A 57,671-nucleotide genomic window follows, 5' to 3' on the forward strand; every position below is an offset into this window, starting at 1 on the left:
TCTGATCAACGTGCCGATTGTGCTGGTGGTGATGGTGCTCGGCTGGCGGGTGGTGCCGCCACAGAAGGGGCGTCGCGAACAGCCGATGCACATCGGTCAGGCACTGATGTTGATCGTCGCGATCCTGATGCTGGTTTACAGCGCGAAAACGGCGCTGAAAGGGCAACAGGCGATATGGCTGATTGGCCTGATCCTGACGACAGGCGCGGCATTGCTGGTGAGGTTTGTGCGTATTCAGCTCGCGACCCGTACGCCGATGATCGACATGCGGCTGTTTATGCACCCGATTATCCTGAGCGGGGTGATGATGGCGATGACCTCTATGATCACGCTGGTTGGCTTCGAATTGCTGATGGCACAGGAACTGCAGTTTGTGCATGGCAAAACGCCGTTTGAGGCCGGGATGTTTATGCTGCCGGTGATGCTCGCCAGCGGTTTCAGCGGCCCGTTGGCCGGGATGCTGGTCTCCCGTTTTGGCCTGCGGCGGGTAGCAACGGCAGGCATGGCGATGAGTGCCCTGAGCTTTCTCGGCCTGTCGCTGACCGATTTCAGTACCCAACAGCGGCAGGCGTGGGTCTTAATGACGCTGCTGGGTTTCAGCGCCGCCAGCGCATTGCTGGCCTCGACGGCAGCAATCATGGCGGCTGCGCCAAAAGAGAAAGCCGCTGCAGCCGGGGCGATTGAAACCATGGCCTACGAACTGGGCGCGGGGCTGGGCATCGCGCTGTTTGGTTTGATCCTGACCCGCAGCTACCACGATTCCATCGTACTGCCGAACGGGCTGGACGGTGCCACGGCGACGCAGGCCGCGTCGTCAATTGGGGAAGCCATGCAGGTGGCGTTGAACCTGCCGTCGTCGGTGGCGGATGCGCTGATAGCCGCGGCTAAAAAGGCGTTTATTACNNGCACAGCGTGGCGCTGTTCAGTGCCGGCACCATGCTGCTGGTGCTGGCAGTGGGGATCTGGTTTGGTCTGTCGAAAGCGACCCGTACGGCAGAGTGAGTTATTTCCGCGTCGCGTACCAGCAGAGCAGGGAGCCGATGCACACCATGCCGGCACCCTGCCAGAAAGACCATGACAGCGGCGCGCTGAGTAAAAATGACGCCAGCGCGGAAGAGAGCACCGGGGTGAAATAGGAGCCAACCGCTAACAAACTGACGTTGCCATGCAGAATACCGATATTCCACGCCGCATAGGCAAATCCTAATGACAGGGCACACATCAGCAGTTTAATAGTGACTGGCCAGCTAAAATGCATCGGCGGCTGGTCGGTAAGAAAATAGTGAACCCACAGGCTGAGCCCGGTCAGTAACACAAAAAAGGTGATGCCGTTTTTACCCTTCGCATAGCGCGCGGTGACAGTACAGTAGGCGGCCCAGATAAACGCGCCAATAAAGGCGAGAATATAGCTCAGCGGGCTGGAAATAATATTGCTGATAATTTCATTGATATTCAGCCCCCGATCGCCGCCGAGCACCCAACTGACACCAAGCAGCGCCAGAATTAACCCCGGAATAACCCACAGCGTGGATTTCTGACCGTTGAATAAAATAGCAAACAGAATCGTCAGGCTCGGCCAGAGATAATTCACCATGCCAACTTCAATCGCCTGCTGACGCGTCGCGGCATAGCCGAGCGACAGCGCGAGACAAATTTCATAACTGACGAACAGAATACAACCGGCCAGCAGATAGCGCGCAGAGAACTGGCGAATTTTCGGGATCCCGACGGTGAAAACCAGTAACAGCCCACTCAGGGAGTAGATCATCGCCGCACCGGCGACAGGACCAAGCCCCTCGCTGACGCCACGAATTAACCCGACCATAGTGCTCCAGAGAATGATGGCAATCAGGCCAATTAATGTTGCGCGTTGTGTCGTCATCTTTTTTTCTTTATTTCCCTTAAATACTAACACCGGAATTTATAACACTTTTTTGCCACTTACTGGATTAAAATTTCCAGAAACTACTCCCAAGTGAGTAGCGGGAATCAACAAACTAAACTATTTAGTGGGCATAAAGAATGGTTATTGATTTGCCGCAAAAAAAACCACACCCGCGCTGTTACTTTTCCCGGTGAAGTCACTCCATCAATAACGAGGAAAACAATGGACGTCAACCGCAGACAGTTTTTTAAAATCTGCGCGGGCGGTATGGCCGGGACGACGGTAGCGGCGCTGGGTTTTGCACCCAAAATGGCGCTGGCTCAGGCGCGAAATTATAAATTAATGCGCGCTAAAGAAGTTCGTAATACCTGCACATATTGCTCCGTAGGTTGTGGGCTTTTGATGTATAGCCTTGGGGATGGTGCGAAAAACACCAGAGAATCGATTTACCATATCGAAGGAGACTCCGATCATCCGGTCAGCCGGGGAGCGCTGTGTCCAAAAGGCGCCGGGCTGCTGGACTACGTCCACAGTGAAAATCGCCTGCGTTACCCAGAGTATCGCGCGCCGGGTTCGGACAAATGGCAGCGCATCTCCTGGGATGACGCGTTCAACCGTATCGCGACGCTGATGAAAGCGGACCGCGATGCCAACTTTATTGAGAAGAACGATCTCGGCGTAACGGTGAACCGCTGGCTTTCCACCGGTATGCTGTGCGCCTCTGCGGCGAGCAATGAGACCGGTATGCTGACGCAGAAGTTTGTGCGTTCTCTCGGCATGCTGGCGGTAGACAACCAGGCACGCGTCTGACACGGACCAACGGTAGCAAGTCTTGCTCCAACATTTGGTCGCGGTGCGATGACCAACCACTGGGTGGATATCAAAAACGCCAACGTCGTGATGGTAATGGGCGGAAACGCCGCTGAAGCGCATCCGGTGGGTTTCCGCTGGGCGATGGAAGCGAAAAATAACAACGATGCGACGTTGATCGTTGTCGATCCACGCTTTACCCGTACGGCCTCGGTGGCCGATATTTACGCGCCGATTCGTTCCGGTACCGACATTACGTTCCTGTCGGGCGTGCTGCTGTATCTGATCGAAAACAACAAAATTAACGCTGAATACGTTAAGCACTATACCAACGCCGCGCTGCTGGTGCGGGAGGATTACGCCTTTGACGACGGGCTGTTCAGCGGCTATGACGCAGAAAAACGCCAGTACGATAAATCCTCCTGGAGCTATCAGCTCGACGAAAACGGTATGGCGAAACGTGATGATTCGCTGACTCATCCGCGCTGTGTATGGCAGTTGCTGAAACAGCATGTTTCCCGCTATACGCCGGACGTGGTGGAAAACATCTGCGGCACGCCGAAAGCGGATTTCTTGCGGGTATGCGAGGTGCTGGCGTCTACCAGCGCGGCGGACAGAACCACCACCTTCCTGTATGCGCTGGGCTGGACGCAGCACACCGTCGGGGCGCAGAACATCCGCACCATGGCGATGATCCAGTTGCTGCTCGGCAACATGGGCATGGCGGGCGGCGGCGTGAACGCGCTGCGCGGTCACTCCAACATTCAGGGCTTAACGGATCTGGGGCTGCTGTCGACCAGTCTGCCGGGCTATCTGACGCTGCCGTCAGAGAAGCACACCGATCTGCAAAGCTATCTGACGGCCAACACGCCGAAAGCGATGCTGGCTGAACAGGTGAACTACTGGAGCAACTATCCGAAGTTCTTCGTCAGCCTGATGAAATCGTTCTACGGCGACGCGGCGCAGAAGGACAATAACTGGGGGTACGACTGGTTGCCGAAATGGGATCAGGCCTGGGATGTCATCAAGTATTTCAACAAGATGGACAAAGGCGAAGTCAACGGCTACATCTGCCAGGGCTTCAACCCGGTGGCCTCATTCCCGGACAAAAACAAAGTGGTGCGCAGCCTGAGTAAGCTGAAGTACATGGTGGTTATCGATCCGCTGGTAACGGAAACCTCCAACTTCTGGCAGAACCACGGCGAGATGAATGACGTTGATACCGCGTCCATTCAGACCGAAGTGTTCCGCCTGCCGTCGACCTGCTTTGCGGAAGAAGACGGTTCTATTGCCAACTCCGGTCGCTGGTTGCAGTGGCACTGGAAGGGCGGCGAAGCACCTGGAGAAGCGCGTAACGACGGTGAAATTCTGGCCGGACTCTTCCATCGTCTGCGGGATATGTACCGTAACGAGGGTGGAAAAGGCGCAGAACCGCTGCTGAAAATGCGCTGGGCGTACAAACAGCCGGATCACCCGGAATCGGACGAAGTGGCGAAAGAGAACAACGGCTATGCGCTGGCGGATCTCTTTGACGCGAATGGCGTGCTGGTGGCGAAGAAGGGCGAGCTGCTGAGCAGCTTTGCGCTGCTGCGTGACGATGGCACCACGTCGTCGTCATGCTGGATCTACACCGGCAGCTGGACCGAGAAGGGCAACCAGATGGCTAACCGCGACAACGCCGATCCATCCGGCCTTGGCAATACGCTGGGCTGGGCATGGGCGTGGCCGCTGAACCGTCGCGTGCTGTACAACCGTGCGTCGGCGGATCCGCAGGGTAAACCGTGGGATCCGAAACGGATGCTGATCCAGTGGGATGGCGCGAAGTGGAGCGGGAACGACATTCCTGACTTCAACACCGCCGCACCGGGCAGTGCCACCGGGCCGTTCATCATGCAGCCGGAAGGTCTGGGGCGTCTGTTTGCACTCGACAAGCTGGCAGAAGGTCCGTTCCCGGAACACTACGAGCCGATGGAAACGCCGCTGGGCACCAACCCGCTGCACCCGAACGTGATCTCCAGTCCGGTGGTGCGGTTGTATGACGAAGACGCGCAGCGTATGGGTAAGAAAGACAAATTCCCGTATGTCGGCACCACGTATCGTCTGACCGAGCACTTCCACACCTGGACCAAACACGCGCGCCTGAACGCGATTGCCCAGCCGCAGCAGTTTGTTGAAATCAGCGAAACGCTGGCGAAGTCAAAAGGCATCGCCAACGGCGACAGCGTGAAGGTCAGCAGCAAGCGCGGCTTTATTCGTGCGGTTGCGGTGGTTACGCGTCGTTTGCAGGCACTGAACGTGCACGGTCAGCAGGTGGAAACCATCGGGATCCCGCTGCACTGGGGCTTTGAAGGGGTAACGCAGAAAGGTTATCTCGCCAATACCCTGACGCCGAACGTCGGCGATTCCAACTCGCAAACGCCGGAGTACAAAGCGTTTCTGGTCAACATCGAGAAGGCGTAAAGGAGCGAACTTATGTCAATGGAAACACAGGACATTATCAAGCGCTCCGCCACCAATCCAGTCACGCCCGCCCCGCGCGCGCGTGATTACAAAGAGGAAGTGGCGAAGCTTATCGATGTCTCCTCCTGCGTGGGTTGCAAAGCCTGCCAGGTGGCCTGTTCAGAGTGGAATGATATCCGCGATGAGGTAGGGCACTGCGTCGGGGTGTACGACAACCCCGCCGATCTGAGCGCCAAATCCTGGACGGTGATGCGTTTTAGCGAAACTGAACAGAACGGCAAGCTGGAGTGGTTGATCCGCAAAGACGGCTGTATGCACTGCGAGGATCCGGGCTGTCTGAAGGCGTGCCCGTCCGCGGGGGCGATTATTCAGTACGCCAACGGTATCGTCGATTTCCAGCAGGAAAACTGCATCGGCTGCGGCTACTGTATCGCAGGCTGTCCGTTCAACGTTCCGCGTCTCAGTAAAGAGGACAACCGCGTCTACAAATGCACGCTGTGCGTTGACCGTGTCAGCATGGGTCAGGAGCCGGCGTGCGTGAAGACCTGTCCGACGGGCGCGATTCACTTCGGCACCAAAAAAGAGATGCTGGACGTGGCCCAGGCGCGGGTGGATAAGCTGAAAGCGCGCGGTTATCCGCAGGCGGGGATCTACAACCCGGAAGGCGTTGGCGGCACACACGTGATGTACGTTCTGCATCATGCCGACGAACCCGGGCTGTACCACAATCTGCCAAAAGAGCCGAAGATTGATACCAGTATCACGCTGTGGAAAGGGGCGCTGAAACCGCTGGCTGCCGCGGGCTTTATCGCTACTTTCGCCGGGCTGATTTACCACTACATCGGTATTGGTCCCAACAAGGAAGTGGACGACGACGAGGAAGGCCATGATGAATAAATCGAAAATGATTGTGCGGACAAAATTTATTGACCGCGCCTGTCACTGGACGGTGGTCATCTGCTTCTTTCTGGTGTCGTTGTCGGGGATTTCGTTTTTCTTCCCGACCCTGCAGTGGCTGACGGAAACCTTCGGGACGCCGCAGATGGGGCGCATTCTGCATCCTTTCTTCGGCGTGGTGATCTTCTTTGCGCTGATGTTTATGTTTGTGCGCTTCGTTCATCACAATATCCCGGACAAAAAGGATATTCCGTGGCTGAAAGGGATTGTCGAAGTCCTGAAAGGCAACGAGCACAAAGTGGCGGATGTCGGTAAATACAACGCCGGGCAAAAGATGATGTTCTGGTCAATCATGAGCATGATTTTCGTACTACTGGTCACTGGCATTATTATCTGGCGTCCGTACTTTGCCGACTATTTCCCGATGCAGGTGATTCGCTACAGTCTGCTGATCCACGCGACCGCAGCCATTATTTTGATTCACGCCATTCTGATCCATATCTACATGGCATTCTGGGTGAAAGGATCGATTAAAGGCATGATTGAAGGGAAGGTGAGCCGCCGCTGGGCGAAAAAACACCACCCGCGCTGGTATCGTGATATCGAAAAACTGGAAGCGAAAAAAGAGGGCGCAGAAGGGATTAAGTAACGCCGGTTCTGTGCAAAATCCCCGCATTCATATCGAGTGCGGGGATTTTTTCTGTTTAGCCGAACATCGCGACGAATTTTTCGATATCCCATTCTTTAACGTCCGACACCTGTCCGTCGCCAATCTCAACCAGCCGTAGTTCGCCATCGGTATTCTTCACTACGTCTATCGAGTAAAACGGTGTGTTCACGCAGCGGGCAATGGCTTCAACCTGTTCAGGCACAACATCGTCCGCTGAAAATACCTTACCGTTGAGCACAAAGTACCGACGCTCAGTATCCAACACGAAGCTTTCAAAACGCCGCACACTCACGCCGCCTTCAATGGTGCCACGGTAGTGGGCGATCAGTTTCAGCACCTCGCGAATTTCATCGGCGTTTTTCGCCACCGAGCCGCGGGAAGTCGTTAGCGATTTGACGTAATCCTTCACAAAGTACGCGGGCCACTGCAACTGGCGGGTCAGCGTGTCAAAATCCGCATCCGGTGTCGTCAGCACGGTTTCAGGTGNCGCGTTTCCACGGCACGAGCCAGCTGACGATATTCATCCTCATTGAGCATCCATCCACGCCAGATCACGGGGATATCAGGCTCAATCACACCGGAGAATTTGTACTTACCCATGGCGGCTGCTTCTGAGGCCAGCAGCAGGCAGTTTATGCCGTTTTGTTGGGCGCAAAAATACTCCTGCGCAAAGGTCTCGTCCGGGTGGGCCTGACTGGAATAATCATCGGGATAAATAATCTGCATACCTTGCTCCTTAGAATGGTAATTCCTTTCACTGACGCTATCACCGTGCCAGTTTGGGTTAGATAAACCCATCCGCAGTGTGGATATGTGTTGCTGCCGTTGCAACTGCCGGTGTTCCGGTAACCGATGCGGCTCCCCAAAATAGAAAAAGGGGCAGCTTGCGCCACCCCACGATTTATAGTTTTGCGTTAATCGCCGCAATCTCCTTACGCCATTGCGCCTGCAGCGCCGGTTTCTGGTGCTTCGGTTTGCGGGCCTGATCCTCTGCCAGTCGGGTTTCCAGCATGATCAGCCGTTCCAGCAGGTGCTCTTCCTGTGTCGGGATAACCGCCGTTTCTGGCGTACAAACGGCATCGGTCACCGTAACGGTTCGCAGTTTCTCCGCGACCGCATCCAGATCGTGCCATTCGCTGAGCTGGCCGTTATCAATCAGCCAGAAACGGTTACAGCTTTCGCTAATCAGTTTACGGTCATGGCTGACCAGCAGCACGCCGCCTGCATAGTCGCGAAGGGTGTCCGCTAACGCTTCTTTGCCTTCCATATCCAGATGATTGGTTGGCTCATCAAGCATCAGCAGGCTGTAGCGCGCCAGCGACAGACCGACAAACAGCAAACGCGAACGCTCGCCGCCGCTTAATGTGCTGACGTTCTTGCCGTGCTGCGCCCATGGAAAACCGGCACCAATCAGCGCTCGTTTCCTGATTTCAGCGGCCGGGGCGAACGGCTCCAGCGCCCCGAGCAGCGTTGCGTCGTCCGGTAGCTGATGCAGCGTCTGGTCGTAATAACCGAGACTGACGCGCGGGTGCAGCTTCAGCTGTGCATTCTCAATACCCTGAAAATGCTGCCAGATCTGCTTTAACAGCGTCGATTTCCCGCAACCGTTACGGCCCATGATCGCGACCCGGTCACCGCTTTTCAGGCGCGCAAGCGGGGCGGTAAACAGCGGGGGGACGCCGGGTGCAGGGGAGACGCTCAGCGCGTCCATTTCCAGCAGGCGGTCAGCGCGAAGGGCGTCGCCCTGAAGTTGCAACTGCCAGTGGCTACCGGCCGTCACTTTGTCACTAACGGTGCGACAATGACCACCTCTGTCACTGTGTATAACAGTAAGCGTCCAGCGAGAGCCATCTGGTCATAATCTGATGTATTCGACAAAGTGGTGTACACCAAATAGTGGTGGGAACCAAAGTGTCAGATATGCAGAAAAACGTTATTCCCGGCAAGCGTAAAGGTTGCCCTAATTATTCTCCCGAATTTAAGCAGCAGCTTGTTGCCGCTTCCTGTAAGCCCGGGGTATCCATATCAAAACTGGCGCGTGAAAATGGGAACAACGCCAATCTTCTGTTCAAATGGCGCCAGTACTGGCGTGAAGGGAAACTACCTTCTCCTTCAACAACAGAAAACCGCATGCCTGAACTGCTCCCGATAACACTTGATGCCGAAGATGTCCCCGCGGACTCTTCCCGGTCACAATCTGTAGCTGCTGCGGTACCTGAATCACTCAATATCAGCTGTGAAGTGACCTTCCGGCACGGGACGCTTCGCCTCAACGGCGTTGTCAGCGAAAACCTCCTGAACCTGCTGATACAGGAGCTCAAACGGTGATCCCACTACCATCGGGGACAAAAATCTGGCTGGTCGCCGGCATCACCGATATGCGAAACGGCTTCAACGGCCTGGCGGCAAAGGTGCAGACGACGCTGAAAGACGATCGTAAGCGTAAACCCAGTGCCGTATGTAGCCATTGAGCCAGTGCTGGTAACTTAGATGTCCACCTGTACAGACGGACATCTAAGTATGGAATCCCAATCCTGGCGAAAAGAACCCCGTAAAAATTATCCCAATGACTTCAGGCTACGTATCGTCAAACTTGCTTCCCGCCCCGGAGCCTGCGTTGCTCAGATTGCCCGTGAAAATGGCATCAATGATAACGTCATCTTTAAATGGCTGCGGCTCTGGTAGGATGAAGGTCGTATATCACGCCTCCTTCCGGTAACTGTCGAATCTTCATCATCACCGATGATGCTGCCTGTCGAGGTGATACCTGATCCAGCACCAACAGGTGAGACGAACACTGACCCGGGTTAGCTCTCAGCTCTGAATGCCACCTCCTGTTGTGTTGAGTTCCGCTACGGCAAAATGACGCTTGAGAATCCGTCACCAGAACTGCTGGCCGTGCTGCTCTGCGAGCTGACCGGGAGAAGACAATGATATCCCTCCCGTCGGGCACCCGTATCTGACTGGTTACTGGTGTCACGGATATGTGTAAATTGTTCAATGGTCTCGGCGAGCAGGTACTGCATGCACCTGATGAAAATCCGTTCTCCGGCCATCTGTTTATCTTCCGTGGCCGCAAAGGTGACACCGTGAAGATCCTCTGGGCTGATGCTGACGGTCTGAACCTGTTCGCCAAACGCCTGGAAGAAGGCCACTTCATCTGGCCTGCTGTACGCGACAGTAAAATCGCCATCACCCGCTCACAACTCGCCATACTCCTCGATAAGCTGGACTGGCGTCAGCCAAAAACAGGCCGACTTAACTCACTGACAATGTTGTAAAAGGTCATAACCGCATTATAAATGTGGCCATGAGTCAGGACTATCTCGCCCGTATCGCCGCGCCGGAAAATGCGCTTCGCCAGAAAGACTGTCAGCTCAGTCTCGTGGCAGAGACTGAGTCGTTCCTGCGTTCGGCGCTGGCCCGCGCAGAAGAGAAAATAGAGAACGAAGAGCGCGAAATAGAGCACCTGCGGGCACAGATAGAAAAGCTGCGCTGAATGCTGTTCGGTACCCGCTCAGGAAAGTTATACCGGCAGGTCGAGAAGCCAAAGCCCTGCTGAAACAGCAGGAGCAGCAAAGTGATCACTACAACAGACGGTAAGACGATCCTCAGGTACCTCACCAGTCCCGCCATCGTCGCCCGTTACCGGAACACCTTCCCCGCGAGATACACTGACCGGAGCCTGCGGAAACCTGTTGTCCGGAATGCGGCAGCGGAATGGAGTACCTCAGCGAAGGCAGCGTGGAGCAACCGGAACTGATCTCCGGTGCCCTGAAAGTGAACTGCATGGTCGGAGTGAAAAAGGCCTGTACAAAATGCGACGCTATCGTACAGGTGCCTGTACCATCACGCCCCATCAATCGCGGTATCGCCGGACCGGGTCTGCTGGCCCGTGTGTTAACGGGCAAGTACTGTGAATATATGCCACTGTATTGCCAGACTGAAATCCTTGCGTGTCAGGGCGTGGATCTGAACCAGGCGCTGCTCTCCAACTGGGTGGATGCCTGTTGCCAGTTAATGGCACCACTGGATGAAGCCCTTTACCACTACGTGACGGACTGCCGCAAACTGCATCTGTCGTACTGATTGCACCAACATCACAACTTCCGCTATCGTCCTCCGACATGAATGGTATCAAGGGGGGCTATATCGGGGCGTGGCGGTTGAATGTTAACTGACTTCGCCCCTTATTATCCAGTCTGCTTAATCATCACATTAGTTAGAGGGAGGGTTATCTTCCTGTCCATCGTGGCGGAGTTATGGCAGGTAGTGGATACCAGTGTCCTGTTGTGCATGGTTCCAGAACATCCCGCCCTGCGTAAGAAAAGAAATTGCGTCCATTCTTCATATCCCGGAACCACTGGTCACCATTTCGAAAACGGTAAAGACGGACAAGTTCGCTGTCAGGCAGATGTGTGCTCTCATACCCCTGTGCCACTTGAAACTGATCGGCCCACTGCTCGGTTATCAGCCCGTAATCGATTTGTGAGAGTGTCATCAACGGGCGCCCCCGACATAAAATGACCATAGCTGACGCACAGTGTGCCAGAGGCAGCCAGAGGCCAAAACTGAAAAAGAGAAGGGCCAGGAGCCAGTGTTGCTTCATCATGAAACCTCGTAACAGATTAAAAATCTTTATCGCGATGCGGGCGCCAGTCAAAATCCTCCAGCATGTTATATACTTCCCAGACCAGCCCGGTGCTGCACTTGCTGGCGGAGGTTGCACCTGCCCGATAGTACCGACTTACAATTACCGCCCGGCCTGATAGTTTTCGCGCCGATAACGCTGTCTATTACCTTCAATCCACAAACGACACAATCCACCTGACAATAAAAACCAAACTCACTGTTCCCCCCCACTGGCCTTATGACCAGTGGGGGGCTGTTATTTTTTTTCTCCCCTTCAATACGACTGGTATAGGCAATGGATGATGTTAATAGTCTTTAAAGAATAAACTCATCCGCTCAGCAGATCAGGTGGTAATGTATTCACTGGTCACCCAGTTTAGGGTAGTGTATGAATGCAGTTATCTTCGGCACGGTTATCCCCATTGTTTCCTGCACCCTTATCGCTGCACGGTTAACAGAACCAATATCCAGCCTGTTATCAGGTCATGATGATAAGACCACGGATAAACAGTATCTGCGTCTTGATTAAAGTTTATCTCTCATGGCGTAAATGGGGGCAACCGTGAAGGGGGGAAGACCATCTCATCGCTTACGAAACAGATAAACGGAAGTCCAGCCCAACGGCAGATGCATACAATGCAGGGCCGGAAGGTGGTCAGACAGAGGTTCTGCGATAGCTGCCGTATTCCGGTAGCCAGAAGTTATTGTCAATCGCCTGGCACAATGCTTCCGCGGACGTTTTCACCGCCACGTCCTGTTGCTGCGCCATTTTACCCACGGCGAAGGCGATCGCCCGGGAAACCCCCTTGATCTCTTTTAGCGGCGGCAGCACCATACCTTCGCCGTCGTTGACCAGTGGCGAGTGCTCAGCCAGCGCTTCGCTGGCGGCCATCAGCATCTCGTCGGTAATACGTGATGCGCCAGAGGCGATAACGCCAAGCCCGATGCCAGGGAAAATATAGGCGTTGTTACACTGGGCCCATCTGTTTGGCCTTGCGCGACAGATCTTCGTTGTCATACGTCCGTCCCCAGATGGCCAGCCGTTTAGCGCTGGTGGTGATGCGGTCAATCTCCTTTTGTTCGGCTTTGAAGCGCAGCGCATCGCTCTCATCCTGCGCTATTCGAGCCTCACGCGCCGCCGTACACGGCAGGGCGAAGCTGTAAAGTGTCTTATCGCGCAGAATTAACGTTCCATTAGTTACAACATCCAATAAGTGAATGTCATGGGAAACCAGTATGAAGCTTCCGTGCCAGTTTTTAAGGAAGCTTTCCAGCCACAGAAGGGTGGGAAGATCGAGGTGGTTACTGGGTTCATCCAGCAACAGCAGGTCAGGCTGGTGGATCAGCGCGCGCGCTAATAATAGCCGCGTATGTTGACCCCCGCTCAGCGTCCCGGATTGCAGCAGACTATCCGCCTCGCTGAAACCCATCTCCGCCAGCAACGCGTCGGCGCGCCAGCGCTGGCTTTCACGTTCGGCAGGAGGCAATTGCGCCAGCACCGCATCACGCATCGTCAGCGGGTAAACCTCAGCCGGAAGATGCTGTTCAACGCGGGCCAGCAGGCAATGATTGGCTTTCGACAGGCTACCTGAGGTGGGTGACAGCGTACCGTCCAGCACCTTTAATAACGTGCTTTTGCCGCAGCCATTGTAACCAATCAGACCCAGGCGATCGCCTTTTTTCAGCGTGAAAGAGATGTCAGAAAACAGCGGACCAAACGGAGTGTCCACGTGGAGAGATTGTGCAGTCAGTAATGTGCTCATTGCTTACTCAAGAGTTACAGGTACAGCAGTACCTCGTCATACATCGCTGACGATAACCCGGTAAGCCCGAGGGAAGGGATTAAGACAGTGTTTCTTCGCTCAAGCCGAAGTTATCGCAGCACGAAACCGATAACGCTTGAGCTGGCACGATCGCCAAATGCATGTGAAACAATAAGATGTTCACAGTACAGCATGGGGATCCTCCTTTTCTATTCAGTAAGTTAATGGGTGAAAGCAGTGTAGCGGGGAAAAGCGCGATTTGCCAGCCCGGCAAGGTGAACTCGCCGGGCTGGAAGGGGGATCAGATGGAGGTTCTGCGGTAGCTGCGGTATTCCGGTAACCAGAAATTATCGTCAATGGCCTGCAATAACGCTTCGGCGGAGGTTTTCACCGCCATGCCTTGCTGCTGCGCCATTTTACCTACCGCAAAGGCGATTGCCCGGGAGACTGCTTTAATTTCACTCAGCGGCGGCAGCACCATACCTTCGCCGTCATTGACCAGTGGCGAGTGCTCAGCCAGCGCTTCGCTGGCGGCCATCAGCATCTCGTCGGTGATGCGTGATGCGCCAGAGGCGATAACGCCAAGCCCGATGCCAGGGAAAATATAGGCGTTGTTACACTGGGCAATGGGGTAAATTTTGTCTTTCCACACCACTGGCGCAAACGGGCTGCCGGTGGCAACCAGGGCATTACCTTCGGTCCAGGCAATAATATCCTGCGGCGTCGCTTCCACGCGCGAGGTCGGGTTCGACAGCGGCATGACGATAGGACGCGGGCAATGTTTGTGCATTTCACGGATGATCTCTTCCGAGAACAGGCCAATCTGCCCCGACACGCCAATCAGAATGTCTGGTTTCACATTACGCACCACATCGAGCAGCGACAGCGCATCGTTATCGGTATCCCAGCCGGTCAGATTATCGCGTTTTTGCACCAGTTTTGTCTGGAACGACAGCAGGTTAGGCATCTGATCGGTCAGCAGTCCGAAACGGTCGACGATGGGGTAAATTTTGTCTTTCCACACCACCGGCGCAAACGGGCTGCCGGTAGCCACCAGGGCATTACCTTCGGTCCAGGTAATAATATCCTGCGGCGTCGCTTCCACGCGCGAGGTCGGGTTCGACAGCGGCATGACGATAGGACGCGTGACGAACTGGTAGTACTCTTCGCCAGTAATACGCGGGTGGCGCCAGCCCATATAGAGCGGATCGTTCAGCAACTGCTGGTTATTGGTGCCGACATCCAGCACTACCGGCAGGGTATAGGCCGGGCTGATACCGCCGCAGGCGGTGTAGAGCGACAGTTTGCCGATCGGAATGCCCATTCCGCCGATGCCCTGGTCACCGAGGCCGAGAATGCGCTCGCCGTCGGTCACCACGATCACTTTGATATTCATAAACACGCGCTGGCGAGCGGCCTCTTCGCTGAGCCCTTCACGCTGGATCTGCGCCACAATTTGCTCGGCGATGCCGCAGCCTGCGGAACCCGCGCCGAGGAACACAATTTTTTGCTCACTTAACTGGCTGCCCGCCGCACGGCTGGCGGCGATCAGCGTGCCGAGCGTGACCGCGGCGGTACCCTGAATGTCATCGTTAAAGGAGCAGATCTCGTCGCGATAGCGGGTCAGCACCGGCATGGCGTTGTTCTGCGCGAAATCTTCAAACTGCAGCAGCACGTCAGGCCAGCGCTGTTTCACCGCCTGAATGAAATCATCGACGAACTGATAGTACTCTTCGCCAGTAATACGCGGGTGGCGCCAGCCCATATAGAGCGGATCGTTCAGCAGTTGCTGGTTATTGGTCCCAACGTCCAGCACCACTGGCAGCGTATAGGCCGGACTGATGCCGCCGCAGGCGGTGTAGAGCGACAGTTTGCCGATCGGAATGCCCATCCCGCCGATGCCCTGGTCACCGAGGCCGAGAATGCGCTCGCCGTCGGTCACCACGATCACTTTGATATTGTGGTTGGGGACGTTCTGCAGAATATCGTCCATATACTGCCGGTTTTCGTAGGAGATAAACACACCACGCGCGCGGCGGTAAATCTCAGAAAAACGTTCACAGGCTGCACCCACGGTCGGGGTGTAGATCACCGGCATCATCTCTTCAAGGTGATTTTCCACCAGTCGGTAGAAGAGGGTTTCGTTGGTGTCCTGAATATTACGCAGGTAAATGTGTTTGTCGATTTCCGTCTTAAAGCCCTGATACTGGATCCAGGCGCGCTCAGCCTGCTCTTCAATGGATTCCACCACTTCGGGCAAGAGTCCGAGCAGGTTAAAGCTGCGGCGCTCTTCCATGCTGAAGGCGCTGCCTTTGTTCAACAACGGGAATTCAAGCAGAACAGGGCCAGCGTAAGGGATATAAAGGGAACGGTTTTTTTTATGATTTAGTAACATCTCACTTTACTCCGTTGTCATTTTTCCAGTCCATGACAGGGTTTCAGGGGGAGCAGGGCACCAAAATATAAATCGAAGGGGAAGTGAATGAAAACGATTGCTGATCCCAAATAGTATTCTGTTACGGACAATACACAGAAACATTTCGTTCACAACCTGTCTGAATAATACTTTCCACCTTCCCGGGTGGCATTTAACCTTTGTTTGCTCTTACGGGCAAATAAAACCCCAAAAAAAATGTGTCAAAAGATGCATAAAATGACTTGTGTTAATAAATTGTAATTATTGTTTTTTGTGCTGATGTTAATTTACATATTAAATACATGAAGATAACAATCAGACAGCGTAAAAACGCATGTGAAATCCTTAATAACAGGGGCGTTTGTTTCCTCCCTGTCATTATGAAGTCTGCCGCGCTACGGCATTAACACAGGACATTATCTATGTTTACCCCCCTAGACTGGAACAACACACAACGACACGTGGCATTCGCCAGTTTTGTCAGCTGGATGCTTGATTCTTTTGATTTTTTTATTCTGGTTTTTGTTTTAAGCGACCTCGCGGACTGGTTTCATGCTTCGGTTGCCGATGTTTCTATTGCCATTATGCTCACACTGGCGGTACGTCCCATCGGTGCATTGTTGTTTGGCCGGCTGGCGGAAAGATATGGCCGCCGCCCGCTCCTGATGCTCAATATTCTCTTCTTTACGCTGTTTGAGCTACTTTCCGCATGGTCTCCGAACTTTACAGTATTTCTCGCATTCCGCGTACTTTATGGTGTCGCGATGGGGGGGATCTGGGGGGTTGCCTCATCGCTGGCGATGGAGACTATCCCTGACCGCTCCCGTGGACTGATGTCCGGAATATTCCAGGCTGGTTACCCCTGTGGGTATCTGGTAGCGTCGGCCATTTTTGGCCTGTTCTACAGCACGGTTGGCTGGCGTGGTATGTTCTTGATCGGGGCGTTGCCGATCGTGCTGCTGCCTTATATCTGGTTTAAAGTGCCGGAATCGCCGGTATGGCTGGCTGCCCACGAGCGTAAAGAGAGTACAGCGCTGTGGCCGGTGCTGCGCAGTCAGTGGAACACTCCTTTGTCATCTTTCCAGTCCATGACAGGGTTTTAGGGGTACGACAGGAGCGCCAAAGTATAAATCAAATGTTAACGAAAAGGGTAAATCTGTGGTTTTCGAAAATAAAAAAACACCATCTCCGTGGGAAGATGGTGTCATGGGTCATCCTTTCAGCGAACGGTTACTCTTCGCGGCGTTTACGGCCGGTTGAGTGAGCGTGGTTTACCAGCGTTTCGTGATTGTCTTCGATAAGCACTTTTTTCTGGTTAGAAAGCTTGTAGTTCAAGCCGAGGAGGTGACGTGCCTGACGGTTCGATTTCATTCTTACTCCTTAATCCTGTTTCTGGTTTCAAGGACAAGCCCGGCGCAGCCGGACGAAATGTAACCCCATAGAGCATCGGTTAAATGTGATGCAGTAAAGATAGTCGATCATCTCAACCGAAATAGCAAATCAGGCCGCCGGGTTTAAGAACATTCTCCGGGCAGTTTCGCCTTTCTTTACTTTGGCGTTATCATCCGGCGAGCACGCCTTGCATCTCAGCAATTGTTACCGTTGTTGTCTAATGAGGGCTTTAACCATGAAAGTACTGGGTTATGCTGCACAAACACCGTCTGCCGCGCTGGCGCCATACACTTTCGAGCGCCGTGCGCCGCGTCCAGATGATATCACTCTTGAAATTCTCTACTGTGGCGTTTGCCACTCCGATCTCCACCAGGCCCGTAACGACTGGGGCTTTAGCGAATATCCTATCGTGCCGGGGCATGAAATCGTCGGGCGGGTGACTGCCATCGGTGACAGTGTCACAAAATTTAAGCCCGGCGATCTGGCTGCCATCGGCTGTATGGTTGATTCCTGCCGTATTTGCGCGCCTTGTAAAGACGGGCTCGAGCAGTATTGCGAAGAGGGCAATACGCAAACCTACAACGGACGTGACCGCCACGACCATACGCAAACCTTCGGCGGCTATTCACAATACATTCTCGCCAGTCAGGACTTCGTCCTGCATCTGCCGAAAAATATGGATCTGAAAGGTGTGGCACCGCTATTGTGCGCCGGGATCACCACCTGGTCGCCGCTGCGTCACTGGCACATCGGCGCCAACAGCAAAGTGGCAGTGATTGGTCTCGGTGGGCTGGGCCATATGGCGCTGAAGCTGGCGCATGCCCTGGGCGCTGAAGTCACGCTGTTTACCCGCTCGCCCGGCAAAGAGGCGGATGCCCGTCGCCTTGGTGCGCACAACGTGGTGTTGTCAACGGATGACGCACAGATGCAGTCCGTGCAGAATCAGTTTGATTTAATTATCGATACCGTACCTTATGAGCACGATATTAATCCGTATCTGCCCACGCTGACGCTCGACGGCACGCTGGTTTTTGTCGGCCAGTTGGGTGACAGCCCGGTTTTCAACACCCTGCCATTGATCACCGGTCGCCGTTCCATCGCCGGGTCGTGCATTGGCGGTATTGCCGAAACGCAGGAGATGCTCGATTTCTGCGCGGAGCACGGCATTGTTTCGGATGTGGAAGTGATCAACATTCAGGATATCAACGCCGCCTACGAACGGTTGCTGAAAAGCGATGTGAAATACCGCTTCGTCATTGATATGGCATCACTTTCTGCCGCTTAAGTTAGTGATTTCTTTTCTTCGCCCGCGCTCGCGGGCGAATCAAATCCCTCACAATAATGTGTCAATTCATGTGCAAAACGGGAAGTGTTAACAAAATGTAATCATTGCTTGCTCGTTGACGCTAATTTACATGCTATATACAAAACAATAACAATCAAGCGACGCAAAAGCCGCCTGTGACGTCTTTGACGACAGGGCCGTTCACTCCCTCCTTGCCAGTTCAAAGCCTGATGGATCCCGCCGCGCTGCGGCATTAACGCAGGACACGACCTATGTTTACACCCTTCGACTGGAGCACGACGCAACGGCATGTGGCGTTCGCCAGCTTTACCAGCTGGATGCTCGATGCCTTTGATTTCTTCATCCTTGTTTTTGTTTTAAGCGACCTCGCGGACTGGTTTCACGCCTCCGTCGCCGATGTTTCCATCGCCATTATGCTCACGCTGGCGGTGCGTCCCATCGGTGCGTTGCTGTTTGGTCGGCTGGCGGAAAAGTATGGCCGCCGCCCGATCCTGATGCTCAATATTCTCTTCTTTACGCTGTTTGAGCTGCTTTCCGCATGGTCTCCGAGCTTTACCGCATTTCTTGCCTTTCGTGTGCTTTACGGTATCGCGATGGGCGGGATCTGGGGCGTTGCGTCATCGCTGGCGATGGAGACCATCCCTGACCGTTCACGCGGACTGATGTCCGGAATATTCCAGGCTGGCTACCCCTGTGGTTATCTGTTGGCGTCGATTATTTTCGGCCTGTTCTACAGCATGGTGGGCTGGCGCGGTATGTTCCTGATCGGGGCGCTGCCGATCGTGCTGCTGCCTTATATCTGGTTTAAAGTGCCGGAATCGCCGGTATGGCTGGGCGCCCGCCGGTCTTCAGTCACGGCACGCAGGATCTCTATCCGACGTTCCTCAAAGTGCAGCACGGTTTTGACCCGCATACCGTCAGTATTATTGCGATTGCTTATAACATCGCCGCGATGCTCGGTGGGATCCTCTTTGGTGCTATGTCCGAGCGGATAGGGCGTAAAAAAGCGATCATGATTGGCGCGTTTCTGGCGCTGCCGGTGATCCCGCTGTGGGCGTTTTCCACCGGCTCGTTTAACATCGGCCTTGGCGCGTTTCTGATGCAGTTTGTGGTGCAGGGTGCCTGGGGCGTGGTGCCGACGTGGCTCAACGAACTGGTGCCCGCCAATGCACGCGCTGTTTTGCCCGGCTTTGTCTATCAACTGGGTAACCTGTTGGCCTCGGTCAATGCGACGCTGCAGGCGCGGATCGCCGAAACCCACAACGGTAATTACGGTCTGGCGATGGCGCTGGTTGCGGGTGTTGTCGCGGTGCTGATCTGCGTCTTTGTGGCGTTTGGTCGTGAAACGCAGGGCGTGGTGATCGCCGGAGAAGGGCACCGCCAGGGATCTGCGGGCGCGGTTCGCCACCAGCATCATCAATAAATAACGGCGCCCGCGAACAGGCGGGCGCATCAATTTAAATACTCACTAAACCTGATCAATAAATCNCTTTTTATAAACGCCTGATAAACAATACCGCGCCTTTGGTTTTTCTTTTTAATGGCAGTCGTTATATTCCGCCGCAAATACACATTTTGCGAGGTTATTATGACGCAATTAATTCTGAACCACCCGCGTGTGGATGACATCAGCGAATACATGACGCAGGATTTTGTCTCCCTGCGTGCCAGTATGACTATCGCCGAAGCCCGGCAAATGCTGCTGTCGCAACTCTCCGACGACCGCATTCCGTCTCATGCCTGCGTGATGACTGAAGAGGGCTTTCTGCATGGCATTCTTTCCGTAAAATCATTGTTAAGTCATCGCGATAACGATGAATTTGTCAGAACGCTGGTTGACCGTAAATTTATTTCAGTTACACCGGAAGACGATCGCCATGACTTTTGCGGATTATATGTCCGCCATCCGCTGTCGTTTTTTCCCGTTATTCGTGACGGTGTGATTGTCGGTGCCTTAGGCGAAAAAGAAATCGCGCATCTGGTTCGCGATGAAAATACCGAAGACGCACAATTACAGGGCGCATCGTTGCCGCTGGAAAAGCCTTATATGGAAACCAGCCCGTGGGAATTATGGCGCAAGCGCAGCGTCTGGTTGCTTCTGTTGTTTGTCGCCGAAGCCTATACCGGCACCGTATTGCAGGCGTTTGAAGAACAGCTCGAAGCCGCCATCGCGCTCGCCTTTTTTATTCCGTTGCTGATCGGTACTGGCGGTAACAGCGGCACGCAGATCACTTCAACCATTGTGCGCGCGATGGCGCTGGGCGAGGCCAGCCTGAAGAATATCGGGCTTGTGCTGCGCAAAGAGGTGAGCACCTCGCTGCTGATTGCCCTCACCATTGGGGTTGCGGCGTGGATCCGCGCCTGGATCATGGGCGTCGGCGTTGATGTGACGATAGTGGTCAGCCTGACGCTTGTCGCCATTACCATCTGGAGCGCCATCGTCTCGTCGATCATTCCGATGCTGCTACAGAAGTTACGCATCGACCCGGCGGTGGTTTCCGCCCCCTTTATTTCGACCTTTATCGACGGCACCGGGCTGATTATCTATTTCAAAATCGCGCAATATACGTTGGGGATTTAATCGAAAAGCTCATGAATGGTGAATTTTCCACTGAGCATCGGACGGCACAGAATTTTGTAGCCGTCCTGGTCGAAACCGTCCGGCAACTGCGTTAAGGTGCTCGCCTCCGTCAGCGAGGCAACCGCGCCAAGCCACAGCCAGTTATTAACGATGTGAAACTGGGTCATGGTTTCCCCTTTTTCCTCAAGCGCCACGGCACCGGGCCACGGCCAGCAAACCAACTGAAGGTGCGCCATCGCATCACGCAGCCGCTGGTTGTGTTCCGTCAGCGCTTCGCGGCCACAGCAGGCTCCGGCGCAGCGGCCAAGTGACGATCGAAAGCAGGCGCGGCCACGGTTCAGCGGCTCCAGCCCCATCACGCTGTAACAGAGCTTTTGTTCGTCGGCCACCGATTTCAGCGCCTCCAGCGCCGCCCGGCGGTTGGCAAACAAGCCAAACAAGTTTTCCTTCAGCGCAAAATTGACCTCGCGGGCGTACACCACCAGCGGACGATCGTCATTTAGCTGCAGCGAACAGAGCTGTTTGTTTCTTCTCAACCGTTTATTGAACAGCGGCTGCATCTCTTTAATCAACCGCGCCTCAAGCAGCAGGGCGCCCAGTTCACCCGCAGCGGGCTGCCAGCTGATGCGCCGCGCCTGCCGCAACATGGCGGGTTTCTTATTAACGCTCTTGCCGATATACAGCGGCATCGCGTCACTGTCTCCGTGAAAAAGATACACACCGGGCTGTGTGGGAAGTTCATCGAGCCACGGACGCAGGTGTTCGGGGTACTGGTAAATTGCCGCCGCCTCAAATTCAAGACGCGGGGCGGGTGATCGCCTTGCCACTGTGACTCCTTATGCTGTTCATTTATACAGTGTACCCGGAAGTGCCTGACGGGAAAAGTGCAGGGATCACTATTATTAACGTCTGCAATAACCGATAATCAGAAAATAAACCCTTTAAATAATCCGGCTGCTTTTTTTAATTAAAAAAAGTAAATCATGTCGCAATAGATGCGATATAAACCGTAACTGTGAATGATATTTTAAAATAAAGTAAAAATGCGTTAAGGTATGTATTCTAATGACTCTTTTTGCTATGCGATATTATTCCAATGCCTGCAATGAAAAAAACAATTCTCTCACTGACTACCGTCGCGATGCTGGTCAGTTCAGCCGCTTACGCAAATTCTGATACCACCGCAAAAACAGATTTTCTGTTGATTGGCGGCGGTATTATGAGCGCGTCTCTCGGCACCTGGCTGCAGGAATTACAGCCGGAATGGAAACAGATGATGGTCGAGAAACTCGACGGCGTGGCGCTGGAATCATCGAACGGCTGGAATAACGCCGGTACCGGCCACTCGGCCAATATGGAGCTGAACTACACGCCGCAGCGGGCGGACGGCTCGATTGACGTCACTAAAGCGCTTGAAATCAATGAACAGTTTATGATTTCCCGCCAGTTCTGGACCGCACAGGTGAAACGTGGCGTGCTGCAGAATCCGCGCGCCTTTATTAACTCAACGCCGCATATGAGCTTTGTGTGGGGCGATACCAACGTCAATTATCTGCAAAAACGTTATGCTGCATTGCAGCAGACAACCTTATTCCAGGGGATGAAATTCTCGACCGATCACGCGCAAATTAAACAGTGGGCACCACTGGTGATGGAAGGGCGCGATGCGAAACAAAACGTCGCCGCTACCTGGACGCCGGCAGGGACTGACGTCAACTACGGGGAAATAACCCGTCAGCTGATCGGCAGCCTGAAAAAAAGCAGCAATTTTACGTTGCAAACATCGTCAGAAGTCACGGAATTTAAGCGCAACGCGGATAATTCATGGCACGTCACCATTAAGGACGTCAATAGCGGTAAAGAACATGCGGTTGATGCGAAATATGTCTTTATTGGTGCCGGTGGCGGCGCGCTGAAATTACTGCAAAAAACCGGCGTTGCCGAAGCGGATAATTACGCGGGCTTCCCGGTGGGCGGTTCTTTCCTGATGACCGAAAATCCGGAAATCACGAAACAGCATCTCGAAAAAGTCTACGGTCAAGCGTCCGTGGGCGCGCCGCCGATGTCCGTTCCGCATCTTGATGCGCGCGTGATCGATGGCAAGCGCGTGGTGCTGTTCGGGCCATTCGCCACCTTCTCCACCAAATTCCTCAAGAACGGTTCGTTCTTTGATCTCCTGAGCACCACCACGACCAGCAACGTGCTGCCGATGACACATGTCGGTATGGACAACTTTGATCTGGTGAAATACCTCATCAGCCAGGTGATGCTGGACGATGACGATCGCTTTGCGGCGCTGAAAGAGTATTATCCGCAGGCGCGTCAGGAAGACTGGACATTAATCCAGGCCGGTCAGCGCGTACAGATCATCAAAAAAGATGAAGAGAAGGGTGGCGTTCTGAAGTTGGGCACCGAAGTGGTGGTCGACAAACAGAAAACTATCTCCGCACTGCTGGGCGCGTCCCCGGGGGCGTCCACCGCAGCACCGATCACCCTCAATGTGCTCAAGCAGATGTTCCCGGAACAGTTCAATTCACCGCAGTGGCAGAGCAAGATCCGCGACATCGTGCCGAGCTTTGGGCAGAAACTGAACGATAACCCGGCGCTGACGCAGCAGGTATGGAACGACACCGCCGAAACGCTGCAACTGGTGAAGCCGCCGGTGATTCAGATGAGCGAACCGGCCGCCGCCGCGCCAGCCGCTGAACCTCGTGAAGAAACACCACAGCACGATATGGCGCTGTAAAATGCAAAACGCCCCGTCAGTCATGCCGGGGCGTTTTATTATTTCTCTGCAATATGCTGCAACACCGCTTTCTTCACCAGGTGAAACGCTTCGTTTTCATTATCTTTGCGCCAGATAAAATACATCCGGTTTGATAATTTCGCCGTCGACGCCAGCGGGATATAAACCACGTTGTCGAATTTAAACGTGGAGGCGCTTTCCGGCACAATCGCCGTGCCGAAGCCGACGTTAACCAGTGACAAAATATTGACCGTATTGGATTCATATTGCACGTAATTCGGTTTTGCACCTTCAGCCTGAAACGCCTGCGTCAGCAAATCATAAATAGGTTTCCACGCCACGGAATACATAATGACGGGCTGATTATCAAAATCCGCCAGCGGTAAGTTTTTTCGCATCGCCAGTGGGTGATGGCGGGGCACGGCGGCGACGAAAGTTTCATCCACGCACAACGCACTATCGAGCGCGGCGTTGTCCGGTACCACGCGGACAATACCAAGATCGATCTGATGATTTATCACCGATTCCACCTGTTGAAACGTGGTGGATTGCTGGAGTGAGATATTGATAAACGGGAATTTCTCTTTCAGCAATGAGAGCAGCGCGGGTAAAAACTGATAGAACGCATTAGCGACAAAACCTACCGCCACCGAACCTACTTCACCGCTGGCAACGCGTTTCGTATATTGCTCAATCTGATGAATATGCTCCATCAGTTCCAGCGCTTCCTGATAAAACGCTTTTCCGGCGGTGGTTAACGTGACGTTCCGTTTATCCCGGTTAAACAAGAGAATGTTTAAATGCTGCTCGAGCAATTGTATTTGCCGCGTTAATGGCGGCTGACTCATATGTAAGGATTCGGCGGCACGGCGGAAACTTAATTCAGTTGCCACAGCAATAAAACATCGAACCTGATTCAGATTTAACATGTGTCACCTCACCTGAAATTACACAGGGGGTTTGTGATGAATACCTCAGACTTTGCACAATGTTTTTTACGCTGGCAAAACACTCTCCTTAGTATTGTGATAGTCATCATAAAAAATCGCCGCGGATACACGGTATTACTGACAGTGAGATATAAGTTTTAAACACTTATTTTTCATGGAGTTACAAGGTCTCCATCACTGCCGTCTTGTCATTTGCGCAATAAAACGGTTTCCGCTGATATCATTTTTATATCAGGCAATGCTGTTACTAAAATGGACGCATTTTCTGTTCGGTCGCATTCTCAGGCCATCAAGTGAATAGCTTTATTCAAAAATGGATCGCGTAGAGCGGTATATCAGGAGAATGTGAACATGCCGATAATTGAACGTGTCGAAGTCATCGACTTTAAATATGATGTAAAGGATATGGGGTCCTCTTTTACCAACGCGCACAATCACGTTGGATATGTAGAAGGCTCCACGCTGTCATTATCAAAATATGCCATTATTGTGGAGTGCGATGATGGTTCCCGTGGTGAATATGTCGCGTTGTGGGGCGGAACGCGTCCGGCATTAGCGCAGACGTTAATGCTGGCGAGCGATCTCCCCGGGCGCGACGCCGATCAGCGGGAAGCGTTTTATACCGAATGGAACCGCCGCCTGTGTCATATGGATCATATGGGGCAGGGACCGGTCGATATTGTGCTGTGGGATCTGGCCGGTAAACAGGCCGGTAAATCTATTTCCCGCATGATCGGTCAATACCGCAACAAATTACCGACGTACGCCAGTACCTATCATGGCGATGAAGGGATGCTGCACAGTAATAAAGCGTTTACCGATTTCGCATTGCAATGCTACGAAATGGGGTATCGCGCCTTTAAACATCACGGCTGGTTTGATGGCGATGCGCGTAAAGAGGCGTCGTTAATTCTGGCGCTGGGCGAAACCGTCGGCGACAAAATGAAACTGATGTATGACGCGGCGTCCGATCTGAAAACCTTTGCCGATGCGCTGTACGTTGGTCGCGCCTGCGACGATGCCAATTTCTTCTGGTACGAAGATCCTTATCGCGATAATTCCCTTTCTGCGTTCTCACATAAAAAACTGCGTTCGATGATCAAAACGCCGTTGCTGATTACCGAACATGTCCGCGCGCTGGAAGCCAAATGTGATTTCATCATGGCTGGGGGAACCGATTTCGTTCGCGTCGACCCGGAATATGACATGGGGATCACCGGTGCATTAAAAACGGCGCACATGGCGGAAGCGTTTGGCCTTGACGTTGAAATTCATGCCCCGGGTCCGGCGCATCGCCAGTTAATGGCCAGCATCCGCAATACCAACTTCTATGAAATGGCGGAGGTCGGGCCAAAACTGAGCAATATTCTGCCGCCATGTTACGCCTGTGGTTATAAAGACGAACTGGATTCCATTGATGAAAATGGCTGCGTCAGTGTACCGGATGGCCCGGGTCTTGGCGTGACTTACGACTGGGACTGGCTCAACTATCACGCCACTAACCGCTTCGTCTTTGGCAAAAAATAAATCCGGACGAGACTGATCCCGCCAGAGGCTACGGTGTCTGGCGGTGAGGAAGATGAAATGCAAAAAGCGCTTTATGCCGGTGTGAATGCTGCCGCCGTCACTTCGTTTAACGGCGATCTTTCAGTGAATGATGAGAAAACGATCGCCCATTGTCATTATTTGTTGAATAACGGCTGTGACAGCCTGGCCGTGCTGGGCACCACCTCGGAAACTAACTCACTGAGCGCCACGGAGCGGGAAAGGCTGCTGGAAAAGTTGATTGCCAGCGGAATTTCCCCTCGCAAAATGCTGCCCGGCACCGGTGCGTGTGATGTTCCCACTGTCGTGCGGTTATCACGTCATGCCGCGAAATGTGGTTGCCCCGGCGTACTGGTGTTACCGCCGTTTTATTACAAATCGCCGTCGGAAGAAGGGTTATTCAACTTCTACAGTGCCATTGCAGAGCAGGTGGGCGCAGAGGTGAAGATCTATTTCTATCACTTTCCACAGCAGACCATGATCCCCCTGACCATCAGTCTGATCGACCGCCTGCTGAAAAAATATCCCGGCGTGTTCCAGGGCATCAAAGACAGCAGCGGCGATATTGAAAACACGTTGTCGTATATCAACGCCTTTTCTGCGCAGGGTTTTGAAGTCTATTCCGGCGCCGACGCCACCTTTGCCCAGGTGATGCGGGCAGGGGCGGCGGGGTGCATCACGGCCACCACCAATATCGCATCGCCGCTGACCGCCTTTATCTACCGAAACTATGTCAACGAGGACGGGCTCGCCGCGCAGGAAAAACTCAGCCGTCTGAGGAAAATTGTCGCTATCGGCGACACCATCCCGGTTGTGAAAACGTTGCTGGCATACAATAACGACGATCCGTCATGGGAGACGCTTCGCCCACCGTTGTGTGCGCTTTCTTCAGAGACCCGGCAACGCCTCATTGAGGATTATCAGGCCCTTTTGCTGCAGTAATCGCGTGATTTCTGGAGAATGTGAGATGAAAAATTCAGGCAAAAAAACAAATGTACGGTATCTGATGCTGGTTTTTATGGGCGTCGCGATGCTGGTCAACTTTATCGACCGTGCGACCTTATCCGTTGCCGCTCCGGTGATGAGCAAAGAGCTGGGATTCAATGCGGCTGATATGGGGTGGGCGTTCTCGGCTTTTGGCTGGGCCTATATGTTGTGCCAGATCCCCGGCGGGATTTTGCTGGATAAGTTCGGCTCCCGGCTGGTTTACGGCCTGGCGATGCTGGTCTGGTCGGTGTTTACCTTCCTGCAGGGCAGCATTTATCTGTTCTCGTCTGCCTTTATTACGCTGTTTATTTTCCGCTTCCTGATGGGTATGGCGGAAGCGCCCGCGACACCGGCCAGTAGCCGACTGTCAGTGCAATGGTTTCCGGACAACGAGCGTGGGTTTGCCACCTCGATTTACCAGACCGCGCCTTATGTCGCGCTGGGGGTGTTCACGCCAGTACTGTCGTATGTCATCAGCATTTTCAGCTGGCATTACGTTTTCTATAGCGCGGGGTTGCTGGGGATTATCTTTGGCGCGTTCTGGCTGACGTTTGTTCGCGATCCGCTCAAGCATAAATCGATTAATAAAGAAGAACTGGATTACATTCGCGACGGTGGCGGGATCCCGGAGCTGGGATCTGCTGCACGCAAATCGCAGCAGACCATCACCTGGGCGCAGGTCAAGAGTATGTGCGCCACCCGCATGATGATTGGGGTCTATATTGGTCAGTTCTGTCTGACCTCCATCACCTGGTTTTTCTTCACCTGGTTCCCGACCTATCTGTATCAGGAGAAGGGGCTGTCGATCATCAAAGTCGGGCTGGTCGCAGCAATTCCGGCAATCGCCGGGTTTGTCGGGGGAATTATTGGCGGCATGCTGTCGGATTATCTGCTGCGCAAAGGTTATAGTCTGACGCTGTCACGCAAACTGCCAATTGTGCTGGGGATGCTGCTGTCCTGTTCCATCATTGTGGCGAATTATACCCAGTCGGTGCCGGTGGTGATTTTCGTGATGAGTCTGGCCTTCTTTGCCAAAGGTTTCGGCAACCTGGGCTGGTGCGTGCTGAGTGACACCTCTCCGAAAGAAGCGCTCGGTCTGGCCGGGGGCATTTTCAACACCTTCGGCAACGTCGCGGGGATCCTCACGCCGCTGGTCATCGGCTTTATCATTCAGGCCACCGGGTCTTTCGACTGGGCGATTATCTACGTCGGGTCGATGGGCATTATCGGTGTGATTGCTTATCTGTTTATCGTCGGAAAACTGGAACGCATGACGCTCGGTGCTACAACCTCACCGCAGGTCAGTAGCACCGCGGTGCATAACTAACTCCTGAAGTACTCGGGGATCTTTACCTGGGTCGCCATGTTGCGCATGCAACATGGCTTTTTTTGACGCTATGCACCAAAGGCACCATCGATGGTGTGCATCGCCCCGGTCACAAAAGAGGCTTCCGGACCGGCAAGCCACGCCACCATGCCNTTGATCGCCATAAAGCTGTGCATCAGTTCCTTCATCGGCCCCTCCGCCGGGTTAGCATCGGTATCGATCGGGCCGGGCTGTACGATATTGATTGTAATGCCGCGCGGGCCAAAATCGCGCGCTAAACCCCGCGCCAGACCTTGCAGGGCAGATTTACTGACGGCGTAAGAAGCCATCCCCGGGACAGGCATCCGGTCGCCATTCACCGAACCAATCACGATAATGCGACCGCCGTCAGGCATCTGACGGGCCGCCTCGACCGAGGCATGGTAGGGCGCATGGATGTTGATGCGAAACAGACGGTCGACGGCGTCGCTGTCCTGCTCCAGCGCATCACCGAAAATGGCAATGCCGGAGTTGACCACCAGAATATCCAGCGGTCCGGCGTCACGAACCAGTTTAATCACCGCATCGCGGTCGGCACTGTCCGCCTGGATTGCCGTGCTGCCGGTTTCTTTCGCCAGCTGTTCGGCTGCGTCTCGCGAACCGGCATAACTGAAGATGACTGATGCGCCGTCTGCGGCAAAGCGCCGCACAATAGCCGCACCAATACCGCGACTACCGCCCACAACCAGTACAGATTTATGTTGAAATGCAGCCATTGTAGTGTCCTTTGTGATATTGTAGTGATGATTACAATATGATGCAGTCAAACAGACTGTCAAGGAGTTATGTAGTAATGACTACAAAAAACAGTCGCGCCCCGGGTCGTCCACGTAAGTTTGATGCGGAGCAGGCGATTGAAATCGCACAACATCTTTTTCATTCAAAAGGTTACGACGCGCTGAGTGTGGCAGACCTGACAAAAGCGTTTGGCATCAATCCACCCAGTTTTTATGCCGCGTTCGGCAGCAAACTCGGGTTGTATACGCGCGTGCTCGATCGGTATGCCTGCAAAGGGGCCATTCCGCTGGATGCGCTTTTGCGTGACGATCGTCCGGTCGCACAATGTCTCATCGCTGTTCTGCAGGAAGCTGCGAAACGTTATGTTGCCGATAAGGAAGCGACCGGGTGCATGGTGTTAGAAGGCACGCATTGTAACGATCACGATGCGCGAGAGGCGGCGTGCAGTTTTCACACTGCAGCAGAAAATCGGATCCACGCCTTTATCGCCAACCGCTACCCGGACGACGCCGTGCGGCTGACTGATTTTATGGGAACGATCATGGCGGGTCTTTCAGCCAAAGCGCGGGCAGGGTATTCACTTGAACGCCTGCAGGAAACCGTGCGCCTGAGCGGTCTGGCGCTTGAAACGTTACTGACTGACAAATTCAGCGCCTGATAATCGTGGCCCTGAAATTCAATGGCGCCATGGTAAACGCGAACCGCTCCCGCACACTGTTCGGATCCTGCAAAGGGATGAGCTTAAAATTGCTGTAAAGGGCATGGAGCGCCATTTTTATCTCGGTCAGCGCCAGGCTGCGACCAGGACACATTCTTGCCCCTCCGCCAAACGGGAACAACGCGTTCATCGAGGCGCCTTCGCGGTTGGTCCAGCGCGACGGATCAAAGGACTGCGCATCGGAAAAATAGGCTTCATCGAGGGCGCCAGCGTGCAACGCCAGAAAAAGCGGCGTGCCTTTGCTGATCTCAACGTCACCGATACAGGTGTCGTTCATCGGCTCGAGATAAATCTGTGGCGCCACGGGCTTGAGCCGCATGGATTCTTTGATGACCGCATTCATCCAGGGCAGGGAGGGTAATGGCCATGGTAAGGGATCGCCATCATTATGCTGGTCAATCTCCTGGATCAGTTTCTGCTCCGCTTCCGGATGGCGGCTGAGCAGATAGACTGTCCACGCCAGCGTATTGGCCGTCGTGTCTTCCCCGGCCAGCAGTAACGTTAGTGCATTGGCCACGATATCCCGATCGGTCAGCATCTGATGATCTTTTTGCTGAAGCACCATCGCCTGCAGGAAATTTTCCGGCGTAGTAACGTCTCCGCTGATGATTATCCGCCGCTGCTCTTCGATGAGTTCCGCAAGGGTGACTTTGATCCGATCCAGACCTTCATCAAACGCTTTGTCTTCCTTGCTGCGGTACNNTGCAGCACCGGAAACACAGATTGCAGCGCCGATGATACCGGGTTCTCGCTGCTGCCCGTCAGGTTCATGTCTTTTCCGAAAGCCAGCATAGTGGTGATATCCGCCGTGTAGCGTCTGAACTCATCTGTTATGGAGACGCCTTGCGCCGCCAATGCCAGAGTAGTGAGCCTTTCACTAAACCGTCGGGTGATATTTTGCATATGCGGGTGAAAACGTTCCAGCTGACCTGGCTGAAGGGCGCCTTCCACAATGCGGCGGCGGAACTTCCAGTTTTCACCTTCGGAGGAAAAGACGCCATTCATGCCGGCTTCCTCGAAAACCGCCTCTATATTGCTGATGCGCCTGAAGTCGTGCGGCCTGGCTTTGAGAATCTCGCGGATAAGATCCACGTCGGCAATAACGAGCGCTTTTTTTAGCCCGGCACGCAAACGGTACAGAGAACCGTAGCGGTGTTGCCATTCCATCATTTGCCGGTGAATGTTTCCCTTCTTTAAATAATACACGTGACCCAGTAAGCCTTTTTCAGGCGGCGAGGGAAGTTGGCTCAGCTTACGCATCATTGATCTCCAGTGGCTTCGGCGTTCTGGCAGTGTTTATGGTTTGAGGCATCAACATAACAAAGATAAGGAGCGCTTTAGTTATAGGGTTTTTTTATGGTGGTTCGAAGAAAGAGAGAGGAGTGAGGATGTGCTGGAAAGCCACGAGCCAGGGATAAGATCAGCATTAATATCATTTAACATAATATACATTATGCGCACCAACACAAAGCCAGGCAGAATCCAGCGTTTTGCGGACCTCGTTGTCCTGGTCGATTCTGGCGATTTTTTGTTCAACTCTACACGGTCGGTGTGCTGTCGATGAAAACTAACTGCAAATCACCAGTCACCTGCATCGATCTCCGTTTTTGCTACACTCTGTTCTTCACCCCTTTGAATCCGGAGATGCTATGTTCGACCACGTTAAGTTCGGCGTGAGCAATTTTGAAGCCAGTAAAACATTTTATCTCAACGCACTCGAACCGCTTGGCATCAGACTGGTGTCTGAAGGCACACCTGATTACGGTGTTGAACTGAGTACCGATGACGAATCGTCGCTGTGTTTATTTCAGTCCGACGAAAAACCGGCGCATCTGCATATTGCGTTTGTCGCCGACACTCGCCAGCAAGTTGATGCGTTTTATCACCAGGCGCTCGCCGCTGGCGGTAAAGATAATGGCGAGCCTGGTTTACGTCCTCACTATCATGCCAGTTATTACGCGGCGTTTGTGATTGACCCCGACGGCCACAATATCGAGGTCGTTTGTCATCAGCCTGCGCCCTGACCTTTCTTAAACGACATCATGCGTCTCACGTCAGCTGGTAGTATTTATCCGGCATCATTTTTGCCGGCACTGGCGTGTCGTCGTTCATCTGCAGCAGATCGATTTCAATAGCATTACAGATTGCATCCAGAGATAAGTCATTGTTTTCCATGCCGAATGGCTCTTCAAGTTCTTCTGCCAGCGCATCCAGAGAGATAAATGTATATGAGATTAACACCGAGACAAACGGCGTCATGTAATGCAGATCGCTGACCAGCGCAAACGGCAGCATGATGCAAAACAGATAAACGGTACGGTGCAAAATTAACGTATACGCAAACGGTATCGGCGTATTAGCAATGCGCTCGCAGCCTGCCAGGACTACGGACATATCGTTCAGGCGGTTATTCAGGCTGTGAAAAAGGATGTCCGATAACTGCCCGTTAGCACGACGCGCCGCCAGCCAGTTTCCCATCAGCAACAGAATGCGGTTCGCTGGTGAATGCGCCATCACCACCTGCTGTAGATCGGCTTCAGACAGATAACGCGCCAGCGTGGCCGACTGTGGCTGGCGGCGCAGCGTCATTCGCAGACAATGAGCGAACGCGATTTGCATGCGCACGAAATCGCTCAGTGCCGGGTCTTCCGGCAACGTATTTTTCACTTCCCGCAGCAGCGACCGCGAGGCAATCATTAGCTGCCCCCATAGCTGGCGCGCCTCAACGTAACGCGAATAACAGGCGTTGTTACGAAAACCGAGGAAAACGGCGATGGCCACACCCAGAATACTGAACGGTGCGAGCGTAAACCGGATACCGAGCGTGGAATACCACGGCAGCATCACAATCACGGCGATGGAGAGTAAAAAGTTAAGCAGTAAACGGGTAGAAATCTTGGCTAACACCGAGCCATGCCAGACGAAAATTTGAGCAAGCCAGTGTTGGTGCGGACGAACGATCATGAGTTTTTTCGATAAAGTTGACGGCATGTAAATTAAACGTGAATGTCGTCACACTTTCAAGATCCTGCTGCGCGTTTTTATTGTCCGCGCCCTGCTCTGTCCATAAAAAAACGGAGAACGCACAATACGTTCTCCGCTTAAAAAGCAAAACGACCTTAGCACAGTGGCTGAACGGCGTTGCGCATGCCCTTCGTCAGAATTGCATCGAGATCATGAGTCACCTGCTCTGCCAGTCCAGGCACCGTGGTGAGATCCTGTTCCCAGTGTGACGTCACTGACAATACGCTGTCGACCAACTGGCGCGAGGTGATCTGGCGATCGCGATGCTGCGCCCACAACAGCTGGAAGCGGTCAAGCCACTCGACATCATCCTGAACCGGGTACGCTTCACCCTGACGTTCCGCACGGTAAAACGCGATCAGCGCCGCCAGTGCAAAAGTCAGGCGCGCAGACAATTTACCGTGAGTTTTCTGACCGGCCAGCAGTTGCGGGAGGATACGGGTGCGGAACTTGGTCATCCCGTTCAACGCAATCGACAGCAGCTGATGTTTGATATACGGGTTACGGAAACGGCCGGTGACCGCGCTGGCAAAGGATTCCAGCTCATCGCGCGGCAGGTTCAGCACCGGGATAATCTCTTCGTGAATCGCCTTTTCCACAAACGCACAGATTTCGGCATCGCTCATCGCCTCGCCGACGGTATTCAGCCCGGCCTGGAATGCCACCGGAACCAGCGCCGTGTGCGCCCCGTTGAGGATCGCGACTTTACGTTCTTTATATGGTTTGATGTCGTCGACAATCAGAATATTCAGCGGATACTGGCTGAGATGCAGTTCGCTCGCCAGTGATTTCGGTCCCTGGATCACGAACAGATAAAAGTGTTCGGCGGTATCAAGGAAGCTGTCTTTATAGCCCAGTTCGGCCTCAATCGCGGCCGCTTCATCACGCGGATAACCGGTCACAATGCGATCAACCAGCGTTGAACAGAAATAGTTCGCGCTGTCGAGCCACGCCACAAACGCCTGCGGCAGCGCCCACTCCTGCGCATAGCGCAGCACCAGTTCGCGCAGCGCATCACCATTATAATCAATCAGTTCGCAAGGAATGATCACCCAGCCTTTATCCTGCGCACCGTTGAAATGGGTGAAGCGCTCGAACAGCAAACGGGTCAGTTTGGCCGGGTAACTCACCGCCGGGGCATCATCAAATTTATCGCCTTCGTGATAGCTGATGCCCGCCTCGGTGGTATTGGAAAAAACAAAGCGCATCTCCGGGTTATGCGCCAGTTTCAGGAACTCCTGATAGTGTGAATAGACACTGATTTCACGATTAACCGAGCGGATCAGCCGGGCTTCGCTGACGGCCTCACCCTTCTCATTCAGACCGCGAATGATAGTGGTATACAAGCCATCCTGGGTACTGAGCGATGGCGGGAAATCACTGTTGATCGGACGAACCACCACCACCCCTGAATTCAGACCGGCATGTTCGTTCAGCAGATCGATCTGCCAGTCGATGAAGGCGCGCAGGAAGTTGCCTTCACCAAACTGGATGATACGCTCAGGGTACTGTGCGCCCGGAAAATCACGGCGGTTTAACGTTTTCACTATGGGTTCCCTCGGTTATTGGTAATACAACCTGTGTTATTGGTCTAATAACTTATCAGATGTATAAACCACGGAACCCTGTTTTGAATCAAATATTATTGTTCCACTGATTAATATCGCGCTGGTTTTTCATTTCATACATGCGCTGGTCGGCCGCTTTGAGCCAACTCTGCAGATCACTGTACGCCGCATGGTCGAACTCGATGACGCCCCAGGAAAAGGCCAGCCGCCAGGGTTTTCCGGATCGGCTGTTGTAGTCGTCGGCCACCTCTGCCATGTGCTGCATGGCGATAAACGCGCCGTCTTCATCGGTATCAAGGAACAAAATGGCAAACTCATCGCCGCCGTGGCGTACCAGCAGATCGGATTCACGGAAGGTGTTGCGCATCAGTTCAGCCAGCGCCCGCAGCGCCGCATCCCCTTCATCGTGACCATAGCTGTCGTTAATTTCCTTAAATTTATCGAGATCGATCCAGCCCAGCGTCAGCGGCTCTGCACGGCGCTGTGATGATGAAATTGCATAGTTCGCCAGATGCTCAAAGCCACGGCGATTGAGCAGTCCTGTCAGGTCATCGGTGGTCGCCACGCTGAAGACCGCAAAATCATCCTCCACAATCGAGGCCAGATCTTTGAGCATTTCTTGCTCGGCAGGCGCAAAACTGCGGGTATCGTGATCAATCAGGCAAAATGAGCCCACGATCGCGCCATCAGGCAGGCGCAACGGGTAGCCAGCATAAAAGCGAATGTGCGGCTTGCCCGTGACCAGCGGGTTATCGCTGAAACGCTCGTCAGCGGCGGCATCGGGAACAATCAGCGGGCGTTCGCTAAGGATGGCGTGTCCGCAGAATGAAATATTGCGCGGCAGCGTTTTCCAGCTCACGCCTTCAGAAGATTTGAAGACCAGCGTGGTTTCATCCACCAGGGTGACCAGTGCCATCGGGACGTTAAACAGATGCCTCGCCAGCCGTGTAAGTCGGTCAAAGCGATGCGGATCGCCCGCGTCCAGCAAGCCGGAGTCACGTAATGCGGCCAGACGCTGGGCTTCATTCTTGGGGATTTCTGGCGTTTTCATGACGTCTCCTCCAGGGAAAGTCATTAAATTTTAGCGCAAAATCGCCAGAAGCCCCGGGAAACGCACAGGTAAGATTGCCGATTAAGTGACAACGTCACCTGTTAGTTAAAATAACACCGGCTCATCCCGGCGGATGCTGGTACGGTTGCGCCCCATCTCCTTTGAGCGGTAGAGATATTCATCCGCTTCCACCAGCAGCAGGTTGAACGTGTCTGATACCGGTGCGTTGCCGGGGCTTCGGGTGCCAATGCCAATGCTGACGGTCAGTCGCAGCGTGTCTTCCTGCCAGCGGAAAGGATAGACCTCGATGGCATTGCGGATCCTCTCTGCGAGCGCGTAGCCCTCCGCCCCATCGGCGGTGAGCGCGGCAATGGCAAACTCCTCGCCGCCCATTCGCGCCACCAGCCCTTTTTCACCGACCAGATTTTTCACCTGCTGAGCAAACGATGCCAGCACATAGTCCCCGCACTCATGACCATAGCTGTCGTTGATGCGTTTGAAATAATCGAGATCCAATAGCATCACGGTCAGATGGCTGTTGTCAGTGTGCTCAATCTTTTTCAGCGCTTCATAAAGGCCGGAGCGTGAATAGACGCGGGTCAGGAAATCGAAATCAGCACGCAGTGCGACCTGTTTCATCAGTTTGCTGATGGCGTCAACGCTTGCCGCGACGATCACCGGGCTCATGGCCAGCGCCGCAATGCCGAGACGCGTGGAAAATAGCTGCGGTGTCTGCAATGGTGCGTCTACCGCGAGGTTAATAATATTGTTTGCCACCAGCAGGATCTCGGCGCACCCGGCCACCAGCGTCAACAGGCAGGTTAATGGCAGCGGATAACGCACGGCGCACCAGATCAGCGCCGGTAACGGAAAAGCCAGGCTCCCTGCTCCGCCCACCAGTATCGACGCGCCAATGGAAAGGAGCAGCGCCGCTACCGGCGTCAGATAGCGCAGGCGAAAACCCGAAAAGGCACCGGGCCGTGTCAGGGTCATGATGCAGGGCAAAAACAGGACGCCGGTAGAGAACTGTTCGCTGAACCAGTCGGCAAACAACGGAAGAAACGCTTGTCGGTCGATCCCCACCGACCCGACAGCGCCGAGCAAAGACGATAATATGGCGGCAAGCAGGCAATAATAAAATAAATGCAATGTACTCAGCGGGCCGGGCATATAATTTGTTCGTCTTTTATCACGTAATACCAGCTGAGCCACGATGACAATAAAAAGCATATTCGAGAGATTAATAACCAGCGATGCCACTCCCCATTGTGTGGTTATTGCATCGTAAACCAGCATAGCGACATAACAAACGGCGTAATGAATACCGCGATTGAGGAACGCGTAGCGGGCGAAAACCCCTGCCATCACGGCGTTCAGCGGCCAGAACAGCGACAGCTCCTGCACCATTCTCAGCATCGCGCCAAAGAAATAGAACAGCGTCGTCAGAATAAATACTACCAGCGCATCCCGCACGGGTTGTTCTTCACGAAACAACGTGAAAGACGTCAGAGAATATGAGCGCATGTATATTTACCCGGAAATAACTTTCGTAATTCGTTTACGGTTGCAGGTGAAGCCATAATATGATCATGAAAAAAAATTACACGATATTTTGTCTAAAAAAATATCTACCGTGTATTCATCTGTATCACCAGCCAGTGATGGATCACCGCCACAACGTATTGTTGTTGTTCNTCTGCAGACAGCCGCGGCAACAGGTGGCGGTCGCGTGCTGGGCGATAAACACCGGGTGACCGCGCATCGGCGTCTGCTTGCCGTCATTTTTCGGCTGTGCCGGTGCCAGACGGCTGGCGATAAATTCGGCGGCATGCTGGTCAATCACCTCCGGGCCTTTATCCCAGCAGTACTGCCGTTCTTTAGGGCCGAGACGAAACCGGCTGCGAAACGTTGATCGTGCCAGACGAGCAAAGAGAGCATCAAGAGAAATCATGACTAATAGACCGAGCGACCCAACTGCTGGGTCAGTTTTTCGAGAACGGCGATCCCTGCCAGTGAATTGCCCGCCTCATCCAGTTCCGGACACCAGACCGCGATGGCCATCTCCTGTGGCACAATCGCCACAATCCCGCCGCCGACGCCGGATTTAGCCGGTAAGCCNACTCACCGGCGTTCTGATACATGCCGCTGGTCGCCATCAGGGCGTTAACCTGGCGGGTCTGCAACGGGGTGATCACCGGCGTATTGAGGTGCGGCGCCCTTCCCTTATCAGCCAGAAACAGAAAGGTCTGCGCCAGCTCGGCGCAACTCATTTTCAGCGAACAATAGTGGAAGTAATTTTGCAGCACCGTCGCCACGTCATGATGAAAATTGCCAAACGACTTCATCAACCAGGCAATGGCGGCATTACGGGCCGAGTGGTCGAACTCCGAGCGAGCCACCACGGCATCATAGCGGATATCGGATTTCCCGCTAAGTTTACGCACGATTTCCAGCATCCGCTGTCGCGGCGCGCTCAGCCGCCCCTGCAGCATATCGCACACCACCAGCGCCCCGGCGTTGATAAACGGATTACGCGGAATGCCCTGCTCCATTTCCAGCTGCAACAGGGAATTGAACGGCTGCCCGGAGGGATCTTTCCCCACCCGCTGCCAGATCTCGTCTTCCTGATAATGATTCATGGCGACAATCAGACTGAGCACTTTAGAAATCGACTGAACCGAGAAGCGTTCGTGCGCGTCCCCCGCCGAGAAGTGCTGACCGTCGACGGTACTGATGGCAATGCCCAGCTTGTTTCCCGGCACGCAGGCCAGCGCCGGAATATAGTCCGCTACCCTGCCGCGGCCAATCAGTGGCCGTACGTCGGTCAGAATGGAATCCAGCATATTGTTGTTGATGACCGTCGCCACTCACTGCTCCTTGCCCGCAGGCCAAATTCGGCCTGCGAGTATACCAGAGCGACATGTCTGACGTCAGGCAGGAAGTCGAAAACGGGTAACGGCCTGCTTCAACAGCTGCGAGCTTTCCTGTAACTTGCCCGACGATTTAGCCGCGTAATCAACCAGTTCACCGGTCTGACGAGCCACCTGGTTCAGCGTGTGTAGCTGGCGGGTCATCTGATGGATACTGTCTCCCTGACTGAGGGTGGCCTGTGAGATCTCATTCAGTAGACCGCTCAAATTGCCCACCAGCCCGGTGACTTTTTGCAGGTTATCCTCCAGACGGGTCACCGCCTGCGATCCCTGTTCAATGCCGTCCAGCGAATGGTTAATCAGCTCCTGGATAGTTTGCGTGGATTCACTGCTCTTACGCGCCAACAGGCCGACCTCTTTCGCCACCACCGCAAAGCCGCGCCCCTGATTGCCCGCATGGGCGGCTTCAATGGCGGCGTTAAGCGCCAGAATATTGGTCTGGAACGCCACGCTGTCGATCATCGACACGATCCCGCGCATTTCAGAAGAGCGGTCAACGATCGCCTGCATGGATTCATTCACCGTCGCCATCATTCTGTCACCGCCTGCCGCGACCTGACGCGCTTCGTCCGCGCGCTGGCTGGCAAGCTGCGCATAGCCGGTGTTACCTTCGACGTGTGATTCCATGCGTGCGATATGGGTGGTGACCTCATCCAGCTCCTGTGACTGCTTAACCGACTGCTGGAACAGTTTTTCGTTGCCTGCCACCAGATGATCGATCTGCGTCATCATCGATCCGGTCGCTTGATTCACGCGGGTCACCAGTTGCTGTAGCCCGCGCTGCATATCGCCGATGCTGAGGCTCAGTTGGTCGATTTCGCGGTTAAAACGCGTCACGGTGGGCAGCGGACTGGAGAGATCGCCTGCAGCCAGCGTATTGATATGGCTAATCAGACGTCGCAGCGGAGAAATGACCCAGCGCGACATGCCTATCCATACCATTGCCGCAATTACTACCAGCAAGGCCGGGGCCAGCAAAAACAGCGTCTGCAGAGAGGAGAGATTACTCATCAGCGCCTGTCGCCCCGCTTCCGCCTGGGTTTCGCTGGCCTGCTGAAAACGGGCGTAGTTGTCGTTAAAGTCAGACTGAAACGCCTGTACCGGCACCGCAAAGAACGCATCGATCGACTGAGTTTTCGTCAGCCCGTCCGCCTGTTCTTTGATCGCGCCATAAAACAGTTGATAGCTGTTGATCAGCCCTTCGTCTTTCGGTGGGTTCAGCGCCAGCCACGCCTGCCAGGCCGTTTGCGACTGCGCCAGCGCTTTTTGCGCCTCATCCATCAGGCTGTTCCAGCTTCCCACCGAGCCGGTTTCTTTATCCTGCATAAAATAGACACCGGCGCGGTTGAGCAGATCGCTCGCCGCCAGCAACGACACACGCGCCTCGTCCACGTTGACCTGCTGGAGATGCGCCTGTTGATTGCGCTGCTCGTTACGCTGCGCGTCTTTTAAGGAAAATGTGAGGAGAAATGAGGAGGTTATCTGCAATGCAGAGAATAAACCGATGATGCAAAAAATCCCTGCCAGCAGGCCGAACTGCCGTGGAAAAAAGCGTTGTGTAAAACGCCGAATAGTTTGAATTAAGTTCATGATTTTCATCTGTTACGACTAGACAGGCGCGAGTCTACGGAATGAAAATGACAGAACCATGACGGTAAAATGACAGGGCGCCGTACGACGCCCCGGGAATGCCCTAGCGGCGGTCTTTCCATACGGTTTGCACGTTGCAGAATTCGCGCAAACCAAAGTGTGACAATTCACGACCAAAACCGCTTTTCTTCACGCCGCCGAACGCCACGCGGGCATCGCTGGCGCTGTAGCCGTTGATAAAGACGCCGCCGCACTCAAGTTCGCGGGCAAAACGCTGAGCCTGGTCGTCACTGGCGGTAAAGACGGTGGCGGATAAGCCGAACTCGCTGTCGTTCGCCAGTTCCAGCGCATGGTCGGCGTCGCGGGCCACGATAATCGCCGCCACCGGGCCAAACATCTCCTGACGGAACGCGGTCATCTCACGGGTTACGTTACCCAGTACCGTCTGCGCATAATAGTTGCCCTGCCCGGCAACCTTTTCACCGCCCAGCAGTAGCGTGGCGCCTTCCGCCAGCGTGGCCTGTACCTGCTGATCCAGTTCATCACGAAGGTCAAAACGCGCCATCGGCCCGAGGTAGTTCTGTTCCTCTTCCGGCGAACCCATTTTCAGTTGCGCGGTTGCGGCGACAAACTTCGCCGTAAAGGCGTCGGCGATCCCGGCTTCGACGATAAAACGCTTCGCCGCGGCGCATACCTGCCCGGTATTCTGGTAACGACCGATGACGGCAGCCNCATCCAGGTCGGCATCATTGAGGACAATAAACGGATCGGAACCGCCCAGTTCGAGCACGCATTTTTTCAGCGCCGCGCCGGACTGCGCGCCAATTGCCTTCCCTGCCCGCACGCTGCCAGTGACGGTTACCGCGGCAATGCGCGTATCGTTAATCGCCTGGCTGACGCCGTCATTGGTGGCGTTCACCCAGCCGAAGACGCCCGGCGGGATCCCGGCTTTGGCAAAGATGTCACCGATCAGCGCCGCGCAACCCATCACGTTCGGCGCATGCTTGAGTAAATAGCTGTTGCCGGCCAGCAGAATCGGCACCGCGCCGCGCACCACCTGCCACAGCGGGAAGTTCCACGGCATGACCGCCAGAATCGGCCCCATCGGGCGGTATTCAATCACTGCGTTCTGGTTTTCGACCATCGTCGGTTCGGTGGCCAGCATTGCCGGACCGTGCCCGGCGTACCAGTCAAACAGGCTGGCGGATTTCGCCACTTCGCCCCGCGCCTGCGTAATCGGTTTACCCATTTCGCGAGTGATGAGCCATGCCATCTCGTCAGCGTGTTCGCGAAGCGCCTGACCAACCGCGCGTAATGCATCAGCGCGGTCGGCAACGGACGTCTGTCGCCACTGGCGATAGCCACTGTCGGCCAGGCNTGTCTACCTGGTCGGCGGTGGCCCATGGCAACGACGAGAGCACCTCGCCGGTTGCCGGATTGACGGAAATTGCGTGGGTTGCAGGTGAGCTCATGTTTTCTCTCTCAGTCGATTGCGTTGTGATCTTATCCTGGCGTACTCTTCCGTTTATGAAAAATGAATAATATTAACCATTCTGTTCACGAATCGAGAATACTATGGATCTGACTCAGCTTGAGATGTTCAACGCCGTCGCCCAGACCGGCAGCATTACCCTGGCCGCGCAAAAAGTTCACCGGGTGCCGTCTAACCTGACGACCCGCATCCGCCAGCTGGAGGCCGATCTCGGCGTCGAGCTGTTTATCCGTGAAAATCAGCGGCTGGGGGGCTCCGCNGGATGAAGCGCGGATGGTGGTCGCCGGTGACGAACCACAAGGCCTGTTCTCGCTGGGGTCACTCGAAAGCACTGCGGCGGTGCGCATTCCGGAAACGCTGGCGCGTTATAACCAGCGCTACCCGAAAATACAGTTCGATCTGGCGACCGGCCCATCCGGGACCATGATTGACGGCGTGACGGAAGGTACGCTGAGTGCCGCGTTTGTCGATGGCCCGGTAATGCACCCCGGTCTTGAAGGTATTCCTGTCTATCGCGAAGAGATGATGATTGTCACCCCGAACGGCCATGCGCCGGTCAAACGGGCCAGCGAAGTCAACGGGGCGAGCATCTACGCCTTTCGCGCTAACTGCTCTTATCGCCGCCATTTCGAGAGCTGGTTTCACGCTGACCGCGCCACGCCGGGGCGGATCCATGAGATGGAGTCCTATCACGGCATGCTCGCCTGCGTGATTGCCGGTGCCGGACTGGCACTCATTCCGCGCAGCATGCTGGAAAGTATGCCCGGTCATCATCAGGTGGATGCCTGGCCGCTGGCGGAAAAATGGCGCTGGCTGACCACCTGGCTGGTCTGGCGGCGTGGTGCGATGACCCGTCAACTGGAAGCCTTCATTGAACTGCTCAACGAGCCGCAGCCTTTTGAGGGGTCATAGAAAAAGAAAATGAGAGGTAAGTCACAAAACGATTGTCTTTTCACCGACAATCGCTTTAAGATCGCCCTCTCTTCTTTTTTTGTAACCAATCCAGAACATTGTTATGACAACGAGCACAGTTTCACGCAAGCTTGCGTGGCTTCGGGTGGTCACGCTGGCGATTGCCGCTTTTATCTTCAATACCACCGAGTTTGTGCCGGTCGGATTGCTGTCTGATATCGCCGAAAGTTTCCAGATGGAGACCGCGCAGGTCGGTATTATGCTGACCATCTACGCCTGGGTGGTAGCGCTAATGTCGCTGCCGTTTATGCTGCTGACCCGCCAGGTGGAGCGCCGGAAACTGCTGATTGCGCTGTTCATTCTGTTTATCGCCAGCCATGTGCTGTCGTTTCTGGCGTGGAATTTCCCGGTGCTGGTGATTAGCCGTATCGGCATCGCCTTCGCTCACGCGGTGTTCTGGTCGATCACGGCGTCGCTGGCGATCCGCATGGCGCCTGCCGGGAAACGCGCGCAGGCGCTGAGCCTGATTGCCACCGGTACGGCGCTTGCGATGGTGCTGGGTATTCCGGTCGGTCGCGTGGTCGGTCAGCTCTTTGGCTGGCGCATCACCTTCTTCGCCATTGGCGTAGGGGCGCTGATCACCCTGCTGGCGCTGATCAAACTGTTACCGTCGTTGCCAAGCGAACATTCCGGCTCGCTGAAAAGCCTGCCGATCCTGTTTCGCCGCCCGGCGCTGGTCAGCATCTATATTCTGACGGTGGTTGTCGTGACGGCGCATTACACGGCATACAGTTACATCGAGCCGTTCGTGCAGAACGTGGCGGGGCTCAGCGGTCAGTTTGCTACCGTGCTGCTACTGATCCTCGGTGGTGCCGGGATCGTCGGCAGTATTTTGTTTGGCAGGCTGGGTAACAACCACTCCTCCATGCTGATCAACGGTGCGATTGCCCTGCTGCTGCTCTGCCTGTTGCTGCTGTTACCCGCCGCGCAGAGCGAAATGCACCTGGCGGTGCTCAGCATCTTCTGGGGCATCGCGATCATGATTATTGGTCTGGGTATGCAGGTGAAAGTGCTGGCGCTGGCACCGGACGCTACCGACGTGGCGATGTCACTGTTTTCCGGTATTTTCAACATCGGGATTGGCGCGGGCGCGCTGGTTGGCAGTCAGGTCAGCCTGTGGCTGTCGATGTCGTCGATTGGCTATGTCGGTGCGGTTCCGGCGCTGGCGGCGCTGATCTGGGCGATTATCATCTTCCGCCGCTGGCCGGTGGCGATGCTGGAACCCCAGCATCATTCCTGATTCGAAAGGGGCGCAACGCGCCCTTTTTTATGCGTGATAGTTAGTAATAATTTCCAGAATGCCGTTGATAATAAACTGCACGCCCATGCATACCAGCAGGAAGCCCATCAGCCGGGAAATGGCCTCGATACCGCCTTTCCCCACCATCCGCATGATGGCGCCGGAACTGCGTAAACTGCCCCACAGGATCAGCGCGACAGCGGCAAAAATCAGCGGCGGTGCCACCATTACCACCCAGGCGGAGAAGTTCACGCCTTCTTTCACCGTCGAGGCGGAACTGATGATCATCGCAATCGTTCCTGGCCCGGCGGTGCTCGGCATTGCCAGCGGCACAAAGGCGATATTGGCGTCCGGCTCATCGCGCAGCTCTTCGGATTTGCTCTCCGCTTCCGGGGATTCATGCGCTTTCTGCTGCGGGAACAGCATCCGGAAGCCGATAAACGCGACGATAAGCCCGCCTGCAATGCGCAGACCGGGTATAGAAATGCCGAAAGTGTTCATCACCAGCTGTCCGGCGTAATACGCCACCATCATAATCGCAAAGACATAAATCGATGCCATCATCGACTGGCGGTTACGCTCCGCGCTGTTCATGTTACCGGCGAGGCCGAGAAACAGCGCCACGGTAGTCAGCGGGTTTGCCAGTGGCAACAGAACGACCAGCCCAAGGCCAATCGCTTTTAAAAGTTCCATCATAAGTAACCTGATTCCTGGGATTTGATACTGAATTATATCGGCTTCCGGTGGCGTTGTGATTTTTGTGGCTGTAATAAACGTAACGGTATGCGACGAATATTCTGACCAAAAACGGTCTGCTGTACACGTTTTAGCAAAATGTGGCATCGGATTATTCATTCAGTTGACTTATGGTTGCCTGGGCAATAATATCCATCGCAATTAAACTACTTGCCAGGGCAACCATTGTGAAAAGCACAAGTGATCTGTTTAACGAAATCATCCCACTTGGACGCTTAATCCATATGGTCAACCAGAAAAAAGATCGTTTGCTGAACGATTATCTGTCGCCGCTGGACATCACCGCGACCCAGTTCAAAGTGCTGTGCTCCATTCGCTGCCAGGTGTGTCTCTCCCCTGTTGAACTGAAAAAGGTATTGTCCGTGGACCTGGGGGCCCTGACCAGAATGCTCGACCGGCTGATTAGCAAAGGATGGGTCGAGCGCCTGCCCAACCCGAACGATAAGCGTGGCGTACTGGTACAACTGACACCAGAAGGTGCCGCAATCAGTGAGCAATGCCACCAGCGCGTGGGCCAGGACCTGCACCAGGAATTAATTAAAAACCTAACGGCAGACGAAGTTACCCAACTCGAACTGCTGCTCAAAAAAATTCTGTTATAAGCAGAAAGAGGTAAGACGATGTCCAGACGAAACACCGACGCCATCACTATTCATAGCATTTTGGACTGGATCGAAGACAATCTGGAAACGCCCCTGTCGCTGGAAAAAGTGTCAGAGCGCTCCGGTTATTCGAAATGGCACCTGCAACGGATGTTTAAAAAAGAGACCGGTCATTCATTGGGTCAATATATTCGCAGCCGCAAGCTGACGGAGATCGCGCAAAAACTCAAAGAGAGTAACGAGCCGATCCTCTATCTGGCCGAGCGCTACGGGTTTGAGTCACAGCAGACGCTGACGCGGACGTTTAANAACTATTAATCGCCTGCACAAAGACGTATTGAGGAAATCATGAAACTGTTCGCCTCCGCCGCCCTCGCCTTACTGGCGCTGGCTTCCGGCCAGAGTTTTGCGGAGCAATCCACAACCCTTGCGAATCAACCACAGCGTGACGCGATGCTTATGCCGTCCGCACAAAGCCAGTCGCCGTTTGATTTTAATCATATGGCCGCCGGCAGCGACAAATCCGACGAGCTGGGTGTGCCTTATTACAATAAGCACAGCCGGTAAATCGACTTGCCCCGCAATAGTGCGGGGCTTTTTTTAGCCTCTGATCGCCTTCACCCGCCGCCACCGCAATCCGAACACGTTGATAAACAGCCCTGCCATTATCAGTACCGCGCCAGCCAGCTGTAGCCCCGTCAGTTTTTCGTCTAACAGCACGGCCGCACTCGCCAGCCCGACCACCGGCACCAGCAGCGACAGCGGCGCCACGCGCCAGGTTTCATAACGCCCGAGCAGCGAACCCCAGATCCCGTAACCGACAATAGTGGCGATAAACGCCAGGTAGACCAGCGACAGAATGGTCGTCATGTCAATCTCCACCACGCTTTGCAACATCACCGCCGGGCCATCCAGCAGCAGCGAGGCCAGCATAAACGGAATAATGGGGATCAACGCACTCCACACCACCAATGACATCACCGCCGGGCGCGCTTCATGCTGCATAATGATTTTATTGAAGATATTGCCACTGGCCCAGCAGAGCGCTGCCGCCAGGGTCAGGAAAAAGCCGAGCAACGTGACGTCCTGCCCGGACAGGCTGCCTTCAATCAACACCAGCACGCCAAATACGGCAAGCGTAATCCCGGCGAGTTGTTTGCCCTGCAGACGTTCGCCAAAGACAAAGGCACCGAGAATGATCGAAAAGAACGCCTGCGCCTGCAACACCAGTGAGGCCAGCCCGGCAGGCATACCGAATTTAATGGCGCTGAACAGAAAGGCGAATTGGCCGAAGCTTATCGTCAACCCGTAACCGAGCAACAACCGCAGCGGGATCTTCGGTCTGGCGACAAACAGCAACGCCGGAAAGGCAACCAGCAGAAAACGTAATCCCGCCAGCATCAGCGGCGGCATATTATGTAAACCCACTTTGATGACGACAAAATTGAGCCCCCATACCACGACAACCAGCAACGCCAGTAGCCCATCTTTTCGCGTCATACCTCGCCCCTGTGAGTTCAGTTTTTGTAAACAGATTTAAAGTAACGAAAAAATCAATGCGCTGATAGATCATTAAATCCAGGAGGGTCAAAAAGCACATGCCGACACGTACTCATCTGTACAAGCCCCCGCAAGGCGTGTTACTCCTGATATGACACAACCTCATGACAGAAAAACTACTCGGGCAGGAAAATGAACTCAAACACCCGGCGCTCAACCGCAGCGCTGCTGGCGTCGTCGTTGCTGTTAACCATTGGCCGTGGCGCAACTTTACCGTTTATGACCATCTATCTGACACGGCAGTTTGCGCTGGGCGTCGATCAGATTGGTTATGCGATGACGGTAGCGTTGACCATCGGCGTCGTCTTCAGCCTGGCGTTCGGCATCCTCGCCGATAAGTTTGATAAAAAACGCTACATGCTGATTTCCATTGCCGCGTTTATTGGCGGGTTTGTGGCGATTCCGCTGGTGAATAACGTCATCCTGGTGGTGCTGTTTTTCGCGGTGATCAACTGCGCCTATTCCGTTTTTGCCACGGTGCTGAAAGCCTATTTTGCTGATACGCTGGAATCCACGGCCAAAGCGCGCATTTTCTCGCTCAACTACACCTTTCTGAACATGGGCTGGACCGTCGGGCCGCCGCTCGGCACCTGGCTTGTGATGATCAGCATTAACCTGCCGTTCTGGCTGGCCGCCATCTGTGCCGCCTTCCCGCTGGTCTTTATTCAGCTGTGGGTGCAGCGCATTGCGGTTACTGCCGCAGAAGACAACCCCGTCGCCTGGTCGCCCTCGGTGCTGCTGCGCGATCGCGCGCTGTTCTGGTTTACCCTCTCCGGACTGCTGGCCTCGTTCGTCGGCGGATCGTTCGCCTCCTGCCTGTCACAGTATGTGCTGGCGGTGGCCGACAGTGATTTCGCCGAAAAAGTGATTGCCGTGATCCTGCCGGTAAACGCCGCGGTGGTCGTTACATTGCAGTACGCTATTGGCCGTAAGCTGACGGCGGGCAATATTCGCCCGCTGATGACCGTCGGTACGCTCTTTTTCGTGCTTGGACTGGTGGGCTTTATGCTGTCTGGCTCGAGCCTGATTTTCTGGGGAATTTCTGCGGCGATTTTCACTATCGGCGAGGTAATCTATGCGCCGGGTGAATACATGCTGATCGACAACATTGCGCCGCCGGGACTGAAAGCCAGCTATTTTTCCGCTCAGGCGCTGGGCTGGCTGGGGGCGGCGTTTAACCCGATGATCACCGGCACCATTCTGACGACCCTACCGCCGTGGTCGCTGTTTGCTATTCTGATGGCAGCGATTGTGGCGGCCTGGGTGATGATCCTCCGCGGTATGAACCTCAGCCCGCGCGAAGGGTTATTCAGCGCGGTCTGACGGCTGTCAGGTTACTGTCGCCTTGCTGTCGGGTTGAGATCGTGTTGCTTTCTCACGCCCTGTCAGACAATTCATGCCGGATATTTCATTCGGAGACGGTGTTATGAACAGCACTAACCAGGTAAAAGCATTACGACTGAAAAAAGCGTGGTCGCAGGAGCAACTGGCCGAGATGACCGACCTCAGCGTACGAACCATTCAACGCATTGAAAACGGCGAACGGCCAGGCCTTGAAACATTAAGTGCGCTGGCGGCGGTATTTGAGGTCAGCGTGGCGGATCTGTCTACAGCCCCCATTGAAGGTGAAGCACCGCTGGATCAGCGCATCAGCGATGCCCGGCATCAGGTTGAACAGGAATCGCATTTCTGGCGAGCGGTGTTGACCGCCGTGGTGGTTTGCGCCCTGCTGTTCGCCCTCAACCGCTTCACTCAGCCCGGCTATCTGTGGTCGTTATGGGTGATAGCCATCTGGGGGGCGCTGCTGCTGGTGCGCGGGCTGCGCCTGTTCCTGTTTGCTGGTGCCATTGAGCGCTGGAAGAAAACCCGCTTACAGCGCTTATTGAGAAAGTGACAGTGTCACTCATTCACCACCCGTGCGGGGGTTAACCACAGATAAAGCAGCGTGAGTACGCAGATAACTGCTCCGGTCCAGAACGTGCATTCCGCGCCCCACTGTTCCCAGATTACCCCGGCGCAGACGCTGGCGAGCAGTAACCCGACGCCGCTGACCATACTGAAAATACCGAACGCCGTGCCCCGCAAGTCCTGGGGCGCGGTTTTTGCGATCATCGCCGCCAGCAGCCCTTGCGTCATCCCCATATGCACGCCCCACAGCGCCACACCGATGATGATGCCAGCCCAGTGCGTGCTGACCGCCAGTATCACATCGGCAGCAATCAGCACCACCAGTCCGAGCTGCAGCAGCCGGGTGTGGCTCATCGCGTCAGAGAGTTTGCCGAACGGATAGGCAGAGAAGAAATAGAGCAGATTCATGGCGACCATCACCAGCGGGATCAGCGCCAGCGGAATGCCCGCCTGCTGGGCGCGCAGCACCAGAAACGCCTCGCTGAAGCGCGCAAGGGTAAACACCGCGCCAAGACCCATTACCCACCAACAGGATTTTCCTAACCGACGCAGGTTTTCGCGTTTGATGGGATTGCTGCGCTTGTGCGTCACTGGCGTTTTAGGCTCCTGGAGGCCAAAAAAGAGGAGTGCTACCGCCAGTACGCCGGGGATCACCGCCACCCAGAAGATGGTGCGGAAATCATTGTTCCACAGCAGCATCAACGCCACCGCCAGCAGCGGCCCCAGAAAAGCGCCAATAGTGTCCATAGACTGACGTAAACCATAGGCCGCGCCACGAATTTCTGGCGGCGTGACGTCGGCGACCAGCGCATCACGCGGCGCGCCACGGATCCCCTTTCCAACCCGGTCAATCAGCCGGGCGCTGAGGATCATCCCGGAAGTCGAGGCTATGGCGAACAGCGGCTTGCTCAGCGCGCCGAGGCCATAACCGAGCAACGCCAGCCCTTTTCGTTTTCCCAGATAATCGCTGATTGCCCCTGAAAAGACTTTAATGATCAGCGCGGTGGCTTCCGCCAGCCCTTCGATCAGACCAATCAGAATGACGCTGGCACCGAGCGTCGTCGCCATAAACAATGGCAGCAGGCTGTGGATAATTTCTGACGAGATATCCATCAACATGCTGACGCCTCCCACTACCCAGACACCCTTTGGAATACGGCTTAACGTTGAAAACCGGGAAAACATGTTGCAGCTCCAGCGACATGAAAACCCGCATTAAAGCCTGAAAGCGTGACAATTGTAAACGAGAATAAATGTCATTTGTTTTCTCTGACGCTGCCGCAAAACGGCGAAAAATGCCGACATCATCAATAAAGTGGCAAACCGTGGGCGTATAGTGGCAGAAAACGAAGCGCGAACGCGCATGACTCAGGACTGTCGTCACGATATGGAATTGCTGTTTTTTAAGCTGGTTGCCACACCGCTGTTATTACTTGCCGCCACCCTCGCCGGTCGTCGCTGGGGGGAAACGGTCGGCGGGCTTGTCGTTGGATTGCCGCTGACCTCCGGCCCCATCTCGCTATTTCTTGCCCTTGAACAGGGGCCAGAATTTGCCACTAACGCCACTTCCGGATCGTTGTGCGCCACGGCGGCACAGGCCTGTTTTGCCGTTGCCTGGTGCCGAAGCGCCAGCGCGGGCTGGGGAAAAGCCCTGCTTGCGGCCACTGTCGCCTTTGCGATTTCCGCCGGTCTCCTTGAACACAGTACGCTCTCACAGTCAGCGCTGTTTATCATCGATATTCTGGTCATGGCACTGGCGCTGATGTTCATTCCCAAAATCACGGTCAGAAGCAGCAAACTCAGGATCCCGCGCTGGGATCTGCCGGTCAGAATACTGCTGATCGCCGCGCTGGTGGTCGCTGTGACGCTGCTGGCACCGTTTGTCGGCGCGGGGGTGAGCGGAATCCTGGCGGCGTTCCCGTTAATGGCAACGATTCTGGCGGTGTTCGCCCAGCGCAATCACGGTCCGCATGCCGCGCAGCAAGTGATGCGCGGCATGGTGGGCGGTTCATTCAGCTTCGCGGTGTTTTTCTGGTCACTCAGTTTACTGCTTCCGCGCTTCAGCCTGCTGATGGCTTACTCCATTGCCGTCGCTCTCGCGCTGCTGGTGCAGTCTATTTCCGTAGTCCGCATGCAACGTCCCTCCGCCAACACGCTGACGCATTAGTTTCCGCAGGCGAAAAAAAACCGCCAGAGACTGGCGGCAAATGCTTGCATGGATAGATTCGTATTTTACTTTTAGCGTAAACCCACATTTCCTTGCAGCATCCACGCTATCAGCACTACGCTATCATGCGTATCTTCAATAGAGTCTAAACGACGGCAGTATTAGTCTTCACCGCTTAACCCCCGGTTTTTCAGCATCGGTTCGATCTGCGGATCGTGGCCGCGCCATTCACGGTACAGCGCTTCCAGGTCTTCGCTGTTGCCGCGCGAGAGGATCGCCTCGCGAAAACGCTGGCCGTTTTCCCGGCTCAGGCCGCCCTGCTCGACAAACCACTGATAACCGTCGTCCGCCAGCATCTGCGTCCACAGATAGGCATAGTAACCGGCCGCATAGCCACCGCCGAAAATATGCGCAAAATAGCTGCTGCGATAGCGCGGCGGCACCGCCTCCAGCAGCAGTTTTTCCGCCCGTAACGCCGCCTCTTCAAACTGCACCACGTCCGTCGGCAGCGCCTGGGTTTTCAGGCTGTGCCAGTGCATATCGAGCAGCGCGGCGGCCAACAGCTCGGTCATGTCATAACCCTTGTTGAAGGTCGCCGCGCGGAACACGCTGTCGCGCAGCGCATCCGGCATCGGTTCCCCGGTCTGGTAATGGCGAGCGTAATGGGCGAACACCTGCGGCTCGCTGGCCCAATGTTCGTTGATTTGCGACGGGAACTCGACAAAATCCCGCGGCGTGCGGGTGCCGGACAACCCCGGGTAACGCTGTTCGGCAAACAGCCCGTGCAGCGCATGACCAAACTCATGAAACAGCGTGATGACGTCATCCCAGGAGAGCAGCGCCGCGCATCCGGCGGCGGGTTTCTGATAGTTACAGACGTTGTAGATCACCGGACGCGCGTTGAGCAGCGTCGATTGCTGGACAAAATTATCCATCCATGCGCCGCCGGATTTCGAATCGCGGGCAAAGAAATCGCCGTAGAACAGCGCCAGCCCTTCGCCGTCAGCGTCGAAAATTTCCCACACACGAACGTCGGGGTGATACACCGGAATATCATGGCGTTCCACAAAACGCAGACCGAACAGTTGCGACGCCGCCCAGAACACGCCGTCATGCAGTACCCGGTTCAGTTCAAAATAGGGCTTGATTTGGTTTTCATCGAGCGCGTATTTCGCCCGACGCACCTGTTCGCTGTAGAACAACCAGTCCCAGGCCTGAACCGTAAAGTGACCCTGCTCGTTGTTGATCACCTTCTGGATATCCGCCTGCTCCGCCAGCGCCCGGTTGCGTGCGGCAGGGGCAATTTTGCGCATAAAATCCAGCGCCGCCTGTGGCGTTTTCGCCATCTGATCGGCAATGCTCCAGCTGGCGTAGTCATCAAAACCCAGCAGTTCTGCCTGACGGGCGCGAACGCCGACGATCTTCAGCACCAGCTCGCGCGTGTCGTTGGCATCCCCTTTCAGGTTCCGCAGCTTACCGGCATTGAACAGGTTTTCCCGCGTCTGCCGGTCGGTCAACGCCGCCAGCGCAGGTTGTTGCGTGGTATTCGTCAGCGTGAGCAGCCAGCGATCGTTCAGCCCTTTCGCCTCCGCTGCGGCTTTGGCGACCGTAATGTCATCGTCTGACAGACCGTCCAACTGATGCCGGTCATCGACCACCAGTCCGCCCGCTTTGACAGCGGCCAGCAGACGCTGGCTGAACTGGCTACTGAGTGNTTTGTGTATTAAGTGCTTTCAGCTCCTGCTTCTGCGCTGCCGGAAGCGTTGCCCCGGCCAGTAAAAACTGCTGTCTCACCACCTCGGTCAGGCGCAGCGATTCTGCATCCAGACCGAGCGCGTCCCGCTGCCGCCAGACCGTTTCGACCCGGCTGAACAGCGCCTCATTAAGGTAAATATCGTTCGCCAGCTCGGCCAGTTCCGCCGAAAACGCTTCGTCCAGCTGTTGGATTGTGTCGTTGGTATTGGCGGACGCCATGGCAAAAAAGACCTGCGTCACGCGGGACAGCATCGCGCCGCTCTTTTCCAGCGCCTCAAAGGTGTTGGCAAAGGTCGCAGGCTCCGGGTTGCTGGCAATCGCCGTAATCTCTGCCCGTTTGCGGCGTAAACCTTCATCAAAGGCCGGACGGTAGTGGCTGTCCTCGATACGGTCAAACGGTGGCGCCTGATACGGCAGCAGGCTGGCGTCGAAAAAGGGGTTATTTGCAGACATCATCTTCTCCCGGAATTTCAGTACATTGCCCAGAGTAGGCGTCACCCGCGAAAACCGCAATGCTTTCGCCTGCGGCATGCTTTTTCACCCGTGCCAGATCGTGCTATGGTAGTACGACATAAAAAGCGTTGAGGAACAGTGAGATGATTGTACTGGTAACCGGAGCAACGGCAGGTTTTGGTGAATGCATTACTCGTCGTTTTGTCGCTAACGGTCATAAAGTGATTGCCACCGGCCGTCGTCAGGAGCGTCTGCAGGAGCTGAAAGACGAGCTTGGCGATAACCTCCTGACCGCCCAACTGGACGTGCGCAACCGCGCCGCCATTGAAGAAATGATCGCCAACCTGCCCGCAGACTGGCGCGATATCGACGTACTGGTGAACAACGCCGGTCTGGCGCTCGGCATGGAGCCTGCGCATAAAGCCAGCGTTGAAGACTGGGAAACGATGATCGACACCAACAACAAAGGGCTGGTTTATATGACCCGCGCCGTGTTGCCGGGCATGGTGGCGCGTAATCGTGGTCACATCATTAACATCGGTTCGACAGCGGGTAGCTGGCCGTACGCGGGTGGTAACGTCTATGGCGCAACGAAAGCCTTCGTTCGCCAGTTCAGCCTGAATCTGCGTACTGACCTGCACGGCACCGCAATCCGCGTGACGGATGTTGAGCCAGGCCTGGTGGGCGGCACCGAATTCTCTAACGTGCGTTTCAAAGGCGACGACGCGAAAGCGGACAAAACCTACGAAAACACCACCGCGCTCTCCGCCGAAGACGTAACGGAAACCGTCTGGTGGGTGGCGACGCTGCCGAAACACGTCAACATCAACACGGTCGAAATGATGCCGGTCAGCCAGACCTATGCCGGGCTGAGCGTTCATCGTTCCTGACAAAACCCCTGCCCGGCGGTGCGCCGGGTATGGGCGTGATGATGAATTAAGCGTAAAATAGCGCTGTTATTTACCAGAAAGTAAGAGCCAATGGCCGTCGAAACGCAATTAAACCCAACACAGCCCGTCAACCAGCAAATCTACCGGATTTTGCGCAGGGATATCGTGCATTGTCTGATTCCGCCTGGAACGCCGCTGTCAGAAAAGGACGTCTCCGTGCGCTTTGATGTGTCGCGCCAGCCGGTGCGGGAAGCGTTTATCAAACTGGCGGAAAATGGCCTGATTCAGATCCGCCCCCAGCGAGGCAGCTACGTCAATAAAATTTCCCTCTCTCAGGTTCGCAACGGCTGTTTTGTCCGTCAGGCCATTGAGCGCGCCGTGGTGCGTCGCGCCGCGGGCATGATTGACGACGGCCAGTGCTATCAGCTGGAGAAAAACCTGCAGCAACAGCGCATCGCTATCGATCGCCACCAGATCAACGACTTTTTCCAGCTTGATGATGAATTTCATCAGACGCTGTCGTTAATTGCCGACTGTCAGCTGGCGTGGGATACCATCGAGAATATCAAAGCCACCATTGACCGGGTGCGCTATATGAGTCTGGACCACATCTCTTCACCGGAAATGTTGCTGCGCCAGCATCATGATATTTTCGCCGCGCTGGAAAAACGCGATGCCGACGGCGTTGAAAATGCGATGGCGTTGCATCTGCATGAAATCAGCGAATCGGTACTGTTGATTAAGCAGGAAAACAGCGACTGGTTTACCGAAGAGTAAAAAAAGAAAACCCCTCATTGAGGGGTTTTTTATGGCTGACGCTTAACGTGTTGCGTACTGCGCGACCGTGGCTTTCGCCCCTTTCTCCAGCAGGAGCAGATACGCGTCCGTGACGTTTTTGACGAACGTGCTTTCCAGCGGCAGTTCTTTGCCGAAGATAGCCTCAATGCCGAGCAGCGCCTGTACGCGCGCTTCCCCTTCCGGGCTCTGTTTCACCGTTTGCTGGATCACCGGCAACAGTGGGTCGCACACTTCAATGGCGTTCCCCTGCTCATCAACGCCGCCGACGTAACGCATCCAGCCCGCCACGCCGAGCGCCAGTAAATCAAAGCGGCTCTGGTGTGCGAGGTGCCAGCGGACGGAATCCAGCATGCGCTGCGGCAATTTCTGGCTGCCGTCCATCGCGATTTGCCAGGTACGGTGGCGCAGCGCCGGGTTGCTGTAGCGTTCGATCAGCAGATCCGCATAGTGCGCGAGATCCACGCCCTTCACTTTCAGCGTCGGCGCCTGCTCGTTCAGCATCAGGGCATGCGCGGCGCGACGGTAGTTGTCGTCTTCCATGCAATCATTGATGTGCTGATAACCTGCCAGATAACCCAGATACGCAAGGAATGAATGGCTGCCGTTCAGCATGCGCAGTTTCATCTCTTCGAACGGGATAACATCTTTCACCAGTTCGGCACCGGCCTTCTCCCATGCCGGGCGGCCGGCGACGAAATTGTCTTCAATCACCCACTGACGGAACGGCTCACAGGCGACGCCTGCCGGATCGCGAACACCGGTAATCTGTTCGATTTTATCCAGCGTGTCGGCGGGAACGGCCATGGTCGACGGGAAAGTGACATTAAGTTCGATCCACGCCGCCAGGTCGCTATCGACCGCACGCGCGTATGCGCAAACCACATTACGCATCACGTGACCGTTTTCCGGCATGTTGTCGCAGGACATCACGCTGAACGCGGGCAGATTTGCTGCTTTGCGACGCGCCAGCGCTTCCACCACCACGCCCGGTGCCGATTTCGGCTGATGTGGGTTTTGCAGATCGGCGGCAATTAATGGGTGATCGAGCATCAGTTCCCCGGTCGCCGGTGAGTGGCAGTACCCTTTTTCGGTAATGGTCAGCGACACAATCGCCACCTGCGGCTCGCACATCGCGGGCACGGTGTCAAGGCCATCAACCTGCGCATGCAGCGCCTGTTTGACCACACCCACGACGCGTGCGGTCCATGCATCGGCAGACATTTCCGCCACGGTGTAGAGCTTATCCTGATGATTGAGGTCGGCAATCTGCTGCTCGCCACCGATCAGGTTCACTTCGGTATAGCCCCAGTCGCTGCCATGTTCTGCTGCCAGAATATCGGCATAAACTGCCTGATGCGCGCGATGGAACGCGCCAAAACCCAGGTGCACAATACGCGGCACCAGTTTGTTGCGATCGTAGCCAGGAAGGGTTGCCNCCGTCAGTAACGTGTTTTGCATCTTTATACTCACAGTGTTGAATACGGGTTGCCATACTAGATTAACGTGTGTTTCCGCCCGTGTTTTGACTTACATTAACTAAATGGTAAGTGGTATAATATCATTTCAAAGTTGTGTGACACCCATGCCGTTGCGGGCGTGCGCTGCCTTCTCTGCCGCGTCCTCCGTCAGGCTTAAATCGCGGTCGCACACCTCTGGCATCAGAATGGCAGCCATCAGGCCAATCGCGGAATAGCCGATCAGCATGATGGCAATCGGCAGCCAGGAACCGGTCATATTGCAGAAGATCCCCGCCAGTACCGGCCCAAACCCGACGGCGATCAGTCCGCCCGCCTCTTTGGAGATCGCCATCCGCGTAAAGCGGTTCCGCGAGCCAAAGATTTCCGCCATGGTGATATTTTCGAGGGCAAAGACGCCCAGCACCGCGACGTTATGGATAACGATAATCGACGCCATGATGGTGCCCGGCGCGTAGCTCTTGTCGACGATGATCGCCAGCATCGGCCACGCCAGGATCATGGCGGAAATATTGACGATGATATAAGGCAGGCGACGGCCAAACGTGTCCGACAACCAGCCCAGCAGCGGAATGGTGATAAACCCAAGCACCGAGCTGAGCATCAGCGCATCCGTGGGAATTGCCTTATCAAACATCAATTGCTGGACGAGATATCCGGCAAGAAAGGTCTGAATAAGCCCCGAGTTCCCGGCCTGCCCGAAGCGTAAACCGGTCGCCAGCCAGAACGATTTGCTTTTGAACATTGCGCCCAGCGTGCTCTCCTGCGGTTCACGCTTGGCAGGTGTCATATTGTTTTCGCTGACTTTTTCAAACACCGGGCTCTCTTTAAGATTCAGCCGCAGCCAGATCGCGAAGATCATCACCACGACACTTGCGAGGAACGGTACGCGCCAGCCCCACGCCACCAGCGCTTCGCGGTCGAGCGCAAAAAACATGATTGCCCAGATGGCGGTGGCGCTCAGTGTTCCGCAGTTGGTGCCCATCGCCACCAGTGACGAAATGATCCCCCGCTTCCCTTTTGGCGTATACTCCGCCAGCATGGTGCCCGCACCGGAGATTTCCGCGCCCGCCCCGAGCCCCTGAATAATACGCAGCGTCATCAGCAGCACTGGCGCAAAAATCCCCACTTGAGCGTAGGTCGGCAGCACGCCAATCAGCGTGGTGCAGATCCCCATCATGGTGATGGTAATAAACAGCACTTTTTTACGACCAATGCGGTCGCCCATCTTCCCGAAGACAAACGCGCCAATAATGCGGGCGATATACCCCGCGCCATAGGTACCCATCGCCAGAATCAACGCCATGGCGGCGGACTGTTCAGGAAAGAATATTTCGTGAAACACCAGCGCCGCGCCGAGTGAATAGAGCTGGAAATCCATAAATTCCAGCGCGGTACCCAACCAGCCAGATACCGCCGCTTTGATCAGATCCTTCGTGCTTCTCTCATGTGTATTGTGCGTCATAGTCGCCATCTCTTTGGGTAAGATGCGTACAGCTCAACCGCATGGGTGGTGGTTATTTCGCAAAAGTCAGTAAAACTTTGCAGCAATGTCGTTGGTCTTGCTCAAACGTCTCA

The 57,671-nt window shown here is 54.8% G+C and carries 41 protein-coding genes and 15 pseudogenes (1 of these 56 running past the window's edge); 29 read left to right on the forward strand and 27 right to left on the reverse strand.

What is annotated here, in order from left to right; all coding sequences use genetic code 11:
• Nucleotides 1–1,002 (forward strand): annotated as a pseudogene (locus GM30_RS06760) (MFS transporter); the annotation flags it as partial.
• A gap of 1 nt (nt 1,003) precedes the next feature.
• Here GM30_RS06760 and yddG read toward each other — a convergent pair.
• Nucleotides 1,004–1,882, reverse strand: a complete 879-nt coding sequence (gene yddG / locus GM30_RS06765; RefSeq protein WP_049847994.1) for an aromatic amino acid DMT transporter YddG — start codon at nt 1,880–1,882, stop codon at nt 1,004–1,006.
• Nucleotides 1,883–2,107: 225 nt separating this feature from the next.
• Between yddG and fdnG the strand changes: the two genes are divergently transcribed.
• Genes fdnG through fdnI form a run of 3 tightly spaced genes read left to right on the forward strand, consistent with a single transcriptional unit; the run spans nt 2,108 to nt 6,701 of the window.
• Complete coding sequence (fdnG, locus tag GM30_RS06775; protein ID WP_124966051.1) at nt 2,108–5,155, forward strand: formate dehydrogenase-N subunit alpha; 3,048 nt, start codon at nt 2,108–2,110, stop codon at nt 5,153–5,155.
• A gap of 12 nt (nt 5,156–5,167) precedes the next feature.
• Nucleotides 5,168–6,052, forward strand: coding sequence for a formate dehydrogenase subunit beta (fdxH, locus tag GM30_RS06780; RefSeq protein ID WP_049847997.1), 885 nt, complete (start codon nt 5,168–5,170; stop codon nt 6,050–6,052).
• A complete protein-coding gene (gene fdnI, locus GM30_RS06785) occupies nt 6,045–6,701 on the forward strand; it encodes a formate dehydrogenase-N subunit gamma (RefSeq protein WP_049847998.1) in 657 nt (218 codons plus the stop codon). Before fdxH ends, fdnI begins: the two co-directional genes overlap by 8 nt.
• A gap of 55 nt (nt 6,702–6,756) precedes the next feature.
• Here the strand turns inward: fdnI and GM30_RS27095 are convergent, their stop codons facing one another.
• Complete coding sequence (locus GM30_RS27095) at nt 6,757–7,197, reverse strand: ATP-grasp domain-containing protein (RefSeq protein WP_238582614.1); 441 nt, start codon at nt 7,195–7,197, stop codon at nt 6,757–6,759.
• Between the two features lie 426 nt (nt 7,198–7,623).
• Nucleotides 7,624–8,505, reverse strand: a pseudogene (locus GM30_RS06795) (ATP-binding cassette domain-containing protein); the annotation flags it as partial.
• Between the two features lie 137 nt (nt 8,506–8,642).
• Here GM30_RS06795 and tnpA point away from each other — a divergent pair.
• The 5 genes and pseudogenes from tnpA to GM30_RS23970 all read left to right on the forward strand — a co-directional run.
• Nucleotides 8,643–9,050 (forward strand): IS66-like element accessory protein TnpA, encoded by a 408-nt coding sequence (gene tnpA, locus GM30_RS06800; RefSeq protein WP_049848075.1) that lies wholly within the window; start codon nt 8,643–8,645, stop codon nt 9,048–9,050.
• Nucleotides 9,047–9,157: pseudogene (gene tnpB, locus GM30_RS23960) on the forward strand (IS66 family insertion sequence element accessory protein TnpB); the annotation flags it as partial. The gene tnpA and the pseudogene tnpB (GM30_RS23960), both read left to right, overlap by 4 nt.
• A gap of 85 nt (nt 9,158–9,242) precedes the next feature.
• A pseudogene (locus GM30_RS27830) lies at nt 9,243–9,714 on the forward strand (transposase).
• Nucleotides 9,707–10,003, forward strand: a complete 297-nt coding sequence (gene tnpB / locus GM30_RS06805) for an IS66 family insertion sequence element accessory protein TnpB (RefSeq protein WP_049847999.1) — start codon at nt 9,707–9,709, stop codon at nt 10,001–10,003. The pseudogene GM30_RS27830 and the gene tnpB (GM30_RS06805) overlap by 8 nt, the downstream one beginning before the upstream one ends.
• Before the next feature lie 29 nt (nt 10,004–10,032).
• Nucleotides 10,033–10,799 (forward strand): annotated as a pseudogene (locus GM30_RS23970) (IS66 family transposase); the annotation flags it as partial.
• Nucleotides 10,800–12,009: 1,210 nt separating this feature from the next.
• Here GM30_RS23970 and GM30_RS23975 read toward each other — a convergent pair.
• The 3 genes and pseudogenes from GM30_RS23975 to GM30_RS06835 all read right to left on the reverse strand — a co-directional run.
• Nucleotides 12,010–12,336 (reverse strand): annotated as a pseudogene (locus GM30_RS23975) (malic enzyme-like NAD(P)-binding protein); the annotation flags it as partial.
• Nucleotides 12,335–13,117, reverse strand: a pseudogene (locus GM30_RS06830) (ATP-binding cassette domain-containing protein); the annotation flags it as partial. The pseudogenes GM30_RS06830 and GM30_RS23975, both read right to left, overlap by 2 nt.
• Before the next feature lie 301 nt (nt 13,118–13,418).
• Nucleotides 13,419–15,512: an NAD-dependent malic enzyme gene (locus GM30_RS06835; RefSeq protein WP_072094060.1), complete on the reverse strand. Its 2,094-nt coding sequence runs from the start codon at nt 15,510–15,512 to the stop codon at nt 13,419–13,421.
• A 443-nt stretch (nt 15,513–15,955) separates the two neighbouring features.
• Between GM30_RS06835 and GM30_RS06840 the strand changes: the two are divergent.
• A pseudogene (locus GM30_RS06840) lies at nt 15,956–16,594 on the forward strand (MFS transporter); the annotation flags it as partial.
• Between the two features lie 169 nt (nt 16,595–16,763).
• Here GM30_RS06840 and sra read toward each other — a convergent pair.
• Complete coding sequence (sra, locus tag GM30_RS06845; protein ID WP_049848003.1) at nt 16,764–16,904, reverse strand: stationary-phase-induced ribosome-associated protein; 141 nt, start codon at nt 16,902–16,904, stop codon at nt 16,764–16,766.
• 256 nt (nt 16,905–17,160) lie between these two features.
• Here sra and GM30_RS06850 point away from each other — a divergent pair, with 256 nt between their 5' ends.
• The 3 genes and pseudogenes from GM30_RS06850 (at nt 17,161) to GM30_RS06860 (ending at nt 20,812) form a co-directional block, all read left to right on the forward strand.
• Complete coding sequence (locus GM30_RS06850; protein WP_049848004.1) at nt 17,161–18,210, forward strand: NAD(P)-dependent alcohol dehydrogenase; 1,050 nt, start codon at nt 17,161–17,163, stop codon at nt 18,208–18,210.
• Between the two features lie 272 nt (nt 18,211–18,482).
• Nucleotides 18,483–19,654, forward strand: a pseudogene (locus GM30_RS06855) (MFS transporter).
• A gap of 165 nt (nt 19,655–19,819) precedes the next feature.
• On the forward strand, nt 19,820–20,812 hold the full coding sequence (locus GM30_RS06860; protein WP_049848005.1) for a magnesium transporter: 993 nt from the start codon (nt 19,820–19,822) through the stop codon (nt 20,810–20,812).
• Here GM30_RS06860 and cho read toward each other — a convergent pair.
• Nucleotides 20,809–21,639 (reverse strand): excinuclease Cho, encoded by an 831-nt coding sequence (cho, locus tag GM30_RS06865; protein ID WP_049848006.1) that lies wholly within the window; start codon nt 21,637–21,639, stop codon nt 20,809–20,811. The genes GM30_RS06860 and cho overlap by 4 nt on opposite strands.
• A 269-nt stretch (nt 21,640–21,908) precedes the next feature.
• On the opposite strand from cho, the gene mqo reads away from it, so the two are divergent.
• Nucleotides 21,909–23,558, forward strand: a complete 1,650-nt coding sequence (gene mqo, locus GM30_RS06870; protein ID WP_124966047.1) for a malate dehydrogenase (quinone) — start codon at nt 21,909–21,911, stop codon at nt 23,556–23,558.
• A 38-nt stretch (nt 23,559–23,596) separates the two neighbouring features.
• Here the strand turns inward: mqo and GM30_RS06875 are convergent, their stop codons facing one another.
• Complete coding sequence (locus tag GM30_RS06875; protein WP_049848008.1) at nt 23,597–24,487, reverse strand: LysR substrate-binding domain-containing protein; 891 nt, start codon at nt 24,485–24,487, stop codon at nt 23,597–23,599.
• A gap of 372 nt (nt 24,488–24,859) precedes the next feature.
• On the opposite strand from GM30_RS06875, the gene GM30_RS06880 reads away from it, so the two are divergent.
• From GM30_RS06880 to GM30_RS06890, 3 genes are read left to right on the forward strand one after another with little or no spacing between them, the layout of a single operon-like run.
• Entirely contained in the window at nt 24,860–26,035 is a 1,176-nt protein-coding gene (locus tag GM30_RS06880) for an enolase C-terminal domain-like protein (RefSeq protein WP_049848009.1), read from the forward strand.
• Between the two features lie 57 nt (nt 26,036–26,092).
• Entirely contained in the window at nt 26,093–26,995 is a 903-nt protein-coding gene (locus tag GM30_RS06885) for a dihydrodipicolinate synthase family protein (protein WP_072094062.1), read from the forward strand.
• Between the two features lie 25 nt (nt 26,996–27,020).
• Nucleotides 27,021–28,367 carry an MFS transporter gene (locus GM30_RS06890; protein ID WP_049848011.1) on the forward strand — a complete coding sequence of 449 codons (1,347 nt, stop codon included), beginning with the start codon at nt 27,021–27,023 and terminating at the stop codon, nt 28,365–28,367.
• A gap of 68 nt (nt 28,368–28,435) precedes the next feature.
• Here the strand turns inward: GM30_RS06890 and bdcA are convergent, their stop codons facing one another.
• Entirely contained in the window at nt 28,436–29,122 is a 687-nt protein-coding gene (gene bdcA / locus GM30_RS06895; RefSeq protein ID WP_049848012.1) for an SDR family oxidoreductase, read from the reverse strand.
• A gap of 77 nt (nt 29,123–29,199) precedes the next feature.
• Here bdcA and GM30_RS06900 point away from each other — a divergent pair, with 77 nt between their 5' ends.
• Nucleotides 29,200–29,802 carry a TetR/AcrR family transcriptional regulator gene (locus GM30_RS06900; protein ID WP_049848013.1) on the forward strand — a complete coding sequence of 201 codons (603 nt, stop codon included), beginning with the start codon at nt 29,200–29,202 and terminating at the stop codon, nt 29,800–29,802.
• Here GM30_RS06900 and GM30_RS27555 read toward each other — a convergent pair.
• Together GM30_RS27555 and GM30_RS27560 are read right to left on the reverse strand one after the other, a co-directional pair.
• Nucleotides 29,792–30,586, reverse strand: coding sequence for a cytochrome P450 (locus tag GM30_RS27555; protein ID WP_338011772.1), 795 nt, complete (start codon nt 30,584–30,586; stop codon nt 29,792–29,794). The two genes, GM30_RS06900 and GM30_RS27555, sit on opposite strands and share 11 nt — an antisense overlap.
• Nucleotides 30,472–31,125: a cytochrome P450 gene (locus GM30_RS27560; protein ID WP_274519040.1), complete on the reverse strand. Its 654-nt coding sequence runs from the start codon at nt 31,123–31,125 to the stop codon at nt 30,472–30,474. Before GM30_RS27560 ends, GM30_RS27555 begins: the two co-directional genes overlap by 115 nt.
• 386 nt (nt 31,126–31,511) lie before the next feature.
• Here GM30_RS27560 and GM30_RS06915 point away from each other — a divergent pair, with 386 nt between their 5' ends.
• Nucleotides 31,512–31,886, forward strand: a complete 375-nt coding sequence (locus GM30_RS06915; protein ID WP_049848016.1) for a VOC family protein — start codon at nt 31,512–31,514, stop codon at nt 31,884–31,886.
• Between the two features lie 25 nt (nt 31,887–31,911).
• Here GM30_RS06915 and GM30_RS06920 read toward each other — a convergent pair whose 3' ends face one another.
• The 8 genes and pseudogenes from GM30_RS06920 to sad all read right to left on the reverse strand — a co-directional run bounded on the left by GM30_RS06920 (nt 31,912) and on the right by sad (nt 41,497).
• Nucleotides 31,912–32,826, reverse strand: a complete 915-nt coding sequence (locus GM30_RS06920; RefSeq protein WP_049848076.1) for a bestrophin family protein — start codon at nt 32,824–32,826, stop codon at nt 31,912–31,914.
• Nucleotides 32,827–32,981: 155 nt separating this feature from the next.
• A complete protein-coding gene (locus GM30_RS06925; RefSeq protein WP_049848017.1) occupies nt 32,982–34,433 on the reverse strand; it encodes a tagaturonate reductase in 1,452 nt (483 codons plus the stop codon).
• 88 nt (nt 34,434–34,521) lie between these two features.
• On the reverse strand, nt 34,522–35,505 hold the full coding sequence (locus GM30_RS06930; RefSeq protein WP_049848018.1) for a sensor domain-containing diguanylate cyclase: 984 nt from the start codon (nt 35,503–35,505) through the stop codon (nt 34,522–34,524).
• Nucleotides 35,506–35,610: 105 nt separating this feature from the next.
• The gene (locus tag GM30_RS06935; protein ID WP_049848019.1) at nt 35,611–37,029 is read right to left on the reverse strand and encodes a GGDEF domain-containing protein; all 1,419 of its coding nucleotides are present in this window, start codon (nt 37,027–37,029) and stop codon (nt 35,611–35,613) included.
• Between the two features lie 104 nt (nt 37,030–37,133).
• Nucleotides 37,134–37,456: pseudogene (locus GM30_RS06940) on the reverse strand (DUF4186 domain-containing protein).
• A gap of 2 nt (nt 37,457–37,458) precedes the next feature.
• Nucleotides 37,459–38,348, reverse strand: a pseudogene (gene glsB / locus GM30_RS06945) (glutaminase B).
• Between the two features lie 87 nt (nt 38,349–38,435).
• Nucleotides 38,436–40,025, reverse strand: coding sequence for a methyl-accepting chemotaxis protein (locus tag GM30_RS06950; protein WP_049848020.1), 1,590 nt, complete (start codon nt 40,023–40,025; stop codon nt 38,436–38,438).
• A 103-nt stretch (nt 40,026–40,128) separates the two neighbouring features.
• Nucleotides 40,129–41,497 (reverse strand): annotated as a pseudogene (gene sad / locus GM30_RS06955) (succinate-semialdehyde dehydrogenase).
• 103 nt (nt 41,498–41,600) lie between these two features.
• On the opposite strand from sad, the pseudogene ptrR reads away from it, so the two are divergent.
• A pseudogene (gene ptrR, locus GM30_RS06960) lies at nt 41,601–42,429 on the forward strand (putrescine utilization regulator PtrR).
• A gap of 103 nt (nt 42,430–42,532) precedes the next feature.
• A complete protein-coding gene (locus tag GM30_RS06965; RefSeq protein WP_049848021.1) occupies nt 42,533–43,729 on the forward strand; it encodes a sugar transporter in 1,197 nt (398 codons plus the stop codon).
• Nucleotides 43,730–43,756: 27 nt separating this feature from the next.
• On the opposite strand, the gene GM30_RS06970 is transcribed toward GM30_RS06965, so the two are convergent.
• Nucleotides 43,757–44,425, reverse strand: a complete 669-nt coding sequence (locus GM30_RS06970) for a MarC family NAAT transporter (protein WP_049848022.1) — start codon at nt 44,423–44,425, stop codon at nt 43,757–43,759.
• A 227-nt stretch (nt 44,426–44,652) separates the two neighbouring features.
• Between GM30_RS06970 and marR the strand changes: the two genes are divergently transcribed.
• The 3 genes and pseudogenes from marR to marB all read left to right on the forward strand — a co-directional run bounded on the left by marR (nt 44,653) and on the right by marB (nt 45,654).
• Nucleotides 44,653–45,087 carry a multiple antibiotic resistance transcriptional regulator MarR gene (marR, locus tag GM30_RS06975; protein WP_049848023.1) on the forward strand — a complete coding sequence of 145 codons (435 nt, stop codon included), beginning with the start codon at nt 44,653–44,655 and terminating at the stop codon, nt 45,085–45,087.
• Between the two features lie 18 nt (nt 45,088–45,105).
• A pseudogene (gene marA / locus GM30_RS06980) lies at nt 45,106–45,402 on the forward strand (MDR efflux pump AcrAB transcriptional activator MarA); the annotation flags it as partial.
• A gap of 33 nt (nt 45,403–45,435) precedes the next feature.
• The gene (gene marB, locus GM30_RS06985) at nt 45,436–45,654 is read left to right on the forward strand and encodes a multiple antibiotic resistance protein MarB (protein WP_049848024.1); all 219 of its coding nucleotides are present in this window, start codon (nt 45,436–45,438) and stop codon (nt 45,652–45,654) included.
• A 33-nt stretch (nt 45,655–45,687) separates the two neighbouring features.
• Here the strand turns inward: marB and eamA are convergent, their stop codons facing one another.
• Nucleotides 45,688–46,587, reverse strand: a complete 900-nt coding sequence (eamA, locus tag GM30_RS06990; RefSeq protein WP_049848025.1) for an O-acetylserine/cysteine exporter — start codon at nt 46,585–46,587, stop codon at nt 45,688–45,690.
• A gap of 192 nt (nt 46,588–46,779) precedes the next feature.
• Here eamA and ydeE point away from each other — a divergent pair, with 192 nt between their 5' ends.
• Both ydeE and GM30_RS07000 read left to right on the forward strand, forming a co-directional pair.
• Nucleotides 46,780–47,970, forward strand: a complete 1,191-nt coding sequence (gene ydeE, locus GM30_RS06995; protein ID WP_049848026.1) for an efflux MFS transporter YdeE — start codon at nt 46,780–46,782, stop codon at nt 47,968–47,970.
• Nucleotides 47,971–48,073: 103 nt separating this feature from the next.
• Entirely contained in the window at nt 48,074–48,541 is a 468-nt protein-coding gene (locus tag GM30_RS07000; protein ID WP_049848077.1) for a helix-turn-helix domain-containing protein, read from the forward strand.
• A 5-nt stretch (nt 48,542–48,546) separates the two neighbouring features.
• On the opposite strand, the gene GM30_RS07005 is transcribed toward GM30_RS07000, so the two are convergent.
• Nucleotides 48,547–49,740, reverse strand: a complete 1,194-nt coding sequence (locus GM30_RS07005) for an MFS transporter (protein WP_049848027.1) — start codon at nt 49,738–49,740, stop codon at nt 48,547–48,549.
• Between the two features lie 151 nt (nt 49,741–49,891).
• On the opposite strand from GM30_RS07005, the gene GM30_RS07010 reads away from it, so the two are divergent.
• On the forward strand, nt 49,892–50,722 hold the full coding sequence (locus GM30_RS07010; protein WP_238582617.1) for a hypothetical protein: 831 nt from the start codon (nt 49,892–49,894) through the stop codon (nt 50,720–50,722).
• Nucleotides 50,723–50,883: 161 nt separating this feature from the next.
• On the opposite strand, the pseudogene dcp reads toward GM30_RS07010, so the two are convergent.
• A pseudogene (gene dcp, locus GM30_RS07015) lies at nt 50,884–52,930 on the reverse strand (peptidyl-dipeptidase Dcp).
• Between the two features lie 143 nt (nt 52,931–53,073).
• Here dcp and ydfG point away from each other — a divergent pair.
• Together ydfG and GM30_RS07025 are read left to right on the forward strand one after the other, a co-directional pair.
• Nucleotides 53,074–53,820, forward strand: coding sequence for a bifunctional NADP-dependent 3-hydroxy acid dehydrogenase/3-hydroxypropionate dehydrogenase YdfG (gene ydfG, locus GM30_RS07020; protein WP_049848029.1), 747 nt, complete (start codon nt 53,074–53,076; stop codon nt 53,818–53,820).
• Between the two features lie 90 nt (nt 53,821–53,910).
• The gene (locus GM30_RS07025; protein ID WP_049848030.1) at nt 53,911–54,597 is read left to right on the forward strand and encodes a GntR family transcriptional regulator; all 687 of its coding nucleotides are present in this window, start codon (nt 53,911–53,913) and stop codon (nt 54,595–54,597) included.
• A gap of 42 nt (nt 54,598–54,639) precedes the next feature.
• Here the strand turns inward: GM30_RS07025 and GM30_RS07030 are convergent, their stop codons facing one another.
• From GM30_RS07030 to GM30_RS07040, 3 genes are all read right to left on the reverse strand, one after another.
• Nucleotides 54,640–56,076: a mannitol dehydrogenase family protein gene (locus GM30_RS07030; RefSeq protein ID WP_049848031.1), complete on the reverse strand. Its 1,437-nt coding sequence runs from the start codon at nt 56,074–56,076 to the stop codon at nt 54,640–54,642.
• Nucleotides 56,077–56,181: 105 nt separating this feature from the next.
• Entirely contained in the window at nt 56,182–57,558 is a 1,377-nt protein-coding gene (locus GM30_RS07035; protein WP_049848032.1) for an MFS transporter, read from the reverse strand.
• 52 nt (nt 57,559–57,610) lie between these two features.
• Nucleotides 57,611–57,671, reverse strand: partial view of a Zn-dependent oxidoreductase gene (locus GM30_RS07040; RefSeq protein WP_049848033.1) — the 3' portion only. 959 nt of this gene lie beyond the right edge of the window; the window shows 61 of its 1,020 coding nt (coding positions 960–1,020); its start codon lies off the right edge, out of view; its stop codon occupies nt 57,611–57,613.

The organism is Trabulsiella odontotermitis (assembly GCF_001188485.1).
GTDB lineage: Bacteria > Pseudomonadota > Gammaproteobacteria > Enterobacterales > Enterobacteriaceae > Trabulsiella > Trabulsiella odontotermitis_A.

Excerpts from the sequence above, each read along its gene's own strand:
- yddG (WP_049847994.1), bottom strand. The coding sequence starts at position 1,882 with ATGACGACACAACGCGCAACATTAATTGGCCTGATTGCCATCATTCTC.
- fdxH (WP_049847997.1), top strand. The coding sequence starts at position 5,168 with ATGTCAATGGAAACACAGGACATTATCAAGCGCTCCGCCACCAATCCA.
- fdnI (WP_049847998.1), top strand. The coding sequence starts at position 6,045 with ATGAATAAATCGAAAATGATTGTGCGGACAAAATTTATTGACCGCGCC.
- tnpA (WP_049848075.1), top strand. The coding sequence starts at position 8,643 with ATGCAGAAAAACGTTATTCCCGGCAAGCGTAAAGGTTGCCCTAATTAT.
- tnpB (WP_049847999.1), top strand. The coding sequence starts at position 9,707 with ATGTGTAAATTGTTCAATGGTCTCGGCGAGCAGGTACTGCATGCACCT.
- GM30_RS06835 (WP_072094060.1), bottom strand. The coding sequence starts at position 15,512 with ATGTTACTAAATCATAAAAAAAACCGTTCCCTTTATATCCCTTACGCT.
- sra (WP_049848003.1), bottom strand. The coding sequence starts at position 16,904 with ATGAAATCGAACCGTCAGGCACGTCACCTCCTCGGCTTGAACTACAAG.
- GM30_RS06850 (WP_049848004.1), top strand. The coding sequence starts at position 17,161 with ATGAAAGTACTGGGTTATGCTGCACAAACACCGTCTGCCGCGCTGGCG.
- GM30_RS06860 (WP_049848005.1), top strand. The coding sequence starts at position 19,820 with ATGACGCAATTAATTCTGAACCACCCGCGTGTGGATGACATCAGCGAA.
- mqo (WP_124966047.1), top strand. The coding sequence starts at position 21,909 with ATGCCTGCAATGAAAAAAACAATTCTCTCACTGACTACCGTCGCGATG.
- GM30_RS06875 (WP_049848008.1), bottom strand. The coding sequence starts at position 24,487 with ATGTTAAATCTGAATCAGGTTCGATGTTTTATTGCTGTGGCAACTGAA.
- GM30_RS06880 (WP_049848009.1), top strand. The coding sequence starts at position 24,860 with ATGCCGATAATTGAACGTGTCGAAGTCATCGACTTTAAATATGATGTA.
- GM30_RS06885 (WP_072094062.1), top strand. The coding sequence starts at position 26,093 with ATGCAAAAAGCGCTTTATGCCGGTGTGAATGCTGCCGCCGTCACTTCG.
- GM30_RS06890 (WP_049848011.1), top strand. The coding sequence starts at position 27,021 with ATGAAAAATTCAGGCAAAAAAACAAATGTACGGTATCTGATGCTGGTT.
- GM30_RS06900 (WP_049848013.1), top strand. The coding sequence starts at position 29,200 with ATGACTACAAAAAACAGTCGCGCCCCGGGTCGTCCACGTAAGTTTGAT.
- GM30_RS06915 (WP_049848016.1), top strand. The coding sequence starts at position 31,512 with ATGTTCGACCACGTTAAGTTCGGCGTGAGCAATTTTGAAGCCAGTAAA.
- GM30_RS06920 (WP_049848076.1), bottom strand. The coding sequence starts at position 32,826 with ATGATCGTTCGTCCGCACCAACACTGGCTTGCTCAAATTTTCGTCTGG.
- GM30_RS06930 (WP_049848018.1), bottom strand. The coding sequence starts at position 35,505 with ATGAAAACGCCAGAAATCCCCAAGAATGAAGCCCAGCGTCTGGCCGCA.
- GM30_RS06935 (WP_049848019.1), bottom strand. The coding sequence starts at position 37,029 with ATGCGCTCATATTCTCTGACGTCTTTCACGTTGTTTCGTGAAGAACAA.
- GM30_RS06950 (WP_049848020.1), bottom strand. The coding sequence starts at position 40,025 with ATGAACTTAATTCAAACTATTCGGCGTTTTACACAACGCTTTTTTCCA.
- GM30_RS06965 (WP_049848021.1), top strand. The coding sequence starts at position 42,533 with ATGACAACGAGCACAGTTTCACGCAAGCTTGCGTGGCTTCGGGTGGTC.
- GM30_RS06970 (WP_049848022.1), bottom strand. The coding sequence starts at position 44,425 with ATGATGGAACTTTTAAAAGCGATTGGCCTTGGGCTGGTCGTTCTGTTG.
- marB (WP_049848024.1), top strand. The coding sequence starts at position 45,436 with ATGAAACTGTTCGCCTCCGCCGCCCTCGCCTTACTGGCGCTGGCTTCC.
- eamA (WP_049848025.1), bottom strand. The coding sequence starts at position 46,587 with ATGACGCGAAAAGATGGGCTACTGGCGTTGCTGGTTGTCGTGGTATGG.
- ydeE (WP_049848026.1), top strand. The coding sequence starts at position 46,780 with ATGAACTCAAACACCCGGCGCTCAACCGCAGCGCTGCTGGCGTCGTCG.
- GM30_RS07000 (WP_049848077.1), top strand. The coding sequence starts at position 48,074 with ATGAACAGCACTAACCAGGTAAAAGCATTACGACTGAAAAAAGCGTGG.
- GM30_RS07005 (WP_049848027.1), bottom strand. The coding sequence starts at position 49,740 with ATGTTTTCCCGGTTTTCAACGTTAAGCCGTATTCCAAAGGGTGTCTGG.
- ydfG (WP_049848029.1), top strand. The coding sequence starts at position 53,074 with ATGATTGTACTGGTAACCGGAGCAACGGCAGGTTTTGGTGAATGCATT.
- GM30_RS07025 (WP_049848030.1), top strand. The coding sequence starts at position 53,911 with ATGGCCGTCGAAACGCAATTAAACCCAACACAGCCCGTCAACCAGCAA.
- GM30_RS07035 (WP_049848032.1), bottom strand. The coding sequence starts at position 57,558 with ATGACGCACAATACACATGAGAGAAGCACGAAGGATCTGATCAAAGCG.